Here is a 54,729-nt window from a genome sequence, read left to right on the forward strand (position 1 = left end):
GGACTGGCCGCGCTCTCGTGGCATTGCTCCGAGTGAAAGGAAGTGACGGCGATGGCGACCCTCAACATCACCTACAACGGGATGTCCGCGGACCTGCCGATGGAGCTGGACGGTCACGTGGCGGATGTGGACGTGCGGCGCATCGCGGTGGAGGTGGTGCGCTCCGGAGGCATGCCAGGGATGCATCTGGCCCACCTGCGAGACGACGCCTTCCAGAACTACGTCGTGGACCGCTTCCGCGGTCCGAGCGGCGACGAGCGCATCTACCTGCGCCCGAAGGTCCCCTTCGGGGCCTGAGGAGAAGCCATGCGCGTCGTCATCTTCGATCGAGCGGAGTCCAAGAACTTGCAGGACTGCGTGAAGCACGGCGTGTGGCGGGATGTGCTGGTGAATATGACGTCGGTGCTGCCCACTATGGGCAACTGAAAAAGGCCTCGGAGCTTCGTGCTCCGGGGCCTTTTTCTTTTCTTGTCTCTTCGTGCTTCGTGGCTCTCTCCCCTTCCTTAATAAAGGTGGCGGAGAGAGGCCGCGCACGGAGAATCCATGCGCTTGTCAGGAAGAATTATTCGCCGCGTCTTTTCTCGATGAAAGGAGCGGTGACCATGGCAACGGTGACGAAGCAGAGCGCGATGAACCCCAAGCACACTGATAACTTTGCCGGTTGCATCGATTCGCTCCCGAGCACCTGCCTGGTCGCCGCTCCGGTGGTCTCTTCCGGACCCTGGCTGTATCGCGGCAGTCCACCCGGTTTCTGACCGTCAGCGCCTCCTCCCTTCCCGAGGCGTTACGGACCAGAGGCCGGGCTCCCGAAAGGGATCCCGGCCTCTCTGTTTTCCGAGCTTCACCTCAACGGGGATGTAGAGCGTTACGGAGACGCGCTGGCCTGTAGAGCCGGAGCCGCACGGCGGCCCACTGAGTTCAACTCTCAGCGTCCCCACTTCACACAGTACCCAAGGCAGTGGCTTGTTCTCTGACAACTGAATCGCAGTGGTGAAGTTCGCCCGCCAATAATGGGGCGACAAACGCCTCCGTAGCTCATTGGTCGAGCATCCGCCTCTTAAGCGGACGGTGAGGGTTCGATTCCCTCCGGGGGTACTCGCAGCACACGCGGGTGTCGTCTAGTGGCAAGACTCCGGTCTCCCATGCCGGCAACACGGGTTCGAGTCCCGTCACCCGCTTCACCCATACCGGGATCGTCTAACTGGCAGGATGGCGGGCTCTGACCCCGCAGGTGCAGGTTCAAAGCCTGCTCCCGGTGCTCTGAAGTACGCAGCATATTCGGTGGTAGCTCAACTGGCAGCAGCACGCGGCTGTTAACCGCGGGGTTGAGGGTTCGAATCCCTCCCACCGAGCTGACTCACATGGCTTGTTCCGCCCGGGGCGGCGGCGGTCTGCAAAACCGTCTGGTGGCGGGTTCAACTCCCGCACAAGCCTTCACCTTCTGCCTCGTTCGTCTATCGGCATAGGACACCACACTCTCACTGTGGAAAGGCGGGTTCGACTCCCGCACGAGGTACTCGCAACACGTTTCACGGGATGTAGCTCAGCTTGGACGAGAGCGCGCGCTTGGGGTGCGCGAGGTCGCTGGTTCGAATCCAGTCATCCCGACTTCTTTCTCTGGGTGTGGCTCAGCTTGGTAGAGCGCACGGTTCGGATCCGTGAGGTCGCAGGTTCAAGTCCTGCCACCCAGACTCGTAGCACCACGGGGTATGGCCCAATGGTAGGGCTCTCGTCTGATACGCGAGCGGTCCTGGTTCGATTCCAGGTGCCCCGACTGACTTGCTCTTGGATGCGATTGGATCGCAGCGCGGCCGTCTACCGCGTGAACAGGGTTCGATTCCCTGCAGGAGCGCTCGCAGCACCCTTTTGCCGCCTTTGCGTAGATGGTTCGCGCGCCTGATTGAAAAACAGGAGGACCCAGTTCGATTCTGGGAGACGGCACTCTTGCTTCACCGTGTAGGCCGCGCTCCGGGAGCAGCTTGGACTCCAAATCCGGGCGTGCAGGGTTCAACTCCTTGGCGGCCTGCCATGCCCTTGTAGCTCAGCAGGAAGAGCACCGGTTTCGTAAACCGGGGGTCGTCGGTTCGAACCCGACCGAGGGCACTCGCAGTACCAAAGGTTTTGCTGCCGTGGCCGAGAGGTGAGGCACCTGAGCGCCACTCAGGACCATGCGGGTTCGAGTCCCGCCGGCAGCTCCATGGGCCCGTAGTTCAGCGGGAGAATTCTCGGTTTGCACCCGAGAGACCCGGGTTCGAATCCCGGCGGGTCCACTTGCTTCACTTGCTTCAGTTGTCTTTGGCTCCGTAGCTCAACGGATTAGAGCGCTCGGCTACGAACCGAGAGGCTGCAGGTTCGAATCCTGCCGGAGCCACTTGTCTTGCCCCTGTAGCTCAGTGGAACAGAGCGCACGGTTCCGAACCGTGAGGCCGCAGGTTCGATCCCTGCCAGGGGTACTCGAGGCTTCCGTAGCTCAGGGGATGAAGAGCAGGCGCGTCCTAAGCGCACGGTCGCAGGTTCAAATCCTGCCGGAAGCACAGCCAACGTTTCTTGCGGGGAGGGGCCGGACGCCCCACCGGGTCTCATACGCCTGAGCCACAGGGTTCGACTCCCTGCTCCGCAACTTCTCATGCACGCCGAGCCAGCTGGAGACGGCGTCGGTCCCACATACCGATTTCGCTGGGTTCGATCCCCAGGGCGTGCACTCAAAGCCGGAGTAGCCCAACTTGGTAGAGGCGCCAGATCGAGAGTCTGGAGGTTGAGGGTTCGACTCCCTCTTCCGGCACTGCAGAAATTCATGCCGCGGTAGCCCAACTGGTAGAGGCACTGCACTCAGAATGCAGCGAGTGCGGGTTCGAATCCCGCCCACGGCACTTGTGAAGCTCCCGTAGTCCCGTCCGCGTGGCCCAATCGGGAGAGGCGGCTGGCTCAAACCCAGCTCAGGTGCGAGTTCGAACCTCGCCGCGGACAAAAATCAGAAAGGAAACCGTGTCATGGAGACGCTGGTGTTGAGCCAGGCCTATGAGCCCGTCGCGCGTGTGGCATGGCAGCGCGCGATGATGCTCATCTGGCAGGGCAAGGTCGAGGTGGTCGAGGAGTACGAGGATCGCTTCGTCCGTTCGGTGACCCTCGAGATCAAGATGCCGTCGATCATCCGCTTCATGAGCTACTTCCGGCAGCGGCAGCGGGGCATCAAGTTCAGCCGGGACAACGTGTACATGCGTGACGGCTGCAAGTGCCAGTACTGCGGCAAGAAGGTGTCTCGGCCCGAGGCCACGTACGACCACGTGATTCCCCGCGCCCAGGGTGGCAAGACGACCTGGGAGAACGTGGTGATCGCGTGCGTGCCCTGCAACCAGAAGAAGGGCAACCGGACGCCGGCGAAGGCCGGGATGTTGCTGCGCATCACGCCGGTGAAGCCCAAGAGGCTGCCGGAGTCGCTGCACTTCACCTTCGGCTACGAGAAGGGCATGCCCATCTCGTGGCGGAAGTTCCTCCGTGACGTCGCGTACTGGCACACGGAGTTGGAGGAGTGAGGCCCGGGTAAAGGGGGGTCACCAGAGGTGGTCCCCGCCACCGCTCCGCTCCGGAACGGAGCATCAGGTGGAGCGGGGGTGCGCCAGAGGCGGCCCCCACCCGTAGAGCCTCCCCGCGCGCCGGCAGGCGGGTCCGCTGCTGCCGGCACCTTTTTGGAAGGTCAACGTCGGAGGCCGACGGCCCGTCTCGAAAGCGGTGCGAGTGCCAAGCGCTTGGGGTTCGAGTCCCCTGCCTTCCTTCTGTTGAAGTCTGGAGCGTGCGTGCCGGGTGGCCGGCAGCCTGGCTGGAAACCAGGAGAGCCCCATGGGGCTCGTGGTTCGACTCCACCTCGCTCCGTAGTTGGATTGGAAGAGTGAACTGGTGATGGCACCAGGCCCCGTTGCTAGCGGGTGCGGACCGGCTCCCGGTCTGAGGTTCGAGTCCTCCGCCTTCCGTATATTGGAGTTGCCCCCTCACCACTGCGGTTCAGCAGGCTAGAGTGCCGCACCTTCGGGGGCGTTTCACCATGGCGACCAGGAAGAGCGAGGACAACGAGCGACTCATCGACCGCGACCTGACCGCGCTCGCGCGGGACGGAAAGCTGCCGCCCGCGCACGGCGTGGACTCGGCCGTGGCGGAGGTGTTGGGACTGCTCGCCCGAGGCGGCAAGCACCCACTGCTGTCCGGAGATCCGGGCGTGGGCAAGAGCGCGCTCGTCCAGGAGGTGGCCCGGCGCATCGCCGAAGGCCGCGTGGACGCGGCGCTGGCCCAATCCCGAATGGTGGAGGTGTCCGCCGCCAACATCCTGGCGCGCAGCACTCAGCGCCAGGCCGCCGAGAGCTTCGAGGAGCTGCTTGGTCACCTGAGCCGGCTCCCCTGCCCCATCGTCTACATCCGCGATTTGCCCCTGGCGCTGGGCGGGCCGCTGGCCCCCGTGGCAATTCGTGCCCTTCGCACGGGGGGCATCCGCTTCATCTTCGAGACCGAGCCCAAGCGCGTGCAGGAACTGCTGCGCGCCGATGAAGCTCTGGCCGAACGGCTCCACCTCATTCCTCTTCAAGAGCCTCCGCTGGAACGCTCCCGGTGGGTCCTTGGCCGCGTGGCCGAGGAGCTGGAGCGCGAGATGCGGCTGCCCATTGATCCGGCGGCGTGCGACCTGGCGCTGCGCCTGTCGGCCAAGTTCCTCCTGGCCCAGCGCATGCCGCGCAAGGCCATCGAGCTGCTCAAGGAAACGGCCGCCGAGGCGGCGAGCGCGGCCCGGGACCGTGTAGGCCCCGAGGACGTACTCACCCGCTTCTGCGCCGCCACGCGCCTGCCACGCTTCGTGGTGGACGACGCGATGCCTCTGGACCTCGAGGAGACGGAGCGATTCTTCGGTGAGCGACTGCTCGGGCAGACGGATGCGGTGGCCGCGGTGCTGCGCTCGGTGGCCCTGCTCAAAGCGGGCCTGAATGACCCGCGCCGTCCGTTGGGAGTGTTCCTCTTCGCTGGTCCCACGGGCGTGGGCAAGACGCAGCTCGCCAAGCTCCTGGCCGAGTACCTCTTTGGCTCCGCCGACAGGCTGGTGCGCCTCAACATGGCGGACTTCCCCAACGACGGCGACGAGAGCGTTCCCTTCGGCGCCTCGTGGGCTCCCGCCTTGGAGACCAAGCGCGGCGAGCTGACCAACCTGCTCGACGGCAAGGTATTCACCGTGTTGCTGTTGGACGAGTTCGAGAAGGCCGCGCGAAGCGTCCACGACCGCTTCCTTCAGCTCTTCGACGAAGGCACCTTCGTCAACGGCGCTGGGGAGCAGGTCTCCTGCAACAACACACTCATCGTGGCGACATCCAACGTCGGCGCGGAGGTCTACCGCGAGCCAGCCCTGGGCTTCGCTGGCAATCGCCGGGAGCATGAGCTGCTCAGCGAGGTGGACCGGCGCATCACCGAAGCCTTCCGTCCGGAGTTCCTCAACCGCTTCGACGCCATCTGCCACTTCAAGCCGCTGACGAAGGTGGAAATCCGGAAGATCGCCCAGCGCGAGGTGGGCCGCGTGCTGGAGCGCGAGGGTATTCGTGCGCGTGGACTGGATGTCGAGGTAACGCCCGAGGTGGTGGACCTGCTCGTGGAGCGTGGCTACTCACCTCAATTCGGTGCGCGCTACCTGCAGCGGGAGATCGAAAAGACGCTCACCGCCGCGCTCGCGGTGGAGATCGCTCGCCGGCCGCTACGGCCCGGCACACCCGTGCGCGTGGAAGCCCGCGCTGGAAGCAAGGTGGTCGCCGTGGCCGAGCCGCTGCCTGCTCCGCGTGAGGCGACGGCGCAGCTCTCTCTGCCCACTCCGAAGGCGGCGGCCGTCAAGCGCCGGCTGGACCGCAAGTCGCTGCTGCACGAGATGGACCGGCTGGTGGGTCGAGCCCGTTCGCTCTCCATGCTCGCGGATCGGCCCCAGCTCGAGGAGCGACGCAACCAACTCCTGGCCGAGACCCAGGCCCCCAACTTGTGGGACGACCCGGAGCACGCGGCGGTCACCCTGCGAGCCTTCCGCACGGTGGAGGCACAGATCAACGAGTTGGAGCGGCTGGAACAGGCCGCCACCTTCGCGCGGCGGCTGGTGCGTGAGGCGAAGAACGAGGTGCAGCTCGCGTCCGCGGCGAAGCAGGTGGAGGACTTGGCGCGTGAGGTGCAAATGGCCGAGGCGCTCAATGCGTCGGGCGCCACCGCGAATGACAACGAGGCGCTGGTGGACATCTGCGCCAGCGACTCGATGGAGGCCCAGGACGCATGGGTGCAAGAGCTGGCAACCATGTACCTCGGCTGGGCACAGAAGCGCGGCTACGAAGCCATGCTGGTGGCTGAGGCGGAGGATCCCGCCCGCGTGGTCGTGCGCATCGCGGGGCCTGGCGCCTACGGCTTCCTGGCAGGCGAGGCCGGCATGCACCGGCGTATCGAGGACGAGAAGCGACAGCGCGCTTATGTCCGTGTGCATCGGGGCGGATTGCCCGAGAACCTGGTGAACCTGGAGGTGGAGGGTCGCCCCGTGAAGCAGCATGAGGGCTCCTTCCTGGAACGCGTGCGCACGGAGGTGACCGTGAAGGACTCCTCCACGGGTCGGATGCTCACCCTGACGGGCTCGGGCGAGCTGGATGAGATGAAGGACCTCGCCGCACGCGTGGTGTCCGGCCAGGGCGCCAGCACCGATGAGGCTCGCCGGTACTACGTGGCCCGTGGTGCACGGGTGGAGGACCCTCGTACCGGCGCCGGGACCCCTCGCGTGAAGGACGTACTGCGCGGCGACCTGGACCTCTTCATCGCGGCCTGGATCTCTCGTCCCCCTCCCGAACCGGTCACCACCTGAGGTACACGCGCAGCTGGCGCAAGGTGCAGCACCCAAGCTGGGCATGCCTCGGACCGCTGGCAAGCTCTCCTCCCCCGCCTCCCTCTGGCGGAGGAGTGGGAGGCGAGCGACTGCTCAAAACACTCGGGCAGCGCCAGGACACCATCCATAATGAGTAAGACATGCTCCACGTGATTCCTCTGGGAGGACTGGGCGAGATTGGCCTCAACGCCATGGTGATCGCCTGCCGTGGGGAGATGCTCCTCATCGACGCCGGGCTGATGTTCCCCTCGGAGTCCGCCCCGGGCGTGGACATCATCGTCCCGGACTTCACCCACATCCGGCAGAATGCCGCCCAGCTCAAGGGCATCGTCATCACCCATGGGCACGAGGACCACATGGGCGCCCTCCCCTACCTGCTCAGCGAGGTGCCCGTGCCCGTCTATGGCACCCGCTACACCCTCGCCATGGCCCGCAACCGGCTGGACGAGCTGGGCGTCGTCGCCGACCTGCATGAGATCGAACCGCGCACACCCTTCCCCGTGGGCACCGTCTTCTCCGTGGAGGCAAGCCGCGTCACCCACACCGTGCCGGATGCCGTGGGCTACATCGTCCGTACCCCCGAAGGCACCGTCATCCACACCGGCGATTTCAAGCTGGACCCCGATCCCATTGACGGCCTGCGCACCGACCTCGAGCGCTGGGGCGAGGCGGGAGAGCAGGGCGTCCTCTGCCTCCTGTCCGACTCCACCAACTCGGAGTACACCACCGAGACGGGCAGCGAGCGCATCGTCGAGCAGACCTTCGACCGCCTCTTCCGCGAGGCCCAGGGCCGCATCGTCGTGGCTCTCTTCGCCTCCAACCTCCACCGCGTGCGCACCGTGCTCAAGCTCGCGGAACAGCTCGGGCGCAAGGTGGCCCTCCAGGGCCGCAGCATGACGCGCAACGTGGAGATGGCGCGGCAGCTCGGCTATCTCGACGTACCCGAGAACCTCTTCGTGCCCCTGGACGCCGTACCCGGTCTGGCCCCCGGTCGGGTCATCCTCCTGTCCACGGGCGCCCAGGGCGAAGCGCGCGCCGGCCTCTCTCAAATCGCCGCCGGCAACGGTCCCGTGAGGCTGGATCCCGGGGACATGGTCATCCTCAGCTCCCGCCCCATCCCCGGCAATGAGCGCTCGGTAGGTGCCCTGCTCGATCAGCTCCATTGGACGGGCGCCCGCATCGTCTATGCCCAGGTGGAGCCTGGCGTCCATGTCTCCGGACACGCCAGCAAGCCTCAACAGCGCCGCGTCCTCGAGCTCGTCCGTCCGCGCCACTTCGTCCCCATCCACGGAGAGCTGCGCCACCTCCACCGCCACCTGTCCACCGCCCGCGAGGCGGGGCTCGCTCCCGAACAGCTTCTGCTGGCCCAGGATGGTGACCTCCTCACCTTCGAGGAGGGCCAGGGGCGCTTCGCCGGCAGCGTTCCGGTGGGCCGCATCCACAAGGACCTCTACAGCGGGGCCATGGTGTCACCCGAGGCCCTTCAGGAACGCACCAAGCTGGCCGAGACCGGGGTGGTGGTGGCCGCCCTCGTCATCAACCGCTCCTCGCTGGAGCTGATGGCCGGGCCCCAGCTCTCTGGCCATGGGCTGTCCCTGGATGAGCAGGTTCAACTGCCCCGAGTGGCTGAAGAGGCTCGAAACCTCTTCCTCCAGCTCTCCCCACAGTTGCGCGGGGATGACGCCTTGGTGCGAGAAGAGCTGACCCGTGCCGTTCGTAGGGCCTTCAAGCTCTTCACCGCCAAGCGCCCCCTGGTGGTGCCCATGGTCGTCAAGGTGTGATAAGGGCCCTGGCGGCCATGCCCTCCTTCGACGTCATCTCCAAAATCGACCAGGCCGAGCTCGACAACGCGGTCAACCAGACCAAGAAGGAGCTCAGCACCCGCTATGACTTCCAGGGTGCTCAGGCCGACATCGTCATCTCCCCGGACCGCGCCGTGCTCACGGTGAAGGCCAACGCCGAGGAGAAGGTCCAGGCCGCCAAGGAAGTCCTCCTGGCCAAGCTCTCCAAGCGCGGCATCTCCCTGCGCGCCCTCGAGTTCCTGGACATCGAAAAGACGGGCCTCCACAACGTCAAACAGAACATCAAGCTCCAGCAGGGCATCCCCGTCGACAAGGCCAAGGAGCTCGTCAAGCTCCTCAAGGACTCCAAGATGAAGCTCCAGGGCTCCATCCAGGGAGATGAGCTGCGCGTCAGCGGCAAGAACAAGGATGACCTGCAGGCCGCCATGGCCCTGTTCCGCAAGGAGCAGGACCGGCTGAAGCTGGACATGCAGTTCACCAACTTCCGAGATTAGTCATGCGCGCCGCCCTCCTCCCCTTGTGCCTGCTGCTCGCGCCCGCGCTCGCCTCCGCCCAGGAGCAGGAGCGCCCCACCAAGTCCGTTCCCGCGCTCGCCAAAGCACCCAAGCTGGATGGGGCCTTCAAGGACTTCGCCTCCTCCCTGACGATCCGCCCTCCCGCTTCGGTGGACGCCTCCGCGTCCTTCACCGCCCGGGTGGCCTGGCGCAAGGAGACCCTCTACGTCGGCCTGGAGGCCACCGACGACCAGCTCGTCGCGGGCGATATCGTCACCCTCACCCTCTTCTTCCCGGGCGCGGGCCCCACCGCCACGGGCAACAGCTTCCGCTTCGCCTTCGATGGCAAGCGCGCCTCGCCCAAGGAGAGCGGAACGTCCACCTTCGCGCAGGAGCAGGTCGAGGTGGCCGTGCAGCGCGATGAAGGCAAGTTGAACCTGGAGATCGCCCTTCCCGTCGGCGCCTTCCCCCGATTCCCCTCCACCGACCCGCTCGTCCTCGATCTGTGCATCAACTACGAGGACCAGGACTCCGTGGGCCAGAAGGGCCCTCCCGTCTCCAACTGCAAGGACGGGGGGATGCTCGGCGAGGCCCTGCGGCTGCCGGACGAGTTCCGCAAGGGGCTCAAGCTCAAGCCTCCCGAGGATGTGCTTGCCCTGGAGCGGGTGCGCGGCGGCTGGCTGGGCTGGGGCGTGCTCCACTACCCGACCTGGGTGGAGGCACAGGAGCCCCTGACCTCCGCGTCGCTCCCAACTCTGGTCTCCAATGAGGCCGTGGAGCCCGAGAAGGTGGATGTGAATGTGCCGGACTCGCTCATCCTTCCGGACGGGCGAACCCTCTTGACCGTCGTCTCCGGCAAGAACCCCTACGCCATCGAGGGCAAGTGCGACGCGGACATGGAGCTGCGTCTGGGCCTGTTCCTCGTCATGGGAAAAGGGGGCAAGACGGCTCAGCGTGCGCTCGAGTGGCCGGCTGCCTCATGTGCGCTGGGCCGAGCCCTCTCTGTCAGCATGGATGAAGAGGGCGCCCTCAGCATCGGTTACTCGAACGGCACGACCATCAACTTCGCCTGGAGTGGAGACCACTTCGAGCGAACCGAAATCGGAAAGCGGTAGACGCAGTGCAGCAAGACACCAAGAGCCTCTACATGATGACCCTCGGCTGCCCGAAGAACCGGGTGGACTCCGAGGTGATGCTCGGTACCCTCAAGCAGCGCGGCTATCGCCTCGTCCAAGAGCCTTCCGAGGCCGAGGTCATCGTCGTCAACACGTGCGCCTTCATCGGCCCCGCCAAGCAGGAGTCCGTGGACTCCATCCTGGAGATGGCCGAGTACAAGAAGTCGGGCGCGTGCAGCACGCTTGTCGTGACGGGCTGTCTGTCCCAGCGCTACGGCGGTGAGCTGTCCCAGGAGATGCCCGAGGTCGACCACTTCCTGGGCACCAGCGCCTACGCGCAGATCGGCGACCTGCTGGCCGCCGAGGCCTCGCCGCGTCAGGTCATCCCGGATCCGGACTACATCCACAACGCGACCACGCCGCGCGAAAACTCGATGCCGTCGTACACCGCCTATCTCAAGGTGTCCGAGGGCTGCGACAACGCGTGCTCCTTCTGCATCATCCCCAAGCTGCGCGGCGGCCAGCGCTCGCGGACCATCGCGGACATCGTCACCGAGGCAGAGCGCCTCGCCGACCAGGGTGTGCAGGAGCTGAACCTGGTGGCGCAGGACCTCACGGCCTACGGCCATGACCTGCCCGGCAAGCCCAAGCTGCATGACCTGCTCAAGGAGCTGGTGAAGGTGGACGTGCGGTGGATCCGCCTGCACTACGCCTACCCGCGCGTGTTCCCCGACGAGCTCATCGAGGTCATGGCGACCCAGCCGAAGATCGCCAAGTACCTGGACATGCCGCTGCAGCACGCCAGCGACAAGCTGCTCCAGTCCATGAAGCGCGGCCGCAACTCGCAGTTCCTCACGGACCTGCTGACCAAGCTGCGCACCCGCGTCCCGGGGCTGGTGATGCGTACCTCGATGATCGTCGGCCTGCCCGGCGAGACCGAGGAGGACTTCGAGCTGCTCAAGGAGTTCGTGAAGACGCAGCGCTTCGAGCGGCTGGGCGTCTTCCAGTACTCGGACGAAGAGGGCACCGCGGCGTTCGACCTGCCGAACAAGGTGCCCCAGAAGACCATCGAGCGGCGCTGGCGCGAGGTGATGGCCATCCAGAAGCGCATCAACCGCGAGCAGAACAAGAAGCTCGTGGGCAAGCGCATCGAGGTGCTCGTCGAAGGCCCTAGCCCCGAGACGGAGCACCTGCTGGTGGGCCGCCACGAGGGTCAGGCGCCCGAGATCGACGGTCAGGTCTACATCAACGACGGCCTGGCCTACCCGGGCGAGTTCGTCACCATCGAGGTGACGGAGGCCCACGACTACGACCTCGTCGGCAAGGTGGTGGAGCGGCCGGACCCGAAGCAGCGCAAGCACAAGGTGCGTGACGAGGTCCCGGCCCCCATGGCCACCTGGACCTCTCCCCGCTAGAGCCGTTCCTCAGCTGTCTTCACTTGGGATCCTCGGGCTCCAGCTCCCGCTCCTCGGGAGGTGGAGCCCGGGAGGGCGAAGGCTTGCGGACCGCCGCGCTGACGCCCTCTCCCAACGGCGTCAGTTGGCACTCGCACAGCGTCCGCCGCGTGCGTGTCTCGTGGACGAAGGCACACGTCAGCGGGCACTCCGGCTGGCCTCCCTCCTCGTACAGGGCCAGCGCATACCCCTTCGCGGCGGACAGCTCCTCGTGACACTCCGGCATGGACTGGGCCAGGGAGGGCCAGGGGATGCGGTGCTGCGTCGTCACCCCGCGGCTGGTGGGCATGAAGGCGAACCCCACACGGCAGCTCGCCCGAAGCGGCGTCCCATCCTCGCCCAGTGGCTCGACATGGAGCCGACCGCCCTCGGGCAGATCCCGGTACACCGAGGCAGAGAGGGAGAGGGCTCCATCCGGATCCCGCCGCGTGTGGAGCGCGTAGCAGGACTCCTCGTCGAAGCGCTCGGTGCCAGGGAGCGCACAGCGCTGCCGGTTTCCCGAGGCGAGGACACGCGGCCGACGCAGCAGGAGCACTCCGCCCTGCACATCCACGGTGGCGCGGAACCGTCCCCACACGTCCGGCCCCAGGCGGCCGAGAGAGCTTGGAGAAGCCCACTCTGCGGTCTCCACGACGAGCGGGCCTACGCCCACGCCCACCGCGACCTCCACCGCCTCTACCAGGATGGCGCGGGGGGGCAGGCCCGGGGCCGTCTCCAGGGGGCGCAAGCCCTGCGCTTGGGCGGACCCTAGCGCCACTCGGGTAAAGGAATCCCGCGTGGCGAGGACCATGGGCCCCGTGAGGCTCGCGTTTCCCTGGGTGATTCGCGCCGCGAGCAGGGGCCAATCCCCCACCGGCTCCCGGTTCAGCTCCAGCAGGTGTGTCTCCAAAGAGGGATCCGCGTCGGCGGCGGTGAGCTCGGCGCTGTACGCCTCTCGGGAGCGAGACGGCGTGAACGACACCTCCCGGCGCAGCGGATCCACCGTGAGCGCATAGGGGGCGAGTACGTCCGCGCCCAGCGTCACCGCGCAGACCTTCTCTCCGGTGAGCCCGGCGGCGAGCCCAGGCAGCGGCATATCCCCGACTCGCAGGTCCGTTAGCGGCACCATGGACCACTCCCGCATGCCGCTCGGCTCGGGAGCTCGCACCTTGCCCTCGGGGAGTGGAGGTTTGCCCGCGAAGCACCCGGTGGCCACCAGCGAGAGTGGCCGCGCTACATCGAGCAGGAGCGGCACCGGCTTTCCGCCCAGGCTCCCGGCAAGCGAGACGCGCAGGGCGGGCGTGGACAACATCGGGAAGGTCCGGCCGGCGAAGCTGACCCGCTTGGGCACGGGGGCGGCGCTCCGGTGGCAACCGGCGACCAACAACAGGGCCACGAGGAGCGCGCCGCGCACGTTGGGCTACTTCTTCTGCTTCGTGAAGTCGTCGATGCGGGTGCCCTCAGGCGGGTCGAGCCTGAAGCTGTCCTTCGAGATGCCCACGTTCGTCTTCAGCTCGAGGAACGCGATGGTGTTCTCGCTGCCGTCCGGATCCACCACGGTGCTCTTGAGCACCTGGGCCGTATTGGAGTCCACCTCCAGGCGAACCTGCTTGAAGCGCTTATCCGGCTGCGCCGGGTCCAGAACCAGCAACGTGCCCTTGCAGTCGGCGCAGGTGCCCTTCTTGATGTTGAACTCGTCCGCCAGCCGGCCCTGCCCGAAGAGGAACGTCACCGATGCCGAGAGCTGGTTGGTGTCCACGCTGCCCACGGTGAGGCTCTGCGCGCCCGGGTCGTACGCGTACACCTTGTTGCCCGCGAGCACGAAGGTACGCGGCGAGTTGCCCTCGTACTCCCAGCGCATCAGCCCCGGCTTCTTGTAGGTCACCGTGCCCGTGGACGTCTGCGTGCGGCGGAAGGTCTTGTACTTGTAGTCCTGCTTGAAGGACGACTTGAAGTCGTCGGTCTTCTCGTAGAAGGCCTGCATCCGCTCCACCAGGGTCTTCACCTCCGGGGCCACGCTGCCCTTCACGGGCGCGGCGGGCTTCGCTTCGGCGGCGGGCGCGGCGGGCTTCGTCTCGGGTGCCGCGGCGGGCGCGGGCTTGGACTCGGCGGTGACCGCGGGCTTCTGCGCCGGGGGCGACGCGGGAGCGACTTGCGCGGACAGCATGGACACGAGCAGGGTCTCGATGAGCATGGCGGTACGGTCTCCGAGCGGGCCCGGGGGCCCGGCGTTTGCTTCTACCGCTTCAGACGGGACCCAAGGGCCCCGGATTCATGGCTGCTTTCCCTTGAAAATCCGCTTCCTTTGCTTGACAGCCAGCACATAGAAGCGCTCGCGAAGCTCCTGGGCCTCCTCGGGAGTCAGGTCTCCCACCTTCCCCAGGTGCTCCTCCCGCCAGGCAACCGCTCGGCTGATACAAGCCGATGCCGCCGCGGAGATGTTGATGCTCTGGCTGAAGCCCCTCATGGGGATCCAGAAGGTGCCGTCCACGTTGGCCAGCACCTCCTCGCTCACCCCGAAGCGCTCGTTGCCGAAGATGATCGCGATCTTCGAGTCGAAGCGCAGTGAGTAGAGGCTCTTCGCTCCCTCGCGGATGGCCGAGGCGTACAGCGAAAAGCCCCGTCCCTTCAGGTGATCCCGACACTCGGCGAACGAGTTGTACTGCTTCACGTCCAACCACTTGTCGCAGCCCTGCGCCACCCGGGAGTTGGGCAGGAAGGGCGCCTCCGGGTTGATGACGACGTGGACCTCCTGCACGCCCATGGCCTCGCAGGTGCGCAGCACCGCCGCCATGTTGAAGCTGTCCTCGAGCCGGTCCAGCACGACCGTGAAGGTCCGCGTGCGCTGCTCCACCACGCGGTCGATCTTCTCCTTGCGAACCTCCAGGAGGAACGACTCCGGCTCGACGGACTTGTTCTCGAAGGGCTCGTAGCGAGGACCACCACCGCTCATCGCGTCAGGACCTCCGCCCCTGCTTGCGCTTCGCCTTCACCGGCGCCTTCGGCGTGCGGCGGGCGGGCACCTTCTTCGCGGCCGCTGCCTTCTTCTTGGCGGGCACCTTCTTCGCCGCGACCTTCCGGGCCGGGGCCTTCTTCGCGGGCGCCTTCCGGACAGGGGCCTTCTTCGCGGGTGCCTTTTTCACGGCCACCTTCTTGGCTGAAGCCTTCTTGGCCGGAGCCTTCTTCGCGGGCGCCTGCTTCACCGCTGCCTTCTTCGCGGGCACCTTCGCCACCGCCACCTTCTTCGCGGGCTTCGCTGGTGGCTCCACGCGCAGCTTGTCCGTCCGGCCCGTGAAGAGCACCTCGGCCGCCACGTCCATCAGCGCCTGCAGGCCCTCGCCCGTGGCGGTGGACACCGGGAACACCGCGACGCCTCGCTCGCGCAAAGCCTCCGTGAACGGCTCCAGCCGCTCACGCGCATAGGGCAGATCCACCTTGTTGGCCGCCACCACCTGCGGCTTCTTCGACAGCTCCGCGCTGTACTTCTCCAGCTCGCGGTTGAGGATGTCGAAGTCCTTCAGCGGCTCGCGGCCCTCGCCCTCCGCCCCCAGGTCGATGAGGTGGATGAGCACCTTGCAGCGCTCCACGTGGCGCAGGAACTGGTGCCCCAATCCCACGCCCTCGCTCGCCCCCTCGATAATGCCGGGGATGTCCGCCATCACGAACGACAGGTTGTCCTTGTACTGGACCATGCCGAGGTTCGGCACCAACGTGGTGAATGGGTAGTCCGCGACCTTCGGCCGCGCCCGGCTCACCCTCGAGATGAAGGTGCTCTTGCCCGCGTTCGGGAAGCCCAGGAGCCCCACGTCCGCCAGGAGCTTCAGCTCGAGCGTCAGCGTGATCTCCTCGCCCTTCGTCCCATCCTGGGCGAAGCGCGGCGTCTGCCGCGTGGAGGTGGCGAAGTTCATGTTGCCCAGGCCGCCCCGGCCGCCCTTGGCCGCCACGAAGGTCTGGCCCGGCTCGCTCAGGTCCACCAGCAGATCGCCCGTATTCGTGTCCCGGATGAGCGTGCCCGCCGGCACCTTGAGGATCATGTCCTCCGCGCCGCGACCGTTGCAGTCGCTGCCCATCCCGTTCTCGCCGTTCTTCGCGCGGTGGTGCTGCTGGTAGCGGAAGTCCAGCAGCGTGGTGAGCTGCGGATCCGCCACGAACAGCACCGAGCCGCCGTTGCCGCCATCTCCTCCGTTCGGGCCTCCGCGCTCGATGAACTTCTCCCGCCGGAAGGAGACGGCGCCGTTGCCACCGTCTCCGGCCTTCACGTAGATGCGGACCTCGTCGACGAATTTCATACCGCTTGCCTCTCCCCGCTCGCGGGGAACTCCAAGTCAGAAACGCAGAACGGGCCGCCCTCGTGTCCAGCCGCCATCAGGCGCATGGACCGGGAGCGACCCGCTCGATTGCAGCCAGGCCCACCCGAAGGCGGGCCCGTGATGGAAGCCTAGGCGCTCGCCTGGGCCTCGGCCGGGTAGACCGACACCTTCTTGCGGTCCCGACCCAGACGCTCGTACTTCACCACCCCGTCCACCGTGGAGTAGAGGGTGTAGTCACGACCGAGCTTCACGTTGGTGCCGGGGTGGATGACCGTGCCCAGCTGCCGCACGATGATGCTGCCCGCCGTCACTGCCTCGCCGCCGTACACCTTGACGCCGCGGCGCTGTGAATTCGAGTCACGCCCGTTGCGCGAAGAACCCTGTCCCTTTTTATGAGCCATGACACCTGTCCTACATGAACCGGAGCGCCAGCAGGGCCCCGGGAAGATGATGAGCCGAAACTAGCCCGAGATGGAGGTAACGCGAACCTCGGTATACGGCTGGCGGTGACCACGGCGGCGCGTCCAGCCCTCCTTCTCCTTGCGGAAGTGGAGGACGCGGCGGTGCTTGTCCTGAGCGAGGATCTTCCCCACGACCTTGGCGCCACCCACCGTGGGCTGGCCAATCTTCGGGGAGCCCGAGCCGCCCAGCATCAGGATGTCGTTGAACGTCACCTCGGTGCCGATCTCGCCCGCGACCTTCTCGATGCGGAGCACGTCACCCTCGGCAACCCGGTACTGCTTACCGCCCGTGCGAATCACTGCGTACATCGTCGAAACCTCTGTTCGAGTCGGGTTGGGTCAACCCGTGGAAGCCATCGTGCATTTCAGGCGGAAGACCACCCGGATATGCAAAGGACGGCCGATCTACGGTAGATGATCGGTCGAGTCAAGGCAGATAGGGGGGTTATCGCGCACATCCCCCATCCCATGAACACCCAGACGCCTGGCCGCCTGCCTGCCCACCCCGCAGGATCACGGCGTCGGCCCTCGGGAGGCCAGGGCCCGGCGCACCGCCCGGCACCGCTGGAGGAGTTGGAGGTCCAGCGGGTCCGCCGCCAGCCCCCGCTCGTAGGTCTCCAGGGCCCGGGCGAGCTGGCCATTCTTCTCGTACGCGTTGCCCGTGAGGATGTGGACGTGCGCGGTGCCCGCCGCGTTCGGGCGCCGCCCGAGGAAGTCGCGGCGCAGGGCCTCCAGCTGGGTGACCGTCAGCCCCGCCGCCAGACAGGCCTCCACCCCTCGGAAGTTGCCCATCATCGCGTCGTACATCGCCCGGCGCAGGAGCGTCGTCAGCGTCTCGCCCGCGTCACGCACCCGGGTGAGCACCGAGTCCAGCAGCGCGCGCTGCGCGGAGCCGAGCGGGCGCCCCCGGAGTGCCTCCAGGTCTCCCAGGGCCGCGCGCACCCGCGCCCGAACGGTCTCGAAGCTCGAATCCGGGGGCAGGGAGAGCAGAGCGTAGTGGTCCTTCTGGAGGTTCTGCCGGTAGCTCTCGAGGATCGTCGTGATCTCCACGTCCCCCGAGGGCAGCACCACCTCGAGCGGAGTGTTGCCCGTCCCTCCGCGGAGCAGCTGGGCAATCGCGGCCTTGAAGTCGGCCGGGGGCTCCACGAACTGCACGCCGAAGCCCGGCGCCATACCCCACAGGAGCGCCTGCTCGGGCGTGACCAGGCGCACCACCTCACAGGTGGAGGTCAGCGGCCCCCGCGCCATCTCCAGCGTCACCTGGACGCGAGAGAAGAGGGCGGGCAGCTCTCCCCCCTGGGTGCGCAGGAACAACCCTCCCCGGGCAATGTCCGAGCACACCATCCGCTCCGGCTGTGCCCCCGGGCGCAGAACCACCCGGGCAGGCAGTTCCACGGGGCGTGCCCGGCGGCGTGACTGCGTCTCCCGCGCCGGCTGGGAAGGAGGCGGCGGTGGGGGCTCGGCGATGGGCCCCTTCAGCTCGTCGGCCAGCGCCTGCTCCAAGGCCGCTTTCAGGGCCCGGGCGTTCTCGTAGCGGTCCGCGGGCGCCTTGGCGAGCGCGTGCAGGATGACCGCCTCGATGGGCTGGGACACCCCCGGATAGATGGAGCGCGGCGGCGGCGGTGGCAGCGTCTGGTGGGCCACGAGCTGGGCGGCGCTCCCCTCCTCGGTGAAGGGCAGCTGGCCCGTGGCGAGCTGGTAGGCAATCACTCCCAGCGCGTAGACGTCCGCGCGCCCGTCCAGCCGCTGGCTGCGCGACTGCTCGGGGGCCATGTACTCGGGGGTGCCGACGATGATGCCCGCCTGCGTCTGCGGCCCCGCCCCGTCGATGAGCTTGGCGATACCGAAGTCGAGCACCTTCACGAACGGAGGCGCTCCCTTGGCCCGCTGCACCAGGAAGATGTTGTCGGGCTTCAGGTCGCGGTGGACGATGCCCCGCTGGTGGGCCGCATGCAGCGCCTCGCACGCCTGCGTCAGGATGGGCACCCACTCCTCCGCCCGCACCGGCACGCCCACCATCGAGGACAGGGGCATCCCCTCCAGGTACTCCATGATGAGGTAGGGGCGCGGCGGCGTAGCGTTCAGATCGAAGATGCTGACGATGTTCTCGTGGCCGATGAGGTTCACCGCCCGCGCCTCCGCGTGGAAGCGCTGGACGAGCTCCGGATAGGCCGCCAGGTGCTCGTGGAGCACCTTCACCGCCATCCGGCTCCCAATGGACACATGCTCTCCGAGATAGACCGAGCCCATCCCACCCCGGCCCAGCCTCCGGATGAGCCGGAAGCTGCCAAGCTGTGTCCCCAGCAGCGGATCCTCCTCCTCGGCGATCAACTCCGGGGAGTTCTGCTCATCCTCCATGACGGACGCGCCATCCTCGCTGGCCTTCGCGGAAGGCCTCATGCAGGGCTGTACTCGGCATGTGCAGCAGCTCCTGCCTGACCAACAATCGCATGTTCCGGTGCCGTCTTCCCCACCCTACCCGCCAGGGTAGCGGACAGGCTCGATTGATGCACGGAAGGTTTGGTTCCCCGTCCCCAAGGGCATGGGTAGAGTCGCCCTCTAATGTCCACTTCGGTTCGTCGCATCCCGCTCGTCAATCTCTCCCATTATCGCACAGGGACGCCACAGGAACGTGCCCGCTTCATCCAGGTCTTCGGAGACGCCCTCAAGGAGTTCGGTTTCGTCTCCGTGGAAGGCCATGGCGTTGATGATGGATTGATCCGCCGCACCTATACGGATGTGGAGCGCTTCTTCCAACTTCCCGATGACGTGAAGCGTCACTACACCGTGCCCGGCGGCGCGGGCCAGCGTGGCTACACCGGCTACGGCCAGGAGCACGCCAAGAACCGCACCGTGGGGGACCTCAAGGAGTTCTGGCATGTGGGGCGGGAGTTGGACTCCTCGCACCCCCACTTCTCGCCCCACTACGGCCCCAACCTCTGGCCGGAGGAGGTGCCCTCGTTCCGGACGAACACGCTGGGGCTCTTCGGCGCGCTGGACGAGGCCGCGGCGGTGATGCTCCGGGCGCTGGCGGAGTACTTCGGCGTGGCGCGCGACACCTTCAGCGCCATGGCGCAGGACGGCAACTCCATCCTGCGGCTCATCCACTACCCCCCGCTCAAGGAGCGCTTCATCCCCGGTGGGGTGCGCGCCGCCGAGCACGAGGACATCAACCTCATCACTCTGCTGTGCGAGGGCACCGCGTCCGGCCTGGAGCTGCTCACGCGCGATGGGGAGTGGATCCCAGTGGACACGCTGCGCGGGCAGATCGTCGTGGACTCGGGTGACATGCTCAGCCGGGTGACCAACAACGTCATCCCCGCCACGACGCACCGCGTGGTGAACCCCAAGAGCCCCTCCGAGGACACCACGCGCTACTCGATGCCCTTCTTCGTGCATCCGTATCCCAAGTGCGTGCTCCAGCCCCTGCCCGTCACGTCCACGATGGACACCGAGAAGATGCTGCCGCCCATCACCGCGGACGCCTTCCTCCAGCAGCGCCTGCGGGAGATCGGCCTCATCAAGTAGCGCTCTGGCGGGGGCTCGACCCCTCCGTGCGCGGGTGACATCCTTCCCGCGGTGGACGCCGTCACCTCTTGCACGCACGTCGAGCTCTTCGCCGTCCAGCCTCGCATCTCCCTTGAGGACTACGCCTCGGCGGAGCGCTTTGCCGAGCGCCACCGCACCCTCGCCCGTCAGATCGATCGGCGGCGGACGCGAGATGCCTCGGGACGTCCCCTCTACCCCGCGCTGGCGGTGTGGCCGGAGATGGTGGGGGCGCCCCTGGGTCTGATGGGGCACATCCACCGGGTGCGCCGCTCCCGAACCACACAGGCGGCCATGGCCCGCGTGGCGCTGGCCGAGGTGCTCTCGCTCGCCCTCGCCGTGCGCCATCGCCCCGCGTCCCTGGAGGAGTGGCTGTATGCCGCCACAGCGGAGCGGGTACACCGGGCCATGTGGCATGCGTTCTCGGGCATCGCCCGGGACTTCGGCCTGTGGGTGGTAGCCGGCAGCGCGTTGCTTCCGAAAAACCGGCTGGGCTTGGACACACCAGACTTCGCGCCGGTGAACGCGCGCACCTACAACACCAGCTACACCTTCTCTCCCGAAGGCCGCTGCGTGGCCGTGACGCGCAAGGTGAACCTCGTGCCCACCCAGGAGGATGTCGTCAGGCTGAGCCCCGGGCGCGCCGAGGACCTCGAGGTGGTACACACGCCGTTCGGTCAGCTCGGGACGCTCATCTGTTACGACGGCTTCCGTGAGCCCCACACCTCCGAGGAGCCCACTTTCGTGCCCGCCGCGCGACTCCTGGATGCGCGGGGCGCGGACATCATCGCCCAGCCCTCGGCCAACGCCTGGCCCTGGGATGGGCCCTGGGCCTTCAACGCTCCGGGGGAGCGGCAGTTGCGGCGCGAGCAGTGGTTCAACGAGGGGCTCTACTCCCAGCTGGCCGGGCTGGAGCGCGTGCGCTACGCGGTGAACCCGCAGCTCGTGGGGAGCTTCTTCGACAACGTCTTCGAGGCCCCTTCGCTCATCTTCGAGCGCGTGGGGCCGGGCGAGGTGCGCGTCCTGGCCCAGGCGCGAGACCCGCGCGCGGAGGACGTCCTGCACGTCACGGTCCCCCTCGCCTCGCCCCGCGTGGACAACAGGTGCTGAGGGCGCTCAGTCTCCGAGCTTCTTCTTCAGCAGGTCGTTGACCAGGGTCGGGTTGCCCTTGCCCTTCATCGCCTTCATCACCTGGCCCACGAAGAAGCCGAAGATCTGCTTCTTGCCGCCGCGGTACTTCTCCACCTCGCCGGCGTTCTTCGCCAGCACCTCGTCCACCACCGCCTCCACCGCGCCCGCGTCGCTCACCTGCGCCAGGCCCTTCTCCGCGATGATCGCCTCGGGCGCCTTGCCCGTGCGGAACATCTCCCCGAACACGTCCTTCGCCGCGTTGTTAGAGAGCGTCCCCTTCTCCACCGCCGTCAGCAGCTCGGCGAACTGCGCCGGCGTGAACTTGAGCGTGGAGATCGTCACCGCGCCTCCGCTCTCGTTCAGCAGCCGCGCCAGCTCTCCCTGGAACCAGTTGGAGAGCTTCTTGTAGTCCTTGGAGTGCTGCGTACACGCCTCGAAGAAGTCCGCCAGCGGTCGCTCCGCGCACAGCAGCTTCGCGTCGTACGCCGGCAGCCCGTACTGGCTCATGAAGCGCTGGATCTTCGGACGCGGCAGCTCCGGCAGTCCCTTCACCACCTGGTCGATCAGCGCCTCCGGCACGTGCAGCGGCGGCAGGTCCGGCTCCGGGAAGTAGCGGTAGTCATGCGCGTCCTCCTTCGAGCGCATGGAGCGCGTCTCGCCCCGCTGCGTGTCCCACAGCCGCGTCTCCTGGACGATCTTCCCGCCCGACTCGATGACCTCCACATGCCGGCCAATCTCGTGCTCGATGGCCTGCTTGATGAACCGGAACGAGTTGATGTTCTTCAGCTCCACCCGCTGGCCGTACTGCGTCTCCCCCTTGCGCATCACCGACACGTTGGCGTCGCAGCGGAAGGAGCCCTCCTCCATGTTCCCGTCGTTCACCCCGAGGTAGACCAGCACGTCCCTCAGCGCCTTGAGGTACTCCACCGCCTCGTCCGCGCTGCGCAGGTCCGGCTCGCTGACGATCTCCAGCAGCGGCACCCCCGCCCGGTTCAGGTCCACCAGGCTCTCGCCCACGCTGGCGTCATGCACGTTCTTGCCCGCGTCCTCCTCCATATGGATGCGGCGAACGCGGATGGTCTTCTCGCCCTCGGGCATGTCGATGGTGAGCGTGCCCCACTCGCAGATGGGCTGGTCGTACTGGGTGATCTGGTAGCCCTTCGGCAGGTCCGGATAGAAATAGTTCTTCCGGCTCCAGATGCTCGTCTTCTTGATGGTGCAGCCCAGCGCCAGCCCTGTGCGGACGGCGAACTCCACCACCCGCTGGTTGAGCACCGGTAACACCCCGGGCATGCCCAGGCACACCGGGCAGGTGTTGCGGTTGGGCTCCGCGCCGAACTCCGTGGAGCAGCCGCAGAAGATCTTCGACTTCGTCAGCAGCTGGGCGTGGACCTCGAGGCCGATGACAGGCTGGAAATCGCTCAGGGGCATGGGGGTACCTGGAACACTCCTCTAGAGCGGTGCGAAGCGGCGGTGGAAGTCGTGCTCGCGCTCGAAGGCCCGGGCGATGCGCAACAGCCGCGCCTCGTCGAAGGGCTTGCCGAGGATCTGCAAGCCGATGGGCATGCTCTTCTTCGTGAAGCCACACGGCAGCGACAGGCCTGGCAGTCCCGCCAGGTTGCAAGGCAGCGTGAACACGTCCATGAGGTACATGGCCAGCGGGTCATCCACCTTGTCGCCCAGCTTGAACGCCACCACTGGCGAGGTGGGCGAGAGGATGGCGTCCACCTGCGCGAACGCTCGCGAGAAGTCCTCCCGGATGAGGGTGCGGACCTTCTGCGCATGCACGTAGTAGGCGTCGTAGTAACCCGCCGACAGCGCGTAGGTGCCCAGCATGATGCGGCGCTTCACCTCGGCGCCGAAGCCACGCTCGCGCGTCTGGCCGTACATCTCCCGCAGGCCCCGCGCGTCCTTGGCACGTACGCCGTAGCGCACGCCGTCATAGCGGGCCAGGTTGCTGGAGGCCTCCGCCGGCGCCAGCAGGTAGTACGTGGCCAGGGCGTACTTCGTGTGCGGCAGCGACACGTCCACCAGCGTCGCGCCCAGGCGCTCATAGGCCTTCATGGCCTCGCGCACCGTGCTCTCCACGTCTGGGTCCATGCCGTTGATGAAGTACTCGCGCGGCACGCCCAGCCGCATGCCCCGAACGCCGCTCTCCAGGTCCGCCCGGTAGTCCGGTGCCTCCGTCGGCGCGGAGGTGGAGTCGAGCGGGTCATGCCGGGCGATGAGTTGGAGCAGCTCCGCCGTGTCCGCCACCGTGCGCGTCATCGGCCCCACCTGGTCCAGCGACGAGGCGTAGGCGATGACGCCATAGCGGGACACGCGCCCGTAGGTGGGCTTGAGCCCCACGAGGTTGGTGAACGCCGCGGGCTGGCGAATGGAGCCGCCCGTGTCCGTACCCAGCGCCCCGAACACCTCGCGCGCCGCCACCGCCGCCGCCGAGCCTCCCGAGGAGCCTCCCGGCGTCCGATCCAGCCGCCACGGGTTGTGCGTGGGGCCGTACGCGCTGCCCTCGTTGGACGAGCCCATGGCGAACTCGTCCATGTTCAACTTGCCCAGAACGGGCAGGCCCGCCTCCTTCAAGAGGCGCACCACCGTGGCGTCATACGGCGGCACGAAGCCCTGGAGGATGCGTGAGCCGCAGGTCGTCTCCACCCCCTCGGTGAGGAAGATGTCCTTGAGGCCGATGGGCACCCCGTCCAGGGGACTCGCGGGGTTGCCAGCCTTGCGGCGCGCGTCACTGGCCTCGGCGGCCGCCAGCGCGCCCTTCTCGTCCAACCGCAGGAAGGCCTTCACCTGCCCGTCCACCTGGGCCACCCGCGCCAGGCACGCCCGCGTCGCCTCCACGGAGGAGACTTCCCCCGCGGCCAGCTTCGCCGCCAGCTCCAGCATCGACAGTTCAGTCAGCTCCATGGCCTCACTCGATGATCTTCGGGACCGCGAAGCTGGTGCCCACCTTCGAGGGGGCGTTGGCCAGCCCCTTCTCCGGCGGCAGCGAGGGGCGCATCGCGTCCTCGCGCAGCAGCGAGGACGCGAGCGTGGCGTGGGAGGTGGGCTCCACGCCGCTCACGTCGAGTTCCTGGAGCTGGGCCACCGCGTCCAGCACCGCCGAGAGCTGCGTGGCATAGCGCTGCTCCTCCTCCGGCGTCAGCGAGAGCCGCGCCAAGTTGGCCACGTGGCGGACCTGCTCGATCGTGAGCTTCATCCGAGGGTGACTCCTACTTCCGCTTGAACAGGTTGAGGACGGCGCCCATCACCTTGCCGCTGCCCTCGGGGCCCTGCTTGATGATCTGCTCCAGCTCACCCGCATCCAGCCAAACGCCCTGGCAGTTGAAGCAGGTGTCGATCTCAACCTTGCCCTTGGACAGCGTCTGCAGGTCCATGCCGCACTTGGGGCACTTCATGTAGTGCAGCTGCTTGAGATCCTCGCGCTGCTTGGTCGCCATCTCCTCGGACTGCTGGAGGGCGAGCTTGCGCTTCTTCTCGATGTCCTCGCGGGCGAAGTATTCCTCTTCGGTGGACGACGGCTTGTCGAACTCGGCCATGTGGTCTCCTTCACTCCTTCAAACGCTCGATGGCGGTGCGCGCCACCGCAGCCTCGGGTCCATTGGGCAGGATCTCAAGGTACCGCTCGTAATAGCGGATGGCTTCCGCCTTCTTTCCCTGGGAGCGGTAGGTCTCCGCAAGTCCTATGATTGCTTCTCCGTAGCGCGGATTGAACTTGAGTGCCTGTTTGAATTCTGCCTCGGCCTGCCGAGTGTCTCCCAAGTCAAGGAAAGCCATCCCCCGCCCCGCATACGCCTCTCCCCGGTCCGGGGATAGCTCCGCGGCCGCCGCGTAGGCCTCCAGGGCCGCCTCGGGACGCTCACGCTCGCGCTGCCGGTCGCCCTGGGTCATGTAGTAGTCGAAGTCTCGCACTGGCGCCGGTCGCTTCACCCCGGTGCCCGCATCCGGAGCGCCCGCGTCTGGAGTGCCCGCATCCGCGCCCGTCCCCGCGTCCTCCGCCGCTCCGGCGTCCAGGAGGGTCCCCGCGTCTTCCTGACTCCCCCCATCTCCGGCGTCCAGCAGCTCTGCCCCGGCCAGCGCTCCCGCGTCCGCATCGGGCTCGGTCGGACTCCCGGCGTCCGCCTGGGCTTGGGTCTCGGCTCTCGCCTGCGCGGCGAGGAGCTGCTCCTGACGCTCCCGCTCCCGGCGCTCCTCTTCTTCCAGCCGCCGCGCCGTGGCCACGCGCTCGGCCTCCTCGCGCTGCGGCACCAACACCTGGAAGTAATAGAAGGCCGAGCCTCCTCCGAGCAGGAGCACCAGCAGGAGAAGGAGCACCGGAGTCAGGCTCCGCTTCTGGCTCGGCTCGGGCGCTGGCGCCGCCGTGGACGCCGTCGCGCCCAGCTGGGCCTGGAGCACGGCCGCCTTCTGCGCCTCGTCCACCAGCTGGAAGAAGGTCGCCAGCTCCCCGATGTCTCCCAGCCGCTTCCAGCTCTCCCCCGTCATGGAGATCTCGTCGTCGCGCGACACCTTGCGCTCGACGATCCACTTCTGGAGCGTGGTGAGATCCTTGAGGGTGAAAAGATTTCCGCTGGCCTGGCGCACCCGCCACTCGCGGGCCCGCTCTCCCGGCGTTCCTCCGGGAGGAAGCACCGAAGCGGCCTCTGCTGGCGGCGGGGCGGCGGCGGTGCCCACCGGAGGGGGCATGGTGATGGGACTTCCCAGGGGGCGAAGCCCCGGAGGAGGCGGCGCAGGAGGTGTGCCCAGGGGGATGGCGGGGCCCTGCGGCTGCTGCCCCGCCGCCACCGGAACCGTGACGACCAGGGCCTTCTTCTTCACCACGAAGACGTGGTGGCACGTGGAGCACTGAACGGTGACTCCGGTCTCGGAGACCCGGGAGTCATCGAGCTGGTACTGCGTCTTGCATCGCTCGCATCGTACGTCCATGCACCCCGCCTGACACCTTCGGTCCTCGCACCATACTGGCTCCAGAGGCACATGACCTCAATTGAGCGTTCTCGCCAGAGGACAATGGGGTGACACCCGGGCCGGAAAATTGACCCAACCCCCTCCCCCCCTACACTCGCGCCGCGCAGTCGCTACAGCCTGCTACGAGTCTGACGAGGGATGGTCATGGCGGCCAGGAAGGCCAGGGCGGAGAAGACGGTTCTTTCGACCCAGGAGATCGCCACGCGCCGAAAAGCGCTGGCGGCCAAGAAGATGCAGACGGGGGGAGCCGGACGCAGGGCGCTGGTAGGCGTCTTCGTCCTGTCCCTCTCGCTCATCTCCCTGTTGTCGGTTGCAACCTTCAACCCACGCGATCGCGTGGGGCCAGGGTTCAAGAACATGGTGGGCCCCATGGGCCACCTCATCGCCGAGGGCCTGCGGGGGTTTCTGGGGGTGTGTGCCTACCTCATCCCCGCCTGTGGCATCTACGCGGCGATGGTGATCTTCGTGGGCAACCGCGAGCGCCGCCGCCTGCCGCAGATCGCCGCGCTGGCGCTGCTGACGCTGAGCGCAGCGGTGCTGGCGCAGCTCGCCTTCGCGGGAGATCCCGGCTGGGCCCACCCGCCTGGCGGCGCCGTGGGCGCGGGGCTCGGAGGCATGCTGCAGGGCCTGTTCTCCACCGTGGGCACCGTGATTCTCGTGACTGCGGTGGCCGTGGCCGGGCTCATCGTTGGCACGCAGTACGCGTTCCTGAAGCTGTGCTCGATGCTGTGGGCGGGAGCCTGCGTGCTGGGACAGCGCGCCATGGAGGCCGCCCAGGCTTTCTGGGAGGAGCAGAAGGAGGCCTACAAGAAGCGCCAGGAGGAGGCCGCCCAGGAGAAGCTGGAGGAGGCTGCCTTCCTCGCCCAGCTCGAGGCGGACGAGGAGGAGCTGCTGGAGGCCGAGCGCGATGCGGCCGAGGCCGAGGCCGCCGAGGCGGAGGCCATGGCCGAGGAGGCCGTGCGCCTGGCCCGCGAGCAGGAGAAGGAGCAGCTCCAGCTCGCCAAGAAGACCGCGAAGGAGACCAAGGAGCTGGCCCGCGACAACCGCGCCAAGGAGAAGCTCCCCGAGCTCGCCGCCTCCAACGCTCCCGTTGCCGTGCCGATGGCCGAGAAGCGTCCGGCCCCTGGCGCGGATCCGGCCTGGGCTTCGTTCCTCGCGCCCACGCCCGCCGCCGCTGCTGCAAACGCCGCCGCGAACGGGGCTACGTCCGAGCCTCCTCCGCGCAAGCGTGAGCGCAAGGTGCCCAACATCGTCACCGGGCCCACCGCTCCCAACTCCGTGCCTCCAGTGGCCGCCTCGGCCCTGGCCGCTGCCGAGGCCGACGAGCCCGCGCTCGCCCCAGCTCCGGTGGCTGCTCCGGTCGCGGCTGCTCCGGCCGCTCCCGCCTCCGCCATCGTTCCGGCGCCCCAGTCCGCGATGGCGCGCATGCCGCTCATCGTGGAGCCCAAGGCCCCGCCCAAGCCCACCGCTCCGAAGCGGACGGAGGAGTTCGAGTTCGTGGGAGGTCGCAAGAGCTTCTCGCTGCCCCCGCTGGACGTGCTGGAGATCGACAAGAAGGAGCGCTCGGCGCTGGACAAGGACGCCTTCCTCGTCACCGCCGAGAAGCTGCGCGCCAAGCTGGCCGACTTCGGCATCGTCGGCGAGGTGGTGGAGATCCGCCCCGGCCCCGTCGTCACCATGTACGAGTTCCTCCCGGGCCCCGGCATCAAGGTGAGCAAGATCGCCGCGCTCGCCGATGACCTCGCCATGGCGATGGAGGCCATGCGCGTGCGCATCGTCGCCCCCATCCCCGGCAAGGGCGTGGTGGGCATCGAGGTGCCCAACAAGGACCGCGAGACGGTGTTCCTCAAGGAGATCGCCGAGCAGGACGCCTTCCACAAGAGCCAGAGCCGGCTCACCATGTGCGTGGGCAAGGACATCGAGGGCATGCCGTACGTCTTCGACCTGGCCAAGGCGCCCCACCTGCTCATCGCCGGTACCACGGGCTCGGGTAAATCCGTGGCCGTCAACTCGATGATCATGAGCATCCTCCTGAAGTCCACGCCGGAGGAGGTCCGCTTCATCATGGTGGACCCGAAGATGCTCGAGCTGTCCGTGTACGAGGGCATCCCCCACCTGCTGCTGCCGGTGGTGACCGACCCGAAGAAGGCCGCGCTCGCGCTGCGCTGGGCGGTGGAGGAGATGGAGCGCCGCTACCAGATGCTGTCCGAGGCGGGCGTGCGCAACATCGCCGGCTTCAACAAGCTGGTGGAGACCTCCGCCACCGAGGTGGTGAAGGCGGTGGTGGAGAAGAAGCCCACCAAGCCCAAGAAGGTGCTCGTGGTGGATGGGAGCGTCGGCGAGGACAAGCCCGCCGAGGCCTCCGCCGCCAACGACCAGCCCGGGGTGGCCGCGCCCAAGGACGACATGGAGGACATTCGGGAGGCCGTGGAGTCGGAGCCCGAGGCCTCCGAAGCCACCGCCGAGGTCCCCGAGGTCGAGGCCGTCGACGAGAGTCTGGAGGCCGCGTCCTCCGAGGAGTCCACCCCGGAGAAGAAGGAGCTCAAGAAGCTGCCCTATATCGTGGTCATCATCGACGAGCTGGCCGACCTGATGATGGTGGCCAGCCGCGAGGTGGAGACGTACGTGGCGCGCCTGGCGCAAATGGCCCGCGCCGCCGGCATCCACCTGATGGTCGCCACCCAGCGTCCCTCCACGGACGTGGTGACGGGCATCATCAAGGCCAACTTCCCCACGCGCATCAGCTTCATGCTGCGCTCCAAGCCGGACTCGATGACCATCCTCGGGACGGTGGGCGCCGAGGCGCTGCTCGGCATGGGCGACATGCTCATCATGCCGCCCACGAGCGCGCACCTGCAGCGCGTGCATGGCGCCTACGTCTCCGAGACGGAGATCAAGCGCGCGGTGGACCACCTCAAGGCCCAGGGCAAGCCTGTCTTCGACGAGTCCATCCTCAAGCCGCGCGACGAGGATGTGGAGAGCGGCGGCGAGGAGGACGAGCTGTCCGACGAGCTGTACGACCAGGCGCTCGCCACGGTGGGCGAGATGCGCGCCGTGTCCATCTCCATGCTCCAGCGCAAGATGCGCATCGGCTACAACCGCGCCGCGCGCATGATCGAGCGCATGGAGCGCGACGGGGTGGTGGGCCCGGCCGACGGCGCCAAGCCTCGCGAGGTGCTCATCCGGGGCGTGGGCGAGATGCCCGGCGCGGGGGCGATGTAGATGATTGGCGTATGATCGTCGCCATCTCGCGCTTCCGCCCCCCGGCCGAGCAGGCGGAGCATCTGGTCGCCCGCTTTCAGGAACGCTCGCGGCTCGTGGACGGGCACGCGGGGTTCCTGGGCCTGGAGGTGCTGCGCTCCTTCGAGCGCCAGCCGGAGTTCCTGCTGGTGACCCGCTGGAGAGACAGGGACGCCCTGCGCGCCTACCTCCAGTCGCCGGACTTCCTGGTCGCCAAGGCCGCCAGCGTCGCGGACGACGCCACCTTCGCGATGTATGAGGTAGTAGGCCAATGAGACGCTTGGTCGTTCCCAAGCGAGCCCAGGTCCGTTAAGGGCGATGCACCATGGCTGAACGCATCGCCCTCTTCGCTACCACCGCCCGCGGCACCGAGGACCTCCTGGCCGAGGAGCTCCGGGACCTGGGAGCCCGTCGCATCCGCCAGGACCGGGGCGGGGTTCGCTTCATGGCCTCACTGGATGAGGCCCTCCGGGTGTGCCTCTGGTCGCGCATCGCCATGCGCGTGCTCTATCCGCTGGGCGAGTTCGAGGCCCACGGCGCCGACGGGCTCTACGAGGCGGCGGCGAGCGTGCCGTGGGAGGAGCACCTCACGCCGGACCACACGTTCGCGGTGGAGGCGACGCTGAAGGACAGCGAGCACAGCCACTCGGGCTTCGTGGCCCTCAAGGTGAAGGATGCCCTCGTGGACCGCATGCGCGGGACGATGGGCGCCCGGCCGGACGTGAACACCCGGACCCCAGACATCAGCGTGGTGGCCCACCTGGCCCGGGAGAAGCTCTCGCTCTCGCTGGACCTGTGCGGAGATCCCCTGAACCGCCGGGGTTACCGTGTGCGCCCTACCCCCGCTCCCCTCAAGGAGACGCTGGCCGCTGCCCTGCTGCGCGCCGCCGGCTACAACGGCAACGAGGCGCTGGTGGACCCGATGTGCGGCTCCGGGACGCTGCTCATCGAGGCCGGCTTCATCGCCCGCAACCGCGCCCCGGGCATCGGCCGCTCCTTCGCGGTGGAGCGCTGGCCCCACCTGGGCGCCCGGGCGAAGGAGCTGCTGGAGGACCTGCGCGCGGATGCTCGCCGCAACGAGCGCAAGGTACACGTGCCGCTGCAGGGCTTCGACAAGGATCCAGAGGCGCTGGAGGCCGCGCGCCGGAACGTAAAGGCGGCGCGGCTCTCCGAGGAGATCCAGGTCGCCGAAGGCGATGCCACCAAGCCCCTTCCCTTGCCCGAGGGCGGCGGGCTGCTCATCACCAACCCGCCCTACGGCGAGCGAATCGGCACGGGCGGCCAGAAGGGCATGAAGTCCTTCTATTTCAAGCTCGGAGAGAACATCCGCGCCCTGGATGGCTGGCGCGTCTATGTCCTCTCCGGCAACCCGGCCTTCGAGAGCGCCTTCCATGCGCGCCCCGTGAGCCGCCGGGACGTGTGGAACGGCCCCATCCCCTGCACGCTGTTGGGCTACCGCTTCGGCTGGAAGGAGCCCTCGTCGCGGGAGCCCGGCTCAGAGCCGGCGCTCGGTGCGCCGCCACAGTCGCCGGATGTTGCTTCGGTGCGTCCAGATCATGAAGGCGAAGAGGACGCCTGAGAGCAGCGCGTACTCGATTGCGGGAGCGGTGAAGACCGCAGTGGCCACCGCCGCCACGCCCGCCGTCAGCGAGCCGAGCGAGCTCACCCGCGTCGCTACTAGGACGAGCACATAGACGCCGGCCCCAGCGAGCGCGGCCAGGGGCGTCAGGACCAGGAGCACGCCCAACGCGGTGGCGACGCCCTTGCCTCCGTGCAGCTTCAGCCACACCGGGTAGCAGTGCCCCAGGAAGGCGGCGAGCCCCACCGCCACGTGCGCGCGGGGGCTCTCGGGCATCCAGTGAAGGGCGAGCAGCACGGGAATGGCGCCCTTGAGCGCATCCAGCGCCAGCACCAGGATGCCGAGCTTCTTGCCCGCCACACGCGCCACGTTGGTGGCGCCGATGTTGCCGCTGCCCTGCGCGCGGACATCCACCCCGCGCGCCCAGCGCGTCACCAGCACCCCGAAGGGAATGGAGCCCGCGAGATAGCCGAGCAGGACAAGGGCAGCGAGCACGCGGGGCTCACATCAGCAAATGGGGGAACTTCGTCTTCACCACCACGTAGGCGTAGTTGACGAGCAGGAGAACAGGCAGGGCGCGGCGCACCCAGGTCCACTCGCGCGGCGAGAGGTGGAGCTCGGGCACCGGCACCTTGAACACCAGGTGCAGCACCATCATCACCGCCAGCAGCGCGAAGATGCAGGCGGCCACGGTGCCCAGCGGGTTGGCCTCCCAGGCCTTGAGAAAATGCAGGTGGGACACGTGGTCAGCCACCCGGGTCAGCCCACAGCCGAGGCAGGGCCAGCCCGTCTGCTCCCGCAGCGCGCAGCCCCAAAAAGGAATCAGCTTCGCCACAGGGATGTACCGGGCGACGAGCAGGCCGAGGAGGCCCGCGAGACCGAGGGCATCCACCAGACCAGGGTGGCGATTGGGCGGAGGAACGAAGACCTTCACAGGACCAGTCTAACGCGCCCGTGTGGGAGAGTGGACTGCGACATGCCTCCGCCTTGCCCGTCCAAAGAGTTTTGGGCTATGCGCCAGGGTATGAAGACGCTCCGCACCGCTCTGCTGGCCGTGGTCGTTGTTCCCCTCGTGGCGCTCGCTGGAGGGACCGCCGCGACGCCTGCCAAGACGCAGCCCGCCACGAAGTCCGAGGCGGACTGCCACCACCCGCCCCCGCCGCAGCAGGCCGCCGCGCCCGCGCAGGGGAACGGCTGGACGCTCACCCGAGGAGAGGCGCTCAAGGGTGCCCCGGCCGTGAAGCTCGCCGACCTGCTCGCCAAGCCGCAGGAGCACAGCGGCAAGACGGTGCTCGTCGAGGGCCAGGTGCGCAAGGCGTGCGAGAAGAAGGGCTGCTGGATGGAGCTGTCCACCGCCGCGGACGCCAAGGGCCCGGGCGTACGGGTGACCTTCAAGGACTACGGCTTCTTCGTCCCGCTGGACTCGGCGGGCTCCCAGGCGCGCGTGGAGGGCGTGGTGCAGGTGGCCGAGCTGAGCGAGAACCGCGCCAAGCACTACGAGGGTGAGGGCGCCATCGTCCCCCGCGGCAGCGACGGCAAGGCGCGCGAGGTGCAGCTGGTGGCCACCGGCGTGGAGCTGCGTCGCTAGGCAATGCCGCGCAGCTACAGCATGAGGGGCGTGCAGGGCGCGGCCGATCGGGCCGTGCAGCACGCCCGCACCTGGATGTTCGAAACAGCGCCCGGCTCGCGCATCCATGACGTGCAAGAGGATCCGCGCTTCCAGCACCGAGGCGTGGACCTGCTGTGGGAGCTGCCCACGGGAGAGGTCCGCGGCATCGAGGTGAAGGGCGACCGCAACCCACGGCGGCGCTACTGGTTCGAGCTGGTGTCCAACGTGGAGAAGGACACCCCGGGCTGCTTCCTTTACAGCGGCGCGGACCTGATGGTGTACGTGTTCCTGTCGCAGGCCGAGCTGCACGTGCTGCCGCTGAAGGACGTGCGCGAGTGGTTCCTGCCCCGCGCGAAGGCGTACGCGCTCAAGCACACCTCCACGAAGACGGGCGCCATCCGCTACACCACGGTGGGCGCGGTGGTGCCCTGCCGCGAGGTGCTCGACGCAGTGCCGAGCGCGCTCTACGTCTCGCTCAAGCGCGGCGCCGTGCAGGAGGAGGCCCCCGTCGAGGAGCCCTCCTCCGCTCCCGAGGAGCGCGAAGCCGCGAAGCTCGCGCCCACCGGAACCGACAGCGAGTAGCCGACCGAGGCAGAGCCTCAGCCGTGACGATGCCGGTGCCCCGGGTGCATCTCGTCGTGCATCTTGTTGAGGCGCGCCGCGTCCTGGGCGAGCCCCTGCAGCGAGGCGCGGTCCCCGGTGGCCTTGTAGACGTGCTCCAGCCGGGCGCAGAGATCGATCGCCAGGTGGATGTCCTTGTCCTTCTCGGCCTGCATCAGCAGCGCGCGGCCCTGGGTGGTCGCCTGCGGCCAGGCGCCCAGGTGGATCAGCCCATCCACCGCGAGCAGCCGGGACAGCGAGCTCCTGGAGGAGTCCGACGTCACCTTCTCGAGCTCCGCGAGGGCCGGGTCCCGCTCGCCCTTGGCGGCCCGGACGATGGCGCCGGCGATGCCGCGACGGTCGGGCAGGAGGAACTCCTCCATCTCGGCGAACGCGTCGGCGTGGCCGGTGTGCCCCGCCTTGACGAGCGTCTCGGCCATCGAGTCGAACATCTCGGCGACCTTCTCGTTGAAGACGCCCAGCGCCCGCTCCATGAACGCGAGCTGCGGCTGGCCCTTGTCGTCCATCGGCACCTTCTGGCGCACGCCCTTCATGCGCTCGAAGGCGGCCTCCACCGGCGCGTCCTTCTTGCCATCGAGCAAGAGCGCCAGGGACTTGAGCAGCTCGGCCAGGGCGTCGGACAGCTCGCGCGGGGCGATGCGGTCGGTCACCCACCGGCGCCACAGCTCATCGGCGGCGGCGAAGGGGAACGGCTTGAAGGGCCCCGTGCCCTTCCACTTCTGGCCCCACTGCATGCCGATGTCCGGAGGCCAGATGGTCTCGGAGAGCTTCCGGAAATCAGCCTCGGCCACGGGGACTCCGTAGTGTCCCAGCGTCCCCACGATGGCCTCGGTCGAATACCCCTGGAGGCCCTTGCTCTGCCACGCCTTGTCCACGCGCTCGGTGCTCACCGCTTGCTTCTCCTCGTCGCGCCGGCCATCGGCGCCAGCGGCCTTCTATCAGAGCGCGGCGGGCGCCGCCTGGGGCACGGAGGGCCAGACGGTGGGGTTGCGCCGGCCGTCCTCGACGCGGCGTGCCAGATAGGGCACGCAGCCCCGGGCGTCGAAGGCCTTCTTGAAGGCGGCGAAGCCCGCCCCGGCCTTCCAGGCATCCATGGCGGCCAGCCCGGCCTCCGGGCCACATTGGGCGAGCATGTACTCCACCCAGGCCCAGCGGGCGGAGGTCGGCCGTACCTCGGCGCGCCCCTTGAGCCCCCGCCGCAGCCGCTCCAGCTTGCCCTCCACCTCGCGGATGCCCGCGAAGGGCGCCCCATCCAGCGGCGTGTTGCGCTTGGCCACGAAGGGCGCCACCCCCAGCGCCACGGGGATGATGCGCGACAGCTCGGCGGTGAAACGGATGAGCTCGTCGATGTCGGCGTCCTCCTCGTAAGGCAGGCCGACGACGTTGTAGACCTTGAGCTGCCGCATGCCCGCTGTCCGGGCGAAGGTCGCCGCCCGGACGATCTGCTCCTCGGAGTGCTTGCGGTCCACCAGGTCCCGCATGCGCTGGGAGGCCCCATCCGCGGCCACGGTGAGGTTGGTGGCGCCCCCGCGCCGCAGGGTGTCCACCAGCTCCTGGGTGAGCCGGTCCGCGCGCAGCGAGGACACCCCCACCTCCCGCCCTGCGTCCACGAGGGTGCGCAGCAGCTCGACGATCCGTGGGTGGTCCGTCACCGCCGCGCCCACCAGGCCCACGCGCCGGGCGTGCTCGGGGATGAGCGAGAGCACCCGCTCGGGCGGCACCGTCCGCATGCCCCCGTTGGTGGTGCGCCGCATCACACAGTAGTGGCAGCCGCGCGAGCACCCGCGCTCCGGCTCGATGAGGAACATCGAGCGCAGCTCGGTATGCGGGGTGATGATCTGCGAGCGGGCAGGCAGCCGCTCGTCCAGCGCCTTGGCGACGAAGTAGCGCTTCCCGCCCCGCCCTGGCACCCGGAAGCCAGGGAGGCCCGCCAGGTGCGCCAGCAGCGCCTCGCGATCCATCGTCATGGCCGCGTCCAGCAAGGTGTGGATGAGCTCCTCCGCCTCGCCCTGGAGCAGCACATCCACGAAGGGCTCGAGCGGATCCGGATTGGAGAAGGTCAGCGGGCCACCGGCCACGATGAGGGGGTGACGCTCGCTCCGCTCCTCCTTGAGCAGCGGCACCTGCGCCAGCTCCAGCATGGAGAAGAGGCCCGTCAGCTCCAGCTCATAGGCCACCGAGAAGGCGAGCATCGGCAGGCCGGAGACCGGGGCCTCGGTCTCATAGGTGAACAGGGGCGTCCGAGTGCGGCGGTAGACCTCCACGTCATCCGGAAGGAAGACACGCTCGGCGGTGGCGCCCGGATGAAGGTGAATCTCCCGGTAGATCGTCTGGTAGCCGAGCGAGCTCATCCCCACGTGGTAGGGGCTCGGATAGCAGAGGGCCACCCGGTAGGGCGCCTCCTTGCGGAGCGTGCCCTGCTCGTCCGCCAGCCGGGTGCGAACTGCTTCAACGAGTGAGTAACGGCCCTCCATGCTCCTCCAACGTCAGTCCAATCCTCTCTAAACACCGCGGCCCCGCGCAGCCACTCCCGAGAGAGGAGGGGCCACCGGGGCCGCGAAAACCACTGGCTCGCGTCGGAGCTAGTCCTGAGCCCGGAACGAGGGAATCTCCCCCGCCGGCACGCAGAACTTCAGGACCGGATCGCACACCGCGTCGAAGTCGGGGTTCACGCCCGAGCCCGCGCCGCAGCTGTTCCGCGGCTCATTGGACGCCGGATCGCAGGCGGCCACCGGCCAGAGGGCCCGCACCTTGAGGCGCGCGGTGCAGGTGAGCGGCCCGCCCTCGCGCTGGACGACGCGCGTGTACGCCAGGGTGCCCTTCAGCTGGGTGCCCGGCGCGCTCGGCGAGGAGTACACGTTGACGTCCTCGAACTGGTACGTGATGACGGTCGCATCCTCGGCGGTGACCCCGGTATCCGGGTTGGCCGCGCGCGCGGAAGCGTTCACCGTGGCCGCGGAGAAGTCCGAAGCCCCGCAGAAGTTCCCCGCATCCGGCTCGTCCACCATGGCGCCCACCGCCGTCTGGAGGTACGGATCGCCCGGGTCCCGCGCGCCGCGCGAGGCCAGGCCCGAGGGACGAATGGTCAGCTTCGTCTCCCCTTCACGGCCCTCCTCGGGGTTGGTGAACTTGAAGACGCCCAGGGTCTCTCCCTTGGGGATGAACCTGTCGCACTCCGCGGAGGGGGCATCGCCCTCCACATCGTACTTCGCGTACCAGTTGTTCAGGCTCGCGTCCTGAACGATGCACCCGGCTTCCGGCTGTTCGAAGTTGCAGCTCGACAGCAGTGCGCCCGCACCGAGCAGCGCCGCCGCCACAGAGACGATGTTCTTGGTCATGATTCTCGAGGTTCTCGTGTCGATGGTGGCTGAGCGTTAGAAGGTGTAGCGGACACCGAAGCGGAACTGCCGCGGCGCCTGGTACTGGGTGGGCTTGCCGAAGTTCGGGTTCACGTCGTCCTCATCCAGGTAGATGGGCGCCGCGGTGTCCTCCTCGATGTCTCCGGTGTTGATCTGCACCTTGCCCGGCAGATCCGAGGGACGGCCACCCACCAGCGGGTAGATGGACTCGTAGGTGTAGGACTGGTCCACCAGCGTCGCCGTCTGGAAGTTGAACAGGTTGAACACGTCCATGGTGATGGACACCACCTGGTTCTTGGCGATGCGGTAGTTCACGCCGATGTTCGAGTCGATGATGTTGACCCAGGGCGTGCGGCCGGCGGTGCCACGCTGCAGCACGAACGCCTCGTCCTGGCCGTAGTCCGGGTGCGCGCCGTAGTGGCTGATCGGCGTGCCCGAGTTACCGCGGTAGGACATGCCGATGCTCGCCGACAGCACGTTGTTGATGTTGAACTCACGGGCGCCGAACAGCTTCACCGAGTGCGTGCGGTCGAAGGGCAGCAGGCCCTTGCGGTTCTCCAGCAGCTGGATCAGGTCGAAGTCCGAGAGGATGTTCGGGTCGAGCTGGTTGTTCTCCGGCCGGAACAGACCGGGGTAGTTGCCGTACAGCCGCGACCACGTGTAGCTCGCCTGGGCCAGCCAGCCGTCGGCGAAGGTGCGGTTGAGGTACAGGGTGACGGCGTCGTAGTTGCGCACCGCCTCGGGGAAGTCCTTGGCGAAGCCGTTGTTCGGGTTGCCCAGGAAGTACGTGTTGCCGTCATCGCGGCTCATGTCCTCGATGACCGCGTTCATGTTGCGGTGGGTGTAGGTGGCGCCGAAGCGGGTGTTGGCCAGCACCTCGTACTCACCGCCAACCAGGTACTCCGTCGAGGACTGCGGCTCGATGTCCGGGTCGACCGGCTCGTTCTCCACCTTGCCGCCCGAGTAGAGGCGGTTGGGGTTGAGGCTCGACTCGGCGCGGCGGGCCACGAAGGCGCTGTCCGCACAGCCGGTGCGCTGGCCCTCGAGCGTGGACGGATCGCAGCCGCCCTCCAGCCCTTCCTGCGACGCCACGTGGCGGCCCGAGTAGCGGCGCTCCGGCGGGAAGGCGCGCTCCAGCATGTTGAGCGGCACCTGCTCGTAGTAGCGGGCGAAGTTGCCGTAGAACTTCATGCGGCCGTTGGCGAACGGATCGACGATGGCGCCGATGCGCGGCGACAGCTGGTTGCCGAGGATGAGCGACAGGTTCCCATCGCCGCCGTACATGGCCTGCACGTCGTAGCGCACGCCCAGGTTCAGCGTCAGCCGGTTCTCGATCGTCCAGCTGTCCTGCAGGAAGCCACCCACCGTGGTGCTGGAGACCTTCGCCGCCTGGACGAGCTGCACCGTCGGCGAGTCCGGCCCCGTCTGGTAGCCGTAGCGGCGGTAGTCGTTCCAGCCATAGATGCCATAGGGATACAGCCGCTCGCCGGTATCCTCGTCCACCGCGCCAGTGATGACCGTGCCGGTGCGCGGGTCGATGGCGTTGGTGAGGTTGGCCTCCTGGAAGAACACGCCGCCACCGTAGGCCTTGCGCTGCGAGTAGTTGAGGAACTCGGTGTCCACGCCCGCCTTGATGACGTGGGTGCCCAGCGCGTTGAGCAGGTAGGTGGCCTTGGCGTTGGCCTGGAAGCGGTCCATCTTGCCGTCACGCAGCTGGCCGGGGCCGCCCAGCTCGTAGTTGGTCACCGGGCAGCTGTAGACCTCCTCGCCCGGGGTCCCCGCGGGCTCGCAGAAGGCGCGCAGGCCCGGCGAGTCCTCGAAGTACAGGATCGACCGCGGCTCCACGTAGCGCACGCGCGAGTAGCCCGCGAGGCCATCACCCAGGATGTCGCCCGCCTGGCTGCCGTCGGCCGGCTTGTCGGAGGCCACCTGGTGGAACCAGCCCGCGTTCACGTCGAACAGGACCTTCTTGTCCAGGAACGCGCCGGCGTACTTCAGGCCCAGCGCCGTGGTGCTGGCGTTGGTGGAGATCTGCCCGAAGTCACCCGGCCGCGCCGTCTGCGGCAGGGGCAGCGCGCCGCTGCGCGGATCGAGGCGCAGCTTGCCCAGGCCGCCCGTGCTGGACGGGGTGCCCGTCAGCGACACCGACACGTTGTGATCAGCGTTGATGAGGTAGGTCAGCTTGCCCATGTACTGGAAGCTGCGCGCGTCGGCGAAGTAGCGGCTCTCGGAGCCCGGGATGGGCTGCAGCTGCGCGGTGCCCTGCTCGTCGCGCAGGATGTTGCCGCCGTCGTCCACCTTGAAGGCGTTGATGCCGCGCACGTGCTGGTAGCGGGTGAAGGAGGGGGCGAAACCCGCGAAGAACCACAGCCTGTCCTGGAGGATGGGACCGCCGAGGGTGGCGCCGAAGTCGCCGAGGTTGTGCAGGTTGTTCTCACCGGTGACGATCGAGCTCTCGTCGATGACCAGCTTGCGGCCACCCTCGAAGACGCCCGGCGTCATGTTGGCGAACACCGAGCCGTGGAACTCGTTGGAGCCCGAGCGCGTCACCGCGTTGAGCACGCCGCCGGTGGACCGGCCGAACTCCGGCAGGTAGCCGCCCGTAATCACGTTCACGTCCTGCACGAACTCGATCGACAGCGGGCTGGCGTTGATGCCGAACGCCGGATCATTCGTGGACAGGCCGTCCACCACATAGCCGTTCTCCGGGGAGGAGGCGCCGTTGATGGATACGCCGTACTGATCGTTCTGGGCGCCCGGAGCCAGCTCCGCCAGGCTCTCGAACGAGCGCGCCGCGCCGCCCTTGCCGCCCGGCCGGTTCACGGCGATGCGGCGGATGAACTCCTGATCCACGTTCACGCCCTGCGTCGTCGAGCCCACGTCGATCGTTGGAGGGGTACCGCTGATCTCGATCGACTCGGTGAACGTCTCGGGCAGCAGCTCCACGTTGACGCGGATCGTGCGGTTGAGCCGCAGCTGGATGTCCGAGCGGGTGAACGGCTTGAAGCCCGAGCTGTCGAACCGCAGGGTGTAGACACCCGGGGGGAGCTGGGGAATACGATACTGACCCGAAGCGTCGGTAACGACGGTCTGCTCACCCTGAAGGTTGGGAGAGGTTGCCGTCACCACCACATCGGGGATCGGGGCCTGTTTGCTACCGGGGTCGGCGTTGATGACTGTACCGATGATGACGCTGCTCGAAGACTGCGCCAGGGCCACTGAGCCAGACAAAAGGCAAGCGACCAGCACGACTCCGGTTGCCCGGAGCACACGGGTAAGTCTCATGCCAGAACCCCTCCAAGGTAGGCAGATGCAACCAAAAATGGTCGAGCAAAATATCTGAGGTCGCTAACTTGTCAACGGATGGTTGCTTTTTGCCCACCAGTGGGGCATTGCGCCGTTCCCGCTGATCGCCGGCTCACCGTCGGCTCTTGGACGGCTGCTTGAACCCGGACTGCATTTCTGTATGGTAGCACGCCTTTGATCGGCCCAGGCGTGACGGGTAGTCCACTGGTGTAGAGGAGTTTTCGCACATGTTCGACTCTGTGCTTGACCGCGGACAAGCCCCCAAGGGGCGGATGGGCGTCGGAGCCGTGGTGTCCGTGGTGCTACATGTCGCCTTGTTCGCTGGGGCACTGTGGCTCTCCACCCGGCCGCCTCCGCTCGAGGAGAAGGAGGTCGAGGTGACCTTCAAGGCCGCGATGGCGCCCCCGCCCCCGCCGCCTCCTCCGCCCCCTCCTCCCGCGTCCAAGCCGAAGACGACGCCCAAGAAGCCCGTGAAGAAGCCGGACGCGATCGTCCAGCCGAAGGAGATTCCCCAGACCAAGCCTCCGGAGCAGGAGCCCGCGGAGGAGCCGCCCGCCGAGGAGGAGCCCTCCGAGGAAGAGGTCGAGGGTGGCGTGGAAGGTGGCGTGCCCGGTGGTGTGGTGGGTGGCGTGGTGGGCGGTGTGCTCGGCGGCGTGCTGGGCGGTCAGGTGGGCGGCACCGGCACGGACGTGCTGCCGTTCGGCGCGGGCATGACGCGCCCCGAGAAGCTTTCGGGTCCCATTCCCCAGTACACTCGCGAGGCGCTCGAGGCGCACGTTCAGGGTCTGATGATCGTGAAGTGCGTCATCACCACGGAAGGTCGAGTGGAGAAGTGCCGTATCATCAAGCCCCTGCCCCACATGGAACAGGCGGTACTGGACGCGTTGTATGCCGCGCGCTACAAGCCGGTCACGTTCCAGGGCCGTACGGTCCAGGTTGACTACACCTTCAACATCAAGCTGAGCCTGCCGCGCTGATCGCGGCCGGGCGGCCCTCTGTCTCAAAAATTGTCGTAACCCACCGCGCTCGAGGAGGAGCGCTCTTACCACCATGCAATTCACTCTTGCGGATATCTGGGCGCACACGGGCCTCTTCGCCCGCTTCATCATCTTCACCCTGGGGTTCATGTCGATCGCGTCGCTGGTCGTCATGGCCGAGCGCATGTTCGTCTTCCGCAAGACGCGGTCGGACTCGCGCAATTTCGCCGCGAAGATGGGTGCCATCCTCGCCAAGGGCGACCTGAGCACGGCGGCCAACACCAACCTGGGTAAGGACGTGGGCCACCTGGGCCGCGTCATCAACTCGGGCCTGACGGCGTACCGCATCAGCCCCAGCAACAAGGACGTGGCGGTGGAGTCGGTTGCCCGCGCGCTGGAGCGCCAGGCGCAGCGTGAGGTGCAGAGCCTCAAGCGCGGCCTGGGCGTGCTGGCCACGGTCGGTTCGACGGCGCCGTTCGTCGGTCTGCTCGGCACCACGATGGGTATCGTGAACGCCTTCCAGCTCATGGCGGAGGCCGGCTCGGGCGGTCTGGGCACCATCTCGGCCGGTATCGCCGAGGCGCTCATCACCACGGCGTTCGGTCTGCTCGTGGCGATTCCGGCGGTTATGGCCTACAACTTCCTGCAGGGCTGGGTGGATGCGCGCTCGGTGGACATCTCCGAGTCGTCCAACGAGTTCCTGGACGTGGTGGCGCGCCAGCTGACCGGCGGCGCGACCCACTCTCACCAGCAGTCGGCCTAAGGACGGCGCCCTCTCCGGGCCGTCTTTGCGGCCCGCCTCGGTGGACGCAGGACCTCTGCGCAAGGGGTCCCACGCCAGGCGGGCCGTTCCACCCCCGCTCCAGTTCGAGCCCCAGGTGCATCCATGGGAATGGCAGTAGGCCCCAACAAGGGGATCAAGAACGAGATCAACGTCACGCCGCTGGTGGACGTGGTGCTGGTGCTGCTCATCATCTTCATGGTGATCACGCCCATGCTCCAGCGCGGCAAGTCCGTGACGCTGCCCAAGGCGCAGAACATCGAGAAGGAGAAGAAGGGGGGCGCGGAGTCCGATCCCCTGATCCTCTCGGTGACGCCGGACAAGAAGACGTTCGTGGAGAACGACGAGTACGCCGACCCGGCGGGGCTGGAGACGCGGATTCGCGACGAGCTGACGAAGTCGCCGGGCAAGCGCATCCTCCTCAAGGGCGACAACACGCTGAACGTCGGTGACGTGCGCAAGGTGATGGACGTGGCCCGCAAGGCGCAGGCCAAGAGCATCGCGCTCGGCGTCGAGGAGCTGAAGGAATAGCCATGGCCGGACACAAGTCACGCCAGTGGGTCAAGCCCCAGAGCGCCCCCAACTCCGACATCAACGTCACGCCGCTGGTGGACGTGGTGCTCGTGCTGCTCATCATCTTCATGGTGATTACGCCGCTGCTCGAGAAGGACATCGAGGTGCGCGTGCCGGAGACGGAGGTGGAGAACACGCCACCGCCCGAGAACCCGGACCAGCTCGTGGTGCAGCTCGATGAGACGGGCAACATCAAGATCAACTCCGAGCAGATGGCCAACCCGGACGAGTACGTCACTCGCCTGAAGCGGATGCTGGCCGCCAAGCCGAAGGAAGAGCGGATCGTCTTCTTCATGGCCAACGACAACACGAACTACGGCAAGCTGATTGGCGCGCTGGACGGCGCCAAGGCCGCTGGGGCGTTCGTGCTGGGCATGGCGACCGAGGAGCTGCCGCAGGGCGCGGTGGTCCCGGGTGCCGAGGGTGGAGCTCCTCCTCCTCCCGAGCCTCCGGCGCCTCCTGCTCCGTAAACGGGTTGGGTTTCCACATTCAGGGGCTCGTCGGCTACATTGCGTTCACGCATGGCCGACGAGCCCTTGGTTTTCGAGCAGACCGTTGAAGCGCTGTTCGTCCGCGCGCTCGGTAGGCGCCTGACGCCCGAGTGCAAGTCACGCCTGCGGCAGGCCGGGCTCGACGTGGACCAGAAGCTCAAGCCCGCCTACTCCTTCACTTCCTGGATGACCTTCGTCTGCATCGCGGCGCAGGAGCTCTACCCGGGCCTGCCCGTGGAAGAGGGCGCCTTCAAGCTCGGCGAGGCCTATATCGACGGCTTCCGGGAGACGATGCTGGGGCGCGCGGTGCTGTCGCTGCTGCGCGTCCTGGGCCCCCGGCGCACGCTGGCTCGGGCCACGCAGAACTTCCGGGCGGGCAACAACTTCACCGAGTGCCGGCTGAAGGAGCTGGGTCCCACCCAGTTCGAGCTGTGGATGAACGACGTGGGCAGCTCTCCCGCGTTCACCGCCGGCATCATCCACGCGGGCCTTCGCGTGGCGGGAGCCCAGGACATCCGCGTGGAGCCCTCTGGCTACGCGGGCGATGCCTGCACCTACCAGCTCAGCTGGAAGGAGGCCTCCCTCTCCCCAGGCGTGGCGGCCAAGGCGGATTCGCGGGGCGACAAACGCTCCGGGTCCATCCGCCCGCAGTAGGCCCAGCCTCCCCTGCCCCAGGCCCATCCCGTCGCGTGGACGGGTATCCCACGCGCGGGACGGTGCGCTGCCTTGCTTCCCTGGGAAGCGGGGCTGGTACGCGCCTTGCTCTTCCCTCCGGCGAGACACGGGAGGGTGGCGATGCTGGCGAGGGTGCGGTCGGGCGCGTTGATGGGCATCGACGCGGTGGTGGTGGAGTGCGAGGTGGATATGGCGCTGGGGTTGCCCTACTTCAACGTCGTGGGGTTGCCGGATGGGGCGGTGCGCGAGTCGAAGGTGCGCGTGGTTTCGGCGCTGAAGAACACGGGCTTCGAGCTGCCCCAGAAGCGCATCACCGTGAACCTGGCGCCCGCGGATATTCGTAAGGAGGGGGCGGCCTTCGAACTGCCCATCGCCCTGGGCGTGCTGGCCGCGGCGCGACTCATGGAGGAGGAGCCGCTGGGGCGCTACCTCTTCGGCGGGGAGCTGTCGCTGGACGGTTGGATCAAGCCCATCAAGGGCGTGCTGCCGCTGGCGGTGGCCGCGCGCAGCGGGGGGTTCGAGGGCGTCATGGTGCCCTCGGCGAACGCGGCCGAGGCGGCGCTGGTGGAGGGCATCCAGGTGTTGCCCGTGAGCCACCTTCGCGAGGCCGTCGAGCACCTGACGGGCGTCAAGGCGCTCTCCCCGTACCAGCGCGAGGCAGGGCCCCCTGCGTCCGCGCGAAGCCCGCCTCCGCTCGACATGGCGGATGTGCGGGGACAGCCAGATATCAAGCTGGCGCTGGAGCTGGCGGCCGCGGGCGGTCACAACGTCTTGATGTGCGGTCCGCCTGGCTCGGGCAAGACGATGCTGGCGCGCAGGCTGCCCGGCATCCTGCCCGCCATGACCTTCAATGAAGCGTTGGAGGTGACGAAGATCTACTCGGTGCTGGGGCTGCTCGGGGAGGAGCAGGCGCTGATGCGGGAGCGCCCGTTCCGCTCGCCGCACCACACCATCTCGGACGCGGGGCTGGTGGGCGGAGGGCCGGCGGCGCGCCCGGGTGAGCTGTCCCTGGCACACCACGGGGTGCTGTTCCTCGACGAGCTGCCGGAGTTCCGCAAGAACGTGCTGGAGGTGCTGCGCCAGCCCATGGAAGAGGGGCTCATCCACCTGGCGCGGGCCAGCCAGAACGTCACCTACCCCTGCCGGGTCATGCTGATCGCGGCGATGAACCCCTGCCCCTGCGGGTACTTCAACGTCCCCGGTCGCTCCTGTACCTGCGCCGAGCACCGCGTCTTCGACTACCACGCGCGGGTGAGCGGCCCGCTGCTGGATCGCATCGACATCACCCTGCAGACGCGGCCCGTGGAGTACCACCAGATCGCCCGGAGGGATGCCGACGAGCCCCCCAGCGCGTACTACCGGGACCGGGTGGAGGCTGCACGCGAACGCCAGCGCGCCCGCTTCCGCGACGAGCCCGGCGTGTACTGCAACGCGCAGATGCCGCCCAGGCTCCTGCGGCGCTACTGCGCGCTGAGCGCTCGGGCCGAACGGATGCTGGAGCTGGCCGTGCGCCACCATGGGCTGTCCGCCCGTGCCCACGATCGCATCCTCAAGCTCGCCCTCAGCCGCGCGGACCTGGAGGGGCACGCGCGCATCGAGGACCTGGACATTCAGATCGCCATCGACTGCCGCATCCTCGATCGGCGGGGCTGGCTCTACGCCAACACCCACGGCACGAGCCGCCCCGATGCCTTCTCCCGGATGATGAACCGCGCACCAGCCGCCGAGGAGTCCTGAGAGGGCTCAGGAAGTGCTGGGACGAACCGCGGAGGGCTCGCGTGAGCCTTGGGAGGGCTCGACCTGCATCGCGGGCGGAGGCAACGCGGCCGGGGCGGACGCGGAGGCCTGCAGCGGCACACCGCCGGTGATGATGCGGGCCGAGCGCCGGAAGGCCACGTACGAGTAGGCCCAGTTCACGAGCACCGCCACCTTGCTGCGGAAACCGATGAGAAACAGGATGTGGACGAAGAGCCACGCGAGCCACGCGAAGAAGCCCGACATCCGGAAGCGCTGCAGGGCTACTCCCACCGCCGAGCCTCGGCCGATGACGGCGAAGGTGCCACGGTCCCAGTACGAGAAGGGCTCCATCGGCTTGCCTTCGAGCTGGCGGAGGATATTGCTCGCGGCGTGCTTGCCACCCTGCATCGCCGCGGGGGCCACGCCCGGAATGGGGTGCCCGTCTTGCTTGAAGAGGGCCAGGTCTCCAATGACGAAGATGTCGTTGCGCCCAGGCAGGGTGAGCTCGGGTGTCACGGGGACACGTCCTGCCCGGTCCAGTTCCACGCCCAGGGAGCGCGCGATGGGAGAGGCCGCCACGCCCGCGGCCCAGATCACCGTGCGCGCTGGGATGCGCTCGTCGCCGATGTACACGCCCGCCTCGTCGATCTTCGTGACGCGGGTGCTGGTGCGGACCTCCACTCCCAGCTTCTCCAAGGAGCGCTGGGCCTTGAGAGACAAGTCCTCCGAGTAGGTCGGAACCACATGGGGCGCGCCCTCCAGCAGCAGGATGCGTGCCTGGGAAGGATCGATGTTCTGGAAGTCGCGCACCAGCGCGTGGTGGCTGATCTCCGCGAGCGCTCCGGCCATCTCCACGCCCGTGGCCCCCGCTCCGACGATGACGAAGGTCAACAACTCCCTGCGGCGCGCCGGGTCCGGCTCACGCTCCGCCAGTTCGAAGGCGAGCAACACCCGCCGGCGGATCTCCACCGCGTCCTCGATGGTCTTGAGCCCCATCGTGTAGCGCGCCCACGCGTCATTCCCGAAGTAGGAGTGCGTCGCCCCGGTGGCGAGGATGAGGTAGTCGTACTTTACCTCCCCGTCCGCCAGCAGCAGGCGCTTGCCCTGCATGTCCACGCTCGTGGCCTCCGCGAGCAGCACGGAGATGCCGTGCCGACCGAGGATGCCCCGCAGAGGCGAGGCGATGTCGCTCGGGCTGAGCGTCGCCGTGGCCACCTGGTACAGCAACGGCTGGAACAGGTGGTGGTTGTGGCGATCCACGAGCGTCACGCGCACCGGGGCGCGGCGCAGCTTCATCGCCGCGTAGAGGCCTCCGAAGCCTCCGCCAAGGATGACCACATGGGGACGGGTGCTGGGCTGGGCAGTCACGGAGAGAGAACTTCCTGCCTCCCCACGTAAAGTCAACGAAGTCTGTGACCAGGTTGTTCGGTGGACGAGCGTTCGTCTTGACTCGCCGTGACAAAGGTCACCCTGGGTGGGACGCTTCATCACCCGGGAGTTCTCTGGTGATGAAGCTCCTCTACCCGCTGCTCAACATCCTCCAGATCGCCTTCCTGGCTGTCTGGAGTGCCTTCTGGATCAGCCTCGCCGCGCTGATGGCGCTGCTGACCCTCAACGGCAACGTGCCGCTGATGATGGCGCGGCGCTTCTGGGCTCCCATGCACTGGCGCATCACCGGCTCGCGGATGTTCGTGGAGCCCCTGCCCGACATCGACTGGAGCCAGCCCTACATCTTCTTGATGAACCACCAGTCCGCGATGGACATCCCCTGCGCGTTCGCGGCCCTGCCCGTGAACCTCCGGTTCATCGCCAAGCACGTCCTCAAATACGTCCCCTTCCTCGGCTGGTACATGGCGATGACGGGGATGATCTTCATCAACCGCTCCGACCGCCGCGAGGCGGTGAGGAGCCTGGCGCGCGCCGGCGAGCGCATCCGCTCGGGCAAGTCCATTCTCGCCTTCCCCGAGGGCACGCGCACGCGCGATGGGCGCATCCTCCCCTTCAAGAAGGGACCTTTCGTGCTCGCCATCGCGGCGCAGGTGCCCATCGTCCCCATCGCCATCGAGGGGTCGATGCGGGTGCTGCCCTCCAACAGCATCTGGATGCGCAAGCACCCCATCCGCGTGAAGATCGGCAAGCCCATCGAGACGAAGGGCTTGAAGAACGCGGACCGTGACGCGCTGCTGCGCCAGGTGCGCGACGCCATCATCCAGCTCCATCAGGACATCGGCGGTCCGGGCGCCGTGCCCGAGGCCATCGCTGAGCGAGGGCACGAGGGAATCTCGCGCTCCACGCCGCCGTCGGCCTCCTGAGGATGCTGACCCGGCGGTCGTCCTCTCCCCCTCGGGGACAAGCGCCCTGGCACTCCACCGCCGTGGACGGTGCGTTCAATCCGTGGACACTCCCAAGGGCGGCTCCCGAGGGCACCGCTCACGGCACGCTCATTGCTCCTGGCCTCCCGTGATGCGCTCGGGGCTCTCTGGCTCCGGGCGCAGCACTCAGAGCCGTGATGGGCGGCGTAGGAGCAACGATGAACAAGGTGACGGAGAAGTTGAAGGCGGTGGCGGCGGCGGTGGCGGCGATCGAGAAGCAGTTCGGCAGAGGGGCGGTGATGGCGTTGGGTGGCGAGGGACAGGAGCAGAAGGTGGCGGTCATCCCCTCTGGCTCGGTGACGCTGGATCGTGCCATCGGAGTGGGCGGCTACCCGCGAGGGCGCGTGGTGGAGATCTTCGGCAACGAGTCCTCGGGCAAGACGACGCTCACCCTGCACGCCATCGCGCAGGTGCAGGCCAATGGCGGCGTGGCGGCTTTCATCGACGCGGAGCATGCGCTGGACGTCAACTACGCGCGCAAGCTGGGCGTGCGCGTGGAGGAGCTGCTCATCTCCCAGCCGGACACCGGCGAGCAGGCGCTGGAGATCACCGAGCAGCTGGTCCGCTCGGGGGCGGTGGATCTGATCGTCGTGGACTCGGTGGCCGCGCTGGTGCCGCGTGCGGAGATCGAGGGCGAGATGGGCGATGCGCACATGGGCGTGCAGGCGCGACTGATGAGCCAGGCGCTGCGCAAGCTCACCGGCGCGGTGAGCCGCTCGGGCACGTGCATCATCTTCATCAACCAGATCCGCATGAAGATCGGCGTGATGTTCGGCAACCCGGAGACGACCACCGGCGGCAACGCGCTGAAGTTCTACTCGTCGGTGCGGCTGGAGATCCGCCGCACGGGCAACCTCAAGGATGGCGAGAACGTCATCGGCACGCGGGCGAAGGTGAAGGTGGTGAAGAACAAGCTGGCCCCGCCCTTCCAGGAGGCGGAGTTCGACGTGCTCTACGGCACGGGCATCCACCGCGCGGGCGAGGTGCTGGACCTGGGCGTGCAGATGGGCCTCATCGAGAAGTCCGGCAGCCACTTCAGCCTGCGGGGGGAGCGAATCGGCCAGGGGCGTGAGCGGGCGTCCGAGTGGCTGCGCGAGCACCCGGAGGCGCTGGAGGCGCTGGCCACCGAGCTGGCCGGCACCGCTCCCGTCGCGACGCCGCTGACGGAGCCGGCGGAGGCCGTGGCCTAGGCGGGAGAGGACTCGAGCGACACAGGCAGCGCCGTACGGCTCTGCCCAGCGCGGAGGAAGAGCTGGCCTCCCTCCCCTTCCTCCAGCAGCTCTCCGAGTTGGTACTGAGCATCCCGGGAGAAGCGCGCCTTGGCCCGGCCGCGCTTCACTCGGCAGGAGAAGACGCCGTCGGGGCCCAGCGAGAGGGAGGCGGGTTCGAGCGCCTCGGCGGTGCGGTCGCTCAGGCGCACGGACACGCGCTCGTCCGGGGTGACATCCACCGTGCGGACTTCGTAGGCGGCGTCCTCTACCTGGACGAAGCACCAGTCCTGGCCGATGCGCAGCTGGTAGCGCCCGTCGTCATCGAGCACCAATGAAGCATTGAAGAGCTCGATGATCTTCGGGTGCTCGATGGGCTCGTCGTCGTGCCACCAGCGCAGGGCCGCATCCAGGCGGATGCCGCTGTCCTCGCGCGTGTGCCAGCGCTTACCGAAGGGAGGTGGACCGGATGGGGGTTGCATGACACCTCTTATGTGCGCGTGGGGCGCGGCGGAAGCAAGCCGAGCGGCCGCCTGCTACCAGTTCCGGACGTACTCCGTGTAGCCGCTGAAGGCCACGGCGCCCCAGAAGTTCACCAGCACTCCGAGCGCCACCGCCGCCATCACCGCCCGGTGGCGCAGGGGCCAGCCGCCGATGGCGAAGAGCAGCAGGAGGTAGGGCGTGTAGTCCAGGCTGAAGCGGAAGCCGAACTGCATGTAGCCGGTGTTCTGGTAGAAGAGCCCCGGCAGCGCGCACACCGCCACGGTGAGCCACAGCGCCCAATGCAGCCGTGGAGTCTTCCGGGGGAAGAACAGGAAGACGAGCAGCGGCAACGTCAGCAGCAGCGACAGCCCATGCGGGTCGTACTCCAGCCGCAGCGGGTTGAATGAGACGTGGGGAAGCTTGAAGAAGGCCGCCTGCAGGTTGCGCTGGAGGTAGGTGAAGTCGAAGAGCCCGTAGCGGTCGATGTCGACGTTGACGCGGTTGTTGTAGAGGAACGCGTGGCCGAACTCTCCCAGGCTTCCGAAGCGGTAGAGGTTGTAGGAAGCGGCCAGGAGCGCGAGCGGCGCGGCCCCCAGCGCGAAGAGCCCTAGCTTACGCGCCGCGGGCTTCCAGTTCGTCGCCAGGGCGCGGAGTTGCGCCCGCCGGTCCGGTCCAGGGCACAGCGCCTCCAGCACGAAGAAGAGGCCCGCGAAGAGCAGCGGCGTGCGGGTGAGCGTGGCCATGGAGAAGAACAGACCCGCGAGCACCGGCCGGTGTGCCTGTACGGCGTTACGCGCGTAGAGGCAGGTGAATGCCACGCCCATCACCTCCGCGCTGAACCACACCTCGCCGCGGATGGCGCAGTAGAAGAACAGCGTGCCGAAGGCGAGGATGAGCGCCAGCGCGATGTTCTCGTTGCGGTCCCTCGCCGTCTCCCCTTCCTTCTCCAGGAAGCGCAACAGCGAGAAGAAGAGGGCCACCGCCAGCGCTCCGACGATGACTCCGAAGGAGGTGTCGTTGAACTGGTAGCCGTGCAGCGCCACGAAGGGCAGCATCACCACCGCGGGGAACGATGGGAAGCTCACATACCAGCGGTCTCCCGGATGCACCTTCCCTTCGCAGCGGACCTTCTCTCCTCCAACCTGGCGCACGCAGGCCCAGTCCTCCAGGTTGGGCAGCACCTCCGGGTCCACGTCCAGCCGCCCCTCCAGCCATGACTGGGCCTGGTAGATGAAGTGCGGAGCCGCGCTCTGGCGCAGGAAGCGCTGAGAGCTGAAGCTCGACAGCACCGCGAAGCTCACCAGGAAGAGCACCACCTCCACCCGATACGCCGAGAGCCAGATGCGCAGGGCCGCCCCCAGGCCCCCTGCTGGGGACACGGGGGTGGACTCCGCGCCCCCTGGCCGCGCCGCCTCTGGGGCCCCTGTCGCCGTAGGCTGTGCCTCGGGCTGCCGCGCCTCTGCCTCCGCAGAGGCGGAGGGCTGCTCGGACTCGGCCTGCCGCGATGCGGCCTCGATGGGCGCCGTGGACGTGGGCGGAGATTCCTTGCGAGGGCGCTTGGACTTGCGGCTCATGGAGCGGAGGTCCCCGTCAGGAGGTGGTGGCGCAACAGCTCGAGCGCGGAGGTCGCGGCGAAGAGGCGCACGCGGTCCCGGTCTCCCGTGATGGAGAAGCGCTCGCAGCGGGTGGGGCTCCCTCTCGCGGCGAGCGCACAGTAGACGGTGCCCACCGGGTCCTCGGGCGTGCCTCCCGTGGGCCCCGCGTAGCCCGTCACCGACAGGCCATAGGTCGTCTCACAGGCGGCGCTCACGCCCTCGGCCATGGCGATGGCCGTCTCGCGGGACACGGCGGTGTGGCGGGCAAGCACCTCGGACGGCACCCCCGCCCAGGCCATCTTCATCTTCTCGGAGTAGGACACCGCGCCACCGATGAAGAACGCGCTCGCCCCCGAGATGGCGGTGAGCTCCTGGGCGATGAGGCCTCCCGTGCAGCTCTCCGCAGTGGCCAGCGTCGCCCCCGCCTGCGTCAACAGCCGTGCCAGCACCGGGGCGTACTCCTCCTCGTCGGCTCCAAACACGGCCGCGCCAAGCAGCTGGCGAGACGCCGCCTCCGCCGCGGCCAGGGCCGCGTCGGCCTCGGCCTGCGTCGGAGCGGTCGCCATCAGCTTCAGGTGGTTCTCCGGAGCATGGGTCCGGAAGCCGAACACCACCCGAGGGTGCTGAGACACCAGCGGGGCCACCGTGGCATCGAGCTGGGATTCGGGGATGCCCACCGTGCGCAGCAGCCGGAACGCCCGGTACACGCGCTCGGGGTCTTTCTGGAGGGCGGCGCGAATGCGCGGGAGGACCTCGCCCTCCGCCAGTGCCCGGTACTCGCGCGGAACTCCGGGCACGAAGAAGAGCTGGCTGCGCCCCAACCGCTGGATGACCAGGGGCGCGGAGCCCACGGGGTTGCGCACCACCTCCGAGCCCTGGGGCACCCGCGCCATGCGGTAGACGCCCGGCGTGAGGGGGATGTTGCGCTTCGCGTAGCGCTCGCGCAGCCACGCCACGACTTCGGGGTGCTCCACCAGAGGCACACCCTCGGCGGCGGCGGCGCACTCGAGCGTGAAGTCGTCCATCGTGGGGCCCAGGCCCCCGGAGACCAACACCACGTCCGCTCGGGAGGCGGCCTCCAGCAAGGCGTGGGTGATGTCCGGGCGGACGTCTCCCACCAGCTGGATGCGCTCCACCTTCACGCCCAGCTCGAAGAGCCGGGCCTCGAACCAGGGGCTGTTGGTGTCCGTGATCAGTCCGGTGACGAGCTCGTCACCGGTACACAGCAGCTCGACGCGCATGGGCCGGGCATCCTAGCGGCACCGCCCTGCCTCGGCACGCACCACGAGGCCTAGAGGTAGCCCGGGCCGTCTCCGGAGCCAGCGCGCTCCTCCTCCTCGTCCTCCTCGTCCTCGTCCTCCTCGGCGAGCACGGCGGCGGCCGCGGCCACTCCAGCGCTACCCCCCACCTTGCGCGTGGCCAGCCGGTTGCCCACCCGGAACGCCGACTCGATGAGCCCCATCGCCAGGTACGCCACCGAGTACGCCACCAGCACGTAGGCCGGGTGGAACTGGGTGCCGATGACCAGGCCGCTCAGCACCACGATCATGAAGATGAGCGCGGACTTCTTGGAGAGGCGCAGGTCCTTGAAGGTGCGGTAGCGCACCGTGGACACCATCAGCAGCGACAGCAGCACCACCACCGCGGCGATCGGCCCGCGCATCGCGACGCTCGGCGACTCCCCACTCACCACGTGGTGGGCAATCACCATCGACATCACCACGCCCGCCGCCAGCGGAATCGGCATGCCCACGAAGAAGTTGCCCCCGCCGCCGTGCGGGTTGCGCATCGCCAGCACGTTGAAGCGCGCCAGCCGCAGCGCGCCGCACGCCGCGAAGCAGAACGAGAGGAACAGGCCCAGGAAGCCCAGGGGCTCCAGCGCCCACTTGTAGACCAGGAGGGCAGGCGCGGCCCCGAAGGACACCACGTCCGCCAGACTGTCGAGCTGTACCCCGAAGTCGCTCTGCGTCTTCGTCAGGCGGGCCACCCGGCCGTCGAACCCGTCAAAGAACATCGCGAACAAAATCGCCACCGCAGCCTGATAGATGTGGACCGGGGTAGCCTCACCCGCGCACAGCGTGATGGCGTAGAAGCCGCAGAAGATCGAGGTGACCGTGAACAGGTTCGGCAATACGAACATCAGTTTCCGCAGCTTCATCATCTCCCTCGCTTCTCTGATGCCCGGTCGCGCCTGCACGGCGGGGTGAACGAACCATACCAAGGTTTTATTGCGTCCACGGAGGGTGGGATGGATCCCGGCAAATGGGTGCTCTGGGGACTGCTGGTCGTCCTGGCCGTTGCCATTGGAAACGTCGTCTGGGTCCTGGGGGTGCGCCGCCTCTACCGTCCCCGTACAGCCCCACCGCAATTGCTAAGGGCCCGCTGCCGGGATGGGTGGGAGATCGCCGTTCACGTGCGCCGAGCCCCGCAGCGCCGCTTCGAGGAGCCTGTCCTGCTGTGTCATGGGCTGGCCGCCAACCGCTACACCTTCGACTTCGCACCGCCCTACTCCGTGGCCCACTACCTGGCCGAGGCGGGCTTCGACTGCTTCAGCGTGGAGCTGCGGGGCACCGGGCACTCGCGTCAGCCGCCTTCGGGCCGCCGGTATACGGACTTCACCGTCGATGATCACATCCTCCAGGACGGACCCGCCGCGCTGGAGCTGGCGCTGAAGGAGACAGGGGCGAAGCGGGTGTGGTGGCTGGGGCACTCCCTGGGCGCGCTGGTGGGCTTCGGGGTGGCGCAGGGGCCTCATGCGCACCAGCTCGCGGGCCTGCTCGCGCTGGGGGCTCCTGTCTTCCTCAAGTCCGAGCCCCTGCTGCGGGCGCTGCTGGGCCTGGGCTTGCGCGCGGCATGGCCCGCCCGTTTCCGGCAGGAGTGGATGAGCGCTACCTTCGCGCCCTTCCTCGGCTACGTGAACCTGCCCCTTTCGGATCTGCTCGTGAACGCCGAGCACATTCCTCCGCCCATCCAGCGGCAGGTCTTCGCCAACATGATGGCGTCGATGAGCCGCAAGGTGCTCCTGCAGTTCCGGGACTGGATCGAGAACGATGCGTTCCGTTCTTATGACGGCAAGGTGGACTGGCGCGCGGGGATGTCCCGCCTGAGCCTCCCCATGTTGATCATGGGTGGCAGCAGCGACCGGCTCGCCAGCGCGGAGAACGTCCGCAAGCAGTACGAGCTGCTCACCTCTCCGGACCGCACGCTCCATGTCTTCGGCCGCGATCGCGGGGACAAGATGGACTACGGGCACGGCGACCTCATGTTTGGCACCGGCGCCCCGACGGAGATCTACCCCGTCATGCGCGCCTGGCTGGAGTCCCGCGCCACGCCGCTGCCCGCTCCCGTGGAACAGCCCAAGGTCTCGCCGACCCTCCCCGCGTAGGCACGGGAGTGAAGCAGCGCGTCATCCCGCGTTCACGCGTCCGAGGTGCCTTCTCGGCCTTCGGGCTTTTCGCGCGGGAGCATGCGACCTCCGAGCATGGTGATGCGCCGGTCCGCCAGTCGCTGGCGCGCCGAGGCGCAGATGTGCTCGGGCCTCCACTCCAGCGCCATATCGAACGCCACATGCACCGAGGTGACTCCCGCCTCCGCGAGCAGCCGCTGCTCGATCTCGCGCATGAAGTAGGCCGCCATCATGCACATGGGCGAGGTGAGCTGCATGCGCACCGTCACCCGCCCCGCGTCGTACTCCACCGCCTGCACCAGCCCCATCTCGCCGATGCTCAGCGGCACCCCGACCGCGAGGCTGCACGGATCCGGCACGGTCTGGATCCGCTCCAGCAGTTCGCTCTCACTGGGCATGGGCGCCATCCTTGAAGCTGTAGGGCGTGATGTTGCCCTGGGCGCGCTGCTTCGAGAACGCATCGTTGGCGATGCGTTCCTTCACCGCCTCGATGTCGACCCCCGCGTACCGGGCATAGTTGTCGCAGAGGATCATCCGCTTGATCTCCGGCGTCAGCTGCATGCCCGCGACCTTCACCAAGTCG

The 54,729-nt window shown here is 67.9% G+C and carries 48 protein-coding genes and 22 tRNA genes (1 of these 70 only partly in view); 45 read left to right on the forward strand and 25 right to left on the reverse strand.

The window, feature by feature from the left end; all coding sequences use genetic code 11:
* Positions 1–51: 51 nt before the first annotated feature.
* From SYV04_RS22495 to rimO, 29 genes are all read left to right on the forward strand, one after another.
* Positions 52–297 carry a hypothetical protein gene (locus tag SYV04_RS22495; protein ID WP_321547919.1) on the forward strand — a complete coding sequence of 82 codons (246 nt, stop codon included), beginning with the start codon at positions 52–54 and terminating at the stop codon, positions 295–297.
* A gap of 554 nt (positions 298–851) precedes the next feature.
* Positions 852–937 (forward strand) — tRNA-Tyr (locus SYV04_RS22500).
* A gap of 87 nt (positions 938–1,024) precedes the next feature.
* Positions 1,025–1,095 (forward strand) — tRNA-Lys (locus SYV04_RS22505).
* A 12-nt stretch (positions 1,096–1,107) separates the two neighbouring features.
* Positions 1,108–1,178 (forward strand) — tRNA-Gly (locus SYV04_RS22510).
* Positions 1,179–1,186: 8 nt separating this feature from the next.
* A tRNA-Gln gene (locus SYV04_RS22515) sits at positions 1,187–1,258 on the forward strand.
* 20 nt (positions 1,259–1,278) lie between these two features.
* Positions 1,279–1,352 (forward strand) — tRNA-Asn (locus tag SYV04_RS22520).
* A gap of 11 nt (positions 1,353–1,363) precedes the next feature.
* Positions 1,364–1,434 (forward strand) — tRNA-Cys (locus tag SYV04_RS22525).
* A 9-nt stretch (positions 1,435–1,443) separates the two neighbouring features.
* Positions 1,444–1,516: transfer RNA gene (locus SYV04_RS22530), tRNA-Glu, on the forward strand.
* 16 nt (positions 1,517–1,532) lie between these two features.
* A tRNA-Pro gene (locus tag SYV04_RS22535) sits at positions 1,533–1,608 on the forward strand.
* Positions 1,609–1,617: 9 nt separating this feature from the next.
* A tRNA-Pro gene (locus tag SYV04_RS22540) sits at positions 1,618–1,691 on the forward strand.
* 12 nt (positions 1,692–1,703) lie between these two features.
* Positions 1,704–1,774 (forward strand) — tRNA-Ile (locus tag SYV04_RS22545).
* Between the two features lie 94 nt (positions 1,775–1,868).
* A tRNA-Phe gene (locus tag SYV04_RS22550) sits at positions 1,869–1,941 on the forward strand.
* A 17-nt stretch (positions 1,942–1,958) separates the two neighbouring features.
* Positions 1,959–2,029 (forward strand) — tRNA-Trp (locus tag SYV04_RS22555).
* Position 2,030: 1 nt separating this feature from the next.
* Positions 2,031–2,103, forward strand: a tRNA-Thr gene (locus SYV04_RS22560).
* Between the two features lie 20 nt (positions 2,104–2,123).
* A tRNA-Gly gene (locus SYV04_RS22565) sits at positions 2,124–2,198 on the forward strand.
* Between the two features lies 1 nt (position 2,199).
* A tRNA-Ala gene (locus tag SYV04_RS22570) sits at positions 2,200–2,270 on the forward strand.
* Positions 2,271–2,297: 27 nt separating this feature from the next.
* Positions 2,298–2,371, forward strand: a tRNA-Arg gene (locus tag SYV04_RS22575).
* Between the two features lie 8 nt (positions 2,372–2,379).
* Positions 2,380–2,453: transfer RNA gene (locus SYV04_RS22580), tRNA-Arg, on the forward strand.
* A gap of 6 nt (positions 2,454–2,459) precedes the next feature.
* A tRNA-Arg gene (locus SYV04_RS22585) sits at positions 2,460–2,534 on the forward strand.
* A gap of 173 nt (positions 2,535–2,707) precedes the next feature.
* Positions 2,708–2,782, forward strand: a tRNA-Leu gene (locus SYV04_RS22590).
* 14 nt (positions 2,783–2,796) lie between these two features.
* Positions 2,797–2,870 (forward strand) — tRNA-Leu (locus SYV04_RS22595).
* 22 nt (positions 2,871–2,892) lie between these two features.
* Positions 2,893–2,967, forward strand: a tRNA-Leu gene (locus tag SYV04_RS22600).
* A gap of 23 nt (positions 2,968–2,990) precedes the next feature.
* The gene (locus tag SYV04_RS22605) at positions 2,991–3,533 is read left to right on the forward strand and encodes an HNH endonuclease (protein ID WP_321547920.1); all 543 of its coding nucleotides are present in this window, start codon (positions 2,991–2,993) and stop codon (positions 3,531–3,533) included.
* A 252-nt stretch (positions 3,534–3,785) separates the two neighbouring features.
* Positions 3,786–3,870, forward strand: a tRNA-Ser gene (locus SYV04_RS22610).
* A gap of 169 nt (positions 3,871–4,039) precedes the next feature.
* Positions 4,040–6,850, forward strand: coding sequence for an AAA family ATPase (locus tag SYV04_RS22615; protein ID WP_321547921.1), 2,811 nt, complete (start codon positions 4,040–4,042; stop codon positions 6,848–6,850).
* 161 nt (positions 6,851–7,011) lie between these two features.
* Complete coding sequence (locus SYV04_RS22620) at positions 7,012–8,652, forward strand: ribonuclease J (RefSeq protein WP_321547922.1); 1,641 nt, start codon at positions 7,012–7,014, stop codon at positions 8,650–8,652.
* Between the two features lie 17 nt (positions 8,653–8,669).
* A complete protein-coding gene (locus SYV04_RS22625) occupies positions 8,670–9,167 on the forward strand; it encodes a YajQ family cyclic di-GMP-binding protein (protein WP_321547923.1) in 498 nt (165 codons plus the stop codon).
* A 2-nt stretch (positions 9,168–9,169) separates the two neighbouring features.
* Positions 9,170–10,282 carry a DOMON domain-containing protein gene (locus SYV04_RS22630; protein WP_321547924.1) on the forward strand — a complete coding sequence of 371 codons (1,113 nt, stop codon included), beginning with the start codon at positions 9,170–9,172 and terminating at the stop codon, positions 10,280–10,282.
* Positions 10,283–10,317: 35 nt separating this feature from the next.
* Positions 10,318–11,697 carry a 30S ribosomal protein S12 methylthiotransferase RimO gene (gene rimO / locus SYV04_RS22635; RefSeq protein ID WP_422723965.1) on the forward strand — a complete coding sequence of 460 codons (1,380 nt, stop codon included), beginning with the start codon at positions 10,318–10,320 and terminating at the stop codon, positions 11,695–11,697.
* Between the two features lie 19 nt (positions 11,698–11,716).
* Here the strand turns inward: rimO and SYV04_RS22640 are convergent, their stop codons facing one another.
* The 7 genes from SYV04_RS22640 to SYV04_RS22670 all read right to left on the reverse strand — a co-directional run bounded on the left by SYV04_RS22640 (position 11,717) and on the right by SYV04_RS22670 (position 18,886).
* Entirely contained in the window at positions 11,717–13,129 is a 1,413-nt protein-coding gene (locus SYV04_RS22640) for a hypothetical protein (protein WP_321547926.1), read from the reverse strand.
* Between the two features lie 6 nt (positions 13,130–13,135).
* Positions 13,136–13,909 (reverse strand): LolA family protein, encoded by a 774-nt coding sequence (locus SYV04_RS22645; RefSeq protein ID WP_321547927.1) that lies wholly within the window; start codon positions 13,907–13,909, stop codon positions 13,136–13,138.
* Positions 13,910–13,987: 78 nt separating this feature from the next.
* Complete coding sequence (locus SYV04_RS22650; RefSeq protein WP_321547928.1) at positions 13,988–14,668, reverse strand: TrmH family RNA methyltransferase; 681 nt, start codon at positions 14,666–14,668, stop codon at positions 13,988–13,990.
* 4 nt (positions 14,669–14,672) lie between these two features.
* Positions 14,673–16,004 carry a GTPase ObgE gene (gene obgE, locus SYV04_RS22655; RefSeq protein ID WP_321547929.1) on the reverse strand — a complete coding sequence of 444 codons (1,332 nt, stop codon included), beginning with the start codon at positions 16,002–16,004 and terminating at the stop codon, positions 14,673–14,675.
* Positions 16,005–16,153: 149 nt separating this feature from the next.
* Positions 16,154–16,426: a 50S ribosomal protein L27 gene (gene rpmA, locus SYV04_RS22660; RefSeq protein WP_321547930.1), complete on the reverse strand. Its 273-nt coding sequence runs from the start codon at positions 16,424–16,426 to the stop codon at positions 16,154–16,156.
* Between the two features lie 60 nt (positions 16,427–16,486).
* Positions 16,487–16,795 carry a 50S ribosomal protein L21 gene (gene rplU / locus SYV04_RS22665; protein ID WP_321547931.1) on the reverse strand — a complete coding sequence of 103 codons (309 nt, stop codon included), beginning with the start codon at positions 16,793–16,795 and terminating at the stop codon, positions 16,487–16,489.
* 204 nt (positions 16,796–16,999) lie between these two features.
* Positions 17,000–18,886 carry a protein kinase domain-containing protein gene (locus SYV04_RS22670; protein ID WP_321547932.1) on the reverse strand — a complete coding sequence of 629 codons (1,887 nt, stop codon included), beginning with the start codon at positions 18,884–18,886 and terminating at the stop codon, positions 17,000–17,002.
* Positions 18,887–19,048: 162 nt separating this feature from the next.
* Between SYV04_RS22670 and SYV04_RS22675 the strand changes: the two genes are divergently transcribed.
* A complete protein-coding gene (locus SYV04_RS22675; RefSeq protein WP_321547933.1) occupies positions 19,049–20,014 on the forward strand; it encodes an isopenicillin N synthase family dioxygenase in 966 nt (321 codons plus the stop codon).
* A 51-nt stretch (positions 20,015–20,065) separates the two neighbouring features.
* Positions 20,066–21,142 carry a carbon-nitrogen hydrolase family protein gene (locus SYV04_RS22680; protein WP_321547934.1) on the forward strand — a complete coding sequence of 359 codons (1,077 nt, stop codon included), beginning with the start codon at positions 20,066–20,068 and terminating at the stop codon, positions 21,140–21,142.
* 6 nt (positions 21,143–21,148) lie between these two features.
* Here SYV04_RS22680 and gatB read toward each other — a convergent pair whose 3' ends face one another.
* Genes gatB through SYV04_RS22705 form a run of 5 tightly spaced genes read right to left on the reverse strand, consistent with a single transcriptional unit; the run spans position 21,149 to position 26,092 of the window.
* On the reverse strand, positions 21,149–22,594 hold the full coding sequence (gene gatB / locus SYV04_RS22685; protein ID WP_321547935.1) for an Asp-tRNA(Asn)/Glu-tRNA(Gln) amidotransferase subunit GatB: 1,446 nt from the start codon (positions 22,592–22,594) through the stop codon (positions 21,149–21,151).
* Positions 22,595–22,615: 21 nt separating this feature from the next.
* Positions 22,616–24,076, reverse strand: a complete 1,461-nt coding sequence (gene gatA, locus SYV04_RS22690) for an Asp-tRNA(Asn)/Glu-tRNA(Gln) amidotransferase subunit GatA (protein ID WP_321547936.1) — start codon at positions 24,074–24,076, stop codon at positions 22,616–22,618.
* A 4-nt stretch (positions 24,077–24,080) separates the two neighbouring features.
* A complete protein-coding gene (gene gatC / locus SYV04_RS22695) occupies positions 24,081–24,368 on the reverse strand; it encodes an Asp-tRNA(Asn)/Glu-tRNA(Gln) amidotransferase subunit GatC (RefSeq protein ID WP_321547937.1) in 288 nt (95 codons plus the stop codon).
* A 13-nt stretch (positions 24,369–24,381) separates the two neighbouring features.
* Positions 24,382–24,708, reverse strand: coding sequence for a TFIIB-type zinc ribbon-containing protein (locus tag SYV04_RS22700; protein ID WP_321547938.1), 327 nt, complete (start codon positions 24,706–24,708; stop codon positions 24,382–24,384).
* Positions 24,709–24,718: 10 nt separating this feature from the next.
* On the reverse strand, positions 24,719–26,092 hold the full coding sequence (locus SYV04_RS22705; RefSeq protein WP_321547939.1) for a zinc-ribbon domain-containing protein: 1,374 nt from the start codon (positions 26,090–26,092) through the stop codon (positions 24,719–24,721).
* Positions 26,093–26,278: 186 nt separating this feature from the next.
* On the opposite strand from SYV04_RS22705, the gene SYV04_RS22710 reads away from it, so the two are divergent.
* From SYV04_RS22710 to SYV04_RS22720, 3 genes are read left to right on the forward strand one after another with little or no spacing between them, the layout of a single operon-like run.
* Positions 26,279–29,356 carry an FtsK/SpoIIIE family DNA translocase gene (locus SYV04_RS22710; protein ID WP_321547940.1) on the forward strand — a complete coding sequence of 1,026 codons (3,078 nt, stop codon included), beginning with the start codon at positions 26,279–26,281 and terminating at the stop codon, positions 29,354–29,356.
* 11 nt (positions 29,357–29,367) lie between these two features.
* Positions 29,368–29,649, forward strand: coding sequence for an antibiotic biosynthesis monooxygenase family protein (locus SYV04_RS22715; RefSeq protein ID WP_321547941.1), 282 nt, complete (start codon positions 29,368–29,370; stop codon positions 29,647–29,649).
* A 50-nt stretch (positions 29,650–29,699) separates the two neighbouring features.
* A complete protein-coding gene (locus tag SYV04_RS22720) occupies positions 29,700–30,953 on the forward strand; it encodes a THUMP domain-containing class I SAM-dependent RNA methyltransferase (RefSeq protein ID WP_321547942.1) in 1,254 nt (417 codons plus the stop codon).
* Here SYV04_RS22720 and plsY read toward each other — a convergent pair.
* Both plsY and SYV04_RS22730 read right to left on the reverse strand, forming a co-directional pair.
* Complete coding sequence (gene plsY / locus SYV04_RS22725; protein ID WP_321547943.1) at positions 30,870–31,448, reverse strand: glycerol-3-phosphate 1-O-acyltransferase PlsY; 579 nt, start codon at positions 31,446–31,448, stop codon at positions 30,870–30,872. The two genes, SYV04_RS22720 and plsY, sit on opposite strands and share 84 nt — an antisense overlap.
* 7 nt (positions 31,449–31,455) lie before the next feature.
* Positions 31,456–31,887, reverse strand: coding sequence for a DUF2752 domain-containing protein (locus tag SYV04_RS22730; protein ID WP_321547944.1), 432 nt, complete (start codon positions 31,885–31,887; stop codon positions 31,456–31,458).
* Positions 31,888–31,977: 90 nt separating this feature from the next.
* Between SYV04_RS22730 and SYV04_RS22735 the strand changes: the two genes are divergently transcribed.
* Both SYV04_RS22735 and SYV04_RS22740 read left to right on the forward strand, forming a co-directional pair.
* Positions 31,978–32,541, forward strand: coding sequence for a DUF4920 domain-containing protein (locus SYV04_RS22735; protein WP_321547945.1), 564 nt, complete (start codon positions 31,978–31,980; stop codon positions 32,539–32,541).
* Between the two features lie 3 nt (positions 32,542–32,544).
* On the forward strand, positions 32,545–33,144 hold the full coding sequence (locus SYV04_RS22740; protein ID WP_321547946.1) for a hypothetical protein: 600 nt from the start codon (positions 32,545–32,547) through the stop codon (positions 33,142–33,144).
* A 17-nt stretch (positions 33,145–33,161) separates the two neighbouring features.
* Here SYV04_RS22740 and SYV04_RS22745 read toward each other — a convergent pair whose 3' ends face one another.
* From SYV04_RS22745 to SYV04_RS22760, 4 genes are all read right to left on the reverse strand, one after another.
* Positions 33,162–34,073, reverse strand: coding sequence for a hypothetical protein (locus tag SYV04_RS22745; protein ID WP_321547947.1), 912 nt, complete (start codon positions 34,071–34,073; stop codon positions 33,162–33,164).
* A gap of 48 nt (positions 34,074–34,121) precedes the next feature.
* Complete coding sequence (locus SYV04_RS22750; protein ID WP_321547948.1) at positions 34,122–35,657, reverse strand: radical SAM protein; 1,536 nt, start codon at positions 35,655–35,657, stop codon at positions 34,122–34,124.
* Between the two features lie 108 nt (positions 35,658–35,765).
* Positions 35,766–36,521: a hypothetical protein gene (locus SYV04_RS22755; protein ID WP_321547949.1), complete on the reverse strand. Its 756-nt coding sequence runs from the start codon at positions 36,519–36,521 to the stop codon at positions 35,766–35,768.
* Positions 36,522–36,557: 36 nt separating this feature from the next.
* Complete coding sequence (locus tag SYV04_RS22760) at positions 36,558–39,827, reverse strand: TonB-dependent receptor (protein ID WP_321547950.1); 3,270 nt, start codon at positions 39,825–39,827, stop codon at positions 36,558–36,560.
* Between the two features lie 248 nt (positions 39,828–40,075).
* Here SYV04_RS22760 and SYV04_RS22765 point away from each other — a divergent pair, with 248 nt between their 5' ends.
* From SYV04_RS22765 to SYV04_RS22790, 6 genes are all read left to right on the forward strand, one after another.
* The gene (locus SYV04_RS22765; RefSeq protein WP_321547951.1) at positions 40,076–40,825 is read left to right on the forward strand and encodes an energy transducer TonB; all 750 of its coding nucleotides are present in this window, start codon (positions 40,076–40,078) and stop codon (positions 40,823–40,825) included.
* A 73-nt stretch (positions 40,826–40,898) separates the two neighbouring features.
* A complete protein-coding gene (locus tag SYV04_RS22770; RefSeq protein WP_321547952.1) occupies positions 40,899–41,588 on the forward strand; it encodes a MotA/TolQ/ExbB proton channel family protein in 690 nt (229 codons plus the stop codon).
* Positions 41,589–41,711: 123 nt separating this feature from the next.
* On the forward strand, positions 41,712–42,137 hold the full coding sequence (locus SYV04_RS22775; protein WP_321547953.1) for an ExbD/TolR family protein: 426 nt from the start codon (positions 41,712–41,714) through the stop codon (positions 42,135–42,137).
* A 2-nt stretch (positions 42,138–42,139) separates the two neighbouring features.
* Entirely contained in the window at positions 42,140–42,649 is a 510-nt protein-coding gene (locus SYV04_RS22780) for an ExbD/TolR family protein (protein ID WP_321547954.1), read from the forward strand.
* 51 nt (positions 42,650–42,700) lie between these two features.
* Positions 42,701–43,324, forward strand: a complete 624-nt coding sequence (locus SYV04_RS22785; RefSeq protein ID WP_321547955.1) for a DUF2378 family protein — start codon at positions 42,701–42,703, stop codon at positions 43,322–43,324.
* Between the two features lie 141 nt (positions 43,325–43,465).
* On the forward strand, positions 43,466–45,082 hold the full coding sequence (locus tag SYV04_RS22790) for a YifB family Mg chelatase-like AAA ATPase (RefSeq protein ID WP_321547956.1): 1,617 nt from the start codon (positions 43,466–43,468) through the stop codon (positions 45,080–45,082).
* A gap of 6 nt (positions 45,083–45,088) precedes the next feature.
* Here the strand turns inward: SYV04_RS22790 and SYV04_RS22795 are convergent, their stop codons facing one another.
* Positions 45,089–46,378, reverse strand: a complete 1,290-nt coding sequence (locus SYV04_RS22795; protein ID WP_422723966.1) for an NAD(P)/FAD-dependent oxidoreductase — start codon at positions 46,376–46,378, stop codon at positions 45,089–45,091.
* Positions 46,379–46,590: 212 nt separating this feature from the next.
* On the opposite strand from SYV04_RS22795, the gene SYV04_RS22800 reads away from it, so the two are divergent.
* Complete coding sequence (locus tag SYV04_RS22800; RefSeq protein ID WP_321547958.1) at positions 46,591–47,394, forward strand: lysophospholipid acyltransferase family protein; 804 nt, start codon at positions 46,591–46,593, stop codon at positions 47,392–47,394.
* A 218-nt stretch (positions 47,395–47,612) separates the two neighbouring features.
* Positions 47,613–48,644 (forward strand): recombinase RecA, encoded by a 1,032-nt coding sequence (gene recA / locus SYV04_RS22805; RefSeq protein ID WP_321547959.1) that lies wholly within the window; start codon positions 47,613–47,615, stop codon positions 48,642–48,644.
* On the opposite strand, the gene SYV04_RS22810 is transcribed toward recA, so the two are convergent.
* From SYV04_RS22810 to pssA, 4 genes are read right to left on the reverse strand one after another with little or no spacing between them, the layout of a single operon-like run.
* The gene (locus SYV04_RS22810; RefSeq protein WP_321547960.1) at positions 48,641–49,144 is read right to left on the reverse strand and encodes a DUF1285 domain-containing protein; all 504 of its coding nucleotides are present in this window, start codon (positions 49,142–49,144) and stop codon (positions 48,641–48,643) included. The two genes, recA and SYV04_RS22810, sit on opposite strands and share 4 nt — an antisense overlap.
* Positions 49,145–49,198: 54 nt before the next feature.
* Complete coding sequence (locus tag SYV04_RS22815) at positions 49,199–50,719, reverse strand: hypothetical protein (RefSeq protein WP_321547961.1); 1,521 nt, start codon at positions 50,717–50,719, stop codon at positions 49,199–49,201.
* Positions 50,716–51,981 carry a CinA family nicotinamide mononucleotide deamidase-related protein gene (locus tag SYV04_RS22820; protein ID WP_321547962.1) on the reverse strand — a complete coding sequence of 422 codons (1,266 nt, stop codon included), beginning with the start codon at positions 51,979–51,981 and terminating at the stop codon, positions 50,716–50,718. Before SYV04_RS22820 ends, SYV04_RS22815 begins: the two co-directional genes overlap by 4 nt.
* Before the next feature lie 50 nt (positions 51,982–52,031).
* Positions 52,032–52,898: a CDP-diacylglycerol--serine O-phosphatidyltransferase gene (pssA, locus tag SYV04_RS22825; RefSeq protein ID WP_321547963.1), complete on the reverse strand. Its 867-nt coding sequence runs from the start codon at positions 52,896–52,898 to the stop codon at positions 52,032–52,034.
* A gap of 90 nt (positions 52,899–52,988) precedes the next feature.
* Between pssA and SYV04_RS22830 the strand changes: the two genes are divergently transcribed.
* The gene (locus tag SYV04_RS22830; protein ID WP_321547964.1) at positions 52,989–54,125 is read left to right on the forward strand and encodes an alpha/beta fold hydrolase; all 1,137 of its coding nucleotides are present in this window, start codon (positions 52,989–52,991) and stop codon (positions 54,123–54,125) included.
* 32 nt (positions 54,126–54,157) lie between these two features.
* On the opposite strand, the gene SYV04_RS22835 is transcribed toward SYV04_RS22830, so the two are convergent.
* Both SYV04_RS22835 and SYV04_RS22840 read right to left on the reverse strand, forming a co-directional pair.
* Positions 54,158–54,544: a metal-sulfur cluster assembly factor gene (locus SYV04_RS22835; protein ID WP_321547965.1), complete on the reverse strand. Its 387-nt coding sequence runs from the start codon at positions 54,542–54,544 to the stop codon at positions 54,158–54,160.
* On the reverse strand, positions 54,534–54,729 hold the end of the coding sequence (locus SYV04_RS22840; RefSeq protein WP_321547966.1) for an amidohydrolase family protein. The gene runs 884 nt beyond the window's last position; only the last 196 of its 1,080 coding nucleotides appear in the window; its start codon lies beyond the right edge, outside the window — the gene reads right to left on this strand; its stop codon occupies positions 54,534–54,536. Before SYV04_RS22840 ends, SYV04_RS22835 begins: the two co-directional genes overlap by 11 nt.

Origin of the sequence: Hyalangium ruber (assembly GCF_034259325.1) — a bacterium.
In the GTDB taxonomy this organism is placed as follows: Bacteria; Myxococcota; Myxococcia; order Myxococcales; family Myxococcaceae; genus Hyalangium_A; species Hyalangium_A rubrum.

What these genes read in the sequence shown, in the direction of transcription:
- SYV04_RS22800 (WP_321547958.1), top strand. Translation starts at nt 46,591, where the DNA reads ATGAAGCTCCTCTACCCGCTGCTCAACATCCTCCAGATCGCCTTCCTG.
- pssA (WP_321547963.1), bottom strand. Translation starts at nt 52,898, where the DNA reads ATGAAGCTGCGGAAACTGATGTTCGTATTGCCGAACCTGTTCACGGTC.
- SYV04_RS22770 (WP_321547952.1), top strand. Translation starts at nt 40,899, where the DNA reads ATGCAATTCACTCTTGCGGATATCTGGGCGCACACGGGCCTCTTCGCC.
- rplU (WP_321547931.1), bottom strand. Translation starts at nt 16,795, where the DNA reads ATGTACGCAGTGATTCGCACGGGCGGTAAGCAGTACCGGGTTGCCGAG.
- rpmA (WP_321547930.1), bottom strand. Translation starts at nt 16,426, where the DNA reads ATGGCTCATAAAAAGGGACAGGGTTCTTCGCGCAACGGGCGTGACTCG.
- gatB (WP_321547935.1), bottom strand. Translation starts at nt 22,594, where the DNA reads ATGCCCCTGAGCGATTTCCAGCCTGTCATCGGCCTCGAGGTCCACGCC.
- SYV04_RS22820 (WP_321547962.1), bottom strand. Translation starts at nt 51,981, where the DNA reads ATGCGCGTCGAGCTGCTGTGTACCGGTGACGAGCTCGTCACCGGACTG.
- SYV04_RS22700 (WP_321547938.1), bottom strand. Translation starts at nt 24,708, where the DNA reads ATGGCCGAGTTCGACAAGCCGTCGTCCACCGAAGAGGAATACTTCGCC.
- SYV04_RS22735 (WP_321547945.1), top strand. Translation starts at nt 31,978, where the DNA reads ATGAAGACGCTCCGCACCGCTCTGCTGGCCGTGGTCGTTGTTCCCCTC.
- SYV04_RS22810 (WP_321547960.1), bottom strand. Translation starts at nt 49,144, where the DNA reads ATGCAACCCCCATCCGGTCCACCTCCCTTCGGTAAGCGCTGGCACACG.
- SYV04_RS22605 (WP_321547920.1), top strand. Translation starts at nt 2,991, where the DNA reads ATGGAGACGCTGGTGTTGAGCCAGGCCTATGAGCCCGTCGCGCGTGTG.
- SYV04_RS22650 (WP_321547928.1), bottom strand. Translation starts at nt 14,668, where the DNA reads ATGAGCGGTGGTGGTCCTCGCTACGAGCCCTTCGAGAACAAGTCCGTC.
- SYV04_RS22495 (WP_321547919.1), top strand. Translation starts at nt 52, where the DNA reads ATGGCGACCCTCAACATCACCTACAACGGGATGTCCGCGGACCTGCCG.
- obgE (WP_321547929.1), bottom strand. Translation starts at nt 16,004, where the DNA reads ATGAAATTCGTCGACGAGGTCCGCATCTACGTGAAGGCCGGAGACGGT.
- recA (WP_321547959.1), top strand. Translation starts at nt 47,613, where the DNA reads ATGAACAAGGTGACGGAGAAGTTGAAGGCGGTGGCGGCGGCGGTGGCG.
- SYV04_RS22720 (WP_321547942.1), top strand. Translation starts at nt 29,700, where the DNA reads ATGGCTGAACGCATCGCCCTCTTCGCTACCACCGCCCGCGGCACCGAG.
- SYV04_RS22790 (WP_321547956.1), top strand. Translation starts at nt 43,466, where the DNA reads ATGCTGGCGAGGGTGCGGTCGGGCGCGTTGATGGGCATCGACGCGGTG.
- rimO (WP_422723965.1), top strand. Translation starts at nt 10,318, where the DNA reads ATGACCCTCGGCTGCCCGAAGAACCGGGTGGACTCCGAGGTGATGCTC.
- SYV04_RS22675 (WP_321547933.1), top strand. Translation starts at nt 19,049, where the DNA reads ATGTCCACTTCGGTTCGTCGCATCCCGCTCGTCAATCTCTCCCATTAT.
- SYV04_RS22620 (WP_321547922.1), top strand. Translation starts at nt 7,012, where the DNA reads ATGCTCCACGTGATTCCTCTGGGAGGACTGGGCGAGATTGGCCTCAAC.
- gatA (WP_321547936.1), bottom strand. Translation starts at nt 24,076, where the DNA reads ATGGAGCTGACTGAACTGTCGATGCTGGAGCTGGCGGCGAAGCTGGCC.
- SYV04_RS22645 (WP_321547927.1), bottom strand. Translation starts at nt 13,909, where the DNA reads ATGCTCATCGAGACCCTGCTCGTGTCCATGCTGTCCGCGCAAGTCGCT.
- SYV04_RS22785 (WP_321547955.1), top strand. Translation starts at nt 42,701, where the DNA reads ATGGCCGACGAGCCCTTGGTTTTCGAGCAGACCGTTGAAGCGCTGTTC.
- SYV04_RS22705 (WP_321547939.1), bottom strand. Translation starts at nt 26,092, where the DNA reads ATGGACGTACGATGCGAGCGATGCAAGACGCAGTACCAGCTCGATGAC.
- SYV04_RS22615 (WP_321547921.1), top strand. Translation starts at nt 4,040, where the DNA reads ATGGCGACCAGGAAGAGCGAGGACAACGAGCGACTCATCGACCGCGAC.
- SYV04_RS22780 (WP_321547954.1), top strand. Translation starts at nt 42,140, where the DNA reads ATGGCCGGACACAAGTCACGCCAGTGGGTCAAGCCCCAGAGCGCCCCC.
- SYV04_RS22670 (WP_321547932.1), bottom strand. Translation starts at nt 18,886, where the DNA reads ATGAGGCCTTCCGCGAAGGCCAGCGAGGATGGCGCGTCCGTCATGGAG.
- SYV04_RS22830 (WP_321547964.1), top strand. Translation starts at nt 52,989, where the DNA reads ATGGATCCCGGCAAATGGGTGCTCTGGGGACTGCTGGTCGTCCTGGCC.
- SYV04_RS22815 (WP_321547961.1), bottom strand. Translation starts at nt 50,719, where the DNA reads ATGAGCCGCAAGTCCAAGCGCCCTCGCAAGGAATCTCCGCCCACGTCC.
- SYV04_RS22760 (WP_321547950.1), bottom strand. Translation starts at nt 39,827, where the DNA reads ATGAGACTTACCCGTGTGCTCCGGGCAACCGGAGTCGTGCTGGTCGCT.
- SYV04_RS22765 (WP_321547951.1), top strand. Translation starts at nt 40,076, where the DNA reads ATGTTCGACTCTGTGCTTGACCGCGGACAAGCCCCCAAGGGGCGGATG.
- SYV04_RS22630 (WP_321547924.1), top strand. Translation starts at nt 9,170, where the DNA reads ATGCGCGCCGCCCTCCTCCCCTTGTGCCTGCTGCTCGCGCCCGCGCTC.
- SYV04_RS22740 (WP_321547946.1), top strand. Translation starts at nt 32,545, where the DNA reads ATGCCGCGCAGCTACAGCATGAGGGGCGTGCAGGGCGCGGCCGATCGG.
- SYV04_RS22715 (WP_321547941.1), top strand. Translation starts at nt 29,368, where the DNA reads ATGATCGTCGCCATCTCGCGCTTCCGCCCCCCGGCCGAGCAGGCGGAG.
- SYV04_RS22835 (WP_321547965.1), bottom strand. Translation starts at nt 54,544, where the DNA reads ATGCCCAGTGAGAGCGAACTGCTGGAGCGGATCCAGACCGTGCCGGAT.
- SYV04_RS22795 (WP_422723966.1), bottom strand. Translation starts at nt 46,378, where the DNA reads ATGAAGCTGCGCCGCGCCCCGGTGCGCGTGACGCTCGTGGATCGCCAC.
- SYV04_RS22710 (WP_321547940.1), top strand. Translation starts at nt 26,279, where the DNA reads ATGGCGGCCAGGAAGGCCAGGGCGGAGAAGACGGTTCTTTCGACCCAG.
- SYV04_RS22775 (WP_321547953.1), top strand. Translation starts at nt 41,712, where the DNA reads ATGGGAATGGCAGTAGGCCCCAACAAGGGGATCAAGAACGAGATCAAC.
- SYV04_RS22755 (WP_321547949.1), bottom strand. Translation starts at nt 36,521, where the DNA reads ATGACCAAGAACATCGTCTCTGTGGCGGCGGCGCTGCTCGGTGCGGGC.
- SYV04_RS22625 (WP_321547923.1), top strand. Translation starts at nt 8,670, where the DNA reads ATGCCCTCCTTCGACGTCATCTCCAAAATCGACCAGGCCGAGCTCGAC.
- gatC (WP_321547937.1), bottom strand. Translation starts at nt 24,368, where the DNA reads ATGAAGCTCACGATCGAGCAGGTCCGCCACGTGGCCAACTTGGCGCGG.
- SYV04_RS22750 (WP_321547948.1), bottom strand. Translation starts at nt 35,657, where the DNA reads ATGGAGGGCCGTTACTCACTCGTTGAAGCAGTTCGCACCCGGCTGGCG.